This is a genomic window from Actinocorallia sp. A-T 12471 (assembly GCF_033875155.1).
Taxonomy (GTDB): Bacteria; Actinomycetota; Actinomycetes; order Streptosporangiales; family Streptosporangiaceae; genus Actinocorallia.
In genome coordinates this window covers 222573-279696 of record NZ_JAWZTE010000012.1, presented here as the reverse complement: position 1 = coordinate 279696, position 57124 = coordinate 222573, and the positions used below count along the sequence as shown (strand labels likewise).

53 protein-coding genes and 1 pseudogene (2 of these 54 only partly in view) are annotated in these 57124 nt (G+C 70.6%); 34 read left to right on the top strand and 20 right to left on the bottom strand.

What is annotated here, in order from left to right; genetic code table 11:
* The 5 genes from R9X44_RS28805 to R9X44_RS28785 all read right to left on the bottom strand — a co-directional run.
* Positions 1-311 carry the beginning of a hypothetical protein gene (locus tag R9X44_RS28805; RefSeq protein WP_319817453.1) on the bottom strand. Its footprint begins 871 nt before the window's first position, so 311 of the gene's 1182 nt are visible here — the first part of the coding sequence; its start codon is at positions 309-311; its stop codon lies beyond the left edge, outside the window.
* Between the two features lie 13 nt (positions 312-324).
* Positions 325-1479: a hypothetical protein gene (locus tag R9X44_RS28800; RefSeq protein WP_319817452.1), complete on the bottom strand. Its 1155-nt coding sequence runs from the start codon at positions 1477-1479 to the stop codon at positions 325-327.
* A gap of 61 nt (positions 1480-1540) precedes the next feature.
* Positions 1541-3082 carry a B12-binding domain-containing radical SAM protein gene (locus tag R9X44_RS28795; protein ID WP_319817451.1) on the bottom strand — a complete coding sequence of 514 codons (1542 nt, stop codon included), beginning with the start codon at positions 3080-3082 and terminating at the stop codon, positions 1541-1543.
* Positions 3083-3312: 230 nt separating this feature from the next.
* Positions 3313-3504 (bottom strand): DUF397 domain-containing protein, encoded by a 192-nt coding sequence (locus tag R9X44_RS28790; protein ID WP_319817450.1) that lies wholly within the window; start codon positions 3502-3504, stop codon positions 3313-3315.
* Positions 3488-4342, bottom strand: coding sequence for a helix-turn-helix transcriptional regulator (locus R9X44_RS28785; protein ID WP_319817449.1), 855 nt, complete (start codon positions 4340-4342; stop codon positions 3488-3490). The genes R9X44_RS28790 and R9X44_RS28785 overlap by 17 nt, the downstream gene beginning before the upstream one ends.
* On the opposite strand from R9X44_RS28785, the gene R9X44_RS28780 reads away from it, so the two are divergent.
* From R9X44_RS28780 to R9X44_RS28745, 8 genes are all read left to right on the top strand, one after another.
* The gene (locus R9X44_RS28780; RefSeq protein ID WP_319817448.1) at positions 4265-5407 is read left to right on the top strand and encodes a DUF5753 domain-containing protein; all 1143 of its coding nucleotides are present in this window, start codon (positions 4265-4267) and stop codon (positions 5405-5407) included. The genes R9X44_RS28785 and R9X44_RS28780 overlap by 78 nt on opposite strands.
* Before the next feature lie 57 nt (positions 5408-5464).
* Positions 5465-6199 carry a DUF6879 family protein gene (locus R9X44_RS28775; protein ID WP_319817447.1) on the top strand — a complete coding sequence of 245 codons (735 nt, stop codon included), beginning with the start codon at positions 5465-5467 and terminating at the stop codon, positions 6197-6199.
* A 95-nt stretch (positions 6200-6294) separates the two neighbouring features.
* Positions 6295-7047, top strand: coding sequence for a hypothetical protein (locus tag R9X44_RS28770; protein WP_319817446.1), 753 nt, complete (start codon positions 6295-6297; stop codon positions 7045-7047).
* Positions 7048-7060: 13 nt separating this feature from the next.
* Positions 7061-7945: a hypothetical protein gene (locus R9X44_RS28765; protein WP_319817445.1), complete on the top strand. Its 885-nt coding sequence runs from the start codon at positions 7061-7063 to the stop codon at positions 7943-7945.
* Positions 7888-8376, top strand: a complete 489-nt coding sequence (locus tag R9X44_RS28760) for a class I SAM-dependent methyltransferase (protein WP_319817444.1) — start codon at positions 7888-7890, stop codon at positions 8374-8376. Before R9X44_RS28765 ends, R9X44_RS28760 begins: the two co-directional genes overlap by 58 nt.
* 3 nt (positions 8377-8379) lie before the next feature.
* Complete coding sequence (locus R9X44_RS28755; RefSeq protein ID WP_319817443.1) at positions 8380-8931, top strand: hypothetical protein; 552 nt, start codon at positions 8380-8382, stop codon at positions 8929-8931.
* An 86-nt stretch (positions 8932-9017) separates the two neighbouring features.
* A complete protein-coding gene (locus tag R9X44_RS28750) occupies positions 9018-9605 on the top strand; it encodes a Uma2 family endonuclease (RefSeq protein ID WP_319817442.1) in 588 nt (195 codons plus the stop codon).
* A gap of 323 nt (positions 9606-9928) precedes the next feature.
* Positions 9929-10453 carry a Uma2 family endonuclease gene (locus tag R9X44_RS28745; protein WP_319817441.1) on the top strand — a complete coding sequence of 175 codons (525 nt, stop codon included), beginning with the start codon at positions 9929-9931 and terminating at the stop codon, positions 10451-10453.
* A 54-nt stretch (positions 10454-10507) separates the two neighbouring features.
* Here the strand turns inward: R9X44_RS28745 and R9X44_RS28740 are convergent, their stop codons facing one another.
* Together R9X44_RS28740 and R9X44_RS28735 are read right to left on the bottom strand one after the other, a co-directional pair.
* A complete protein-coding gene (locus R9X44_RS28740; protein ID WP_319817440.1) occupies positions 10508-10813 on the bottom strand; it encodes a hypothetical protein in 306 nt (101 codons plus the stop codon).
* 110 nt (positions 10814-10923) lie between these two features.
* Entirely contained in the window at positions 10924-11736 is an 813-nt protein-coding gene (locus R9X44_RS28735; RefSeq protein WP_319817473.1) for a crotonase/enoyl-CoA hydratase family protein, read from the bottom strand.
* A 191-nt stretch (positions 11737-11927) separates the two neighbouring features.
* Here R9X44_RS28735 and R9X44_RS28730 point away from each other — a divergent pair, with 191 nt between their 5' ends.
* The 6 genes from R9X44_RS28730 (at position 11928) to R9X44_RS28705 (ending at position 18688) form a co-directional block, all read left to right on the top strand.
* Positions 11928-13493, top strand: coding sequence for an acyl-CoA synthetase (locus R9X44_RS28730; RefSeq protein WP_319817439.1), 1566 nt, complete (start codon positions 11928-11930; stop codon positions 13491-13493).
* A gap of 14 nt (positions 13494-13507) precedes the next feature.
* Complete coding sequence (locus R9X44_RS28725; RefSeq protein ID WP_319817438.1) at positions 13508-14437, top strand: Zn-ribbon domain-containing OB-fold protein; 930 nt, start codon at positions 13508-13510, stop codon at positions 14435-14437.
* Positions 14434-15474, top strand: a complete 1041-nt coding sequence (locus tag R9X44_RS28720) for a thiolase domain-containing protein (protein WP_319817437.1) — start codon at positions 14434-14436, stop codon at positions 15472-15474. The genes R9X44_RS28725 and R9X44_RS28720 overlap by 4 nt, the downstream gene beginning before the upstream one ends.
* A gap of 2 nt (positions 15475-15476) precedes the next feature.
* Positions 15477-16634 carry a thiolase domain-containing protein gene (locus R9X44_RS28715; RefSeq protein ID WP_319817436.1) on the top strand — a complete coding sequence of 386 codons (1158 nt, stop codon included), beginning with the start codon at positions 15477-15479 and terminating at the stop codon, positions 16632-16634.
* A complete protein-coding gene (locus R9X44_RS28710; RefSeq protein ID WP_319817435.1) occupies positions 16631-18199 on the top strand; it encodes an acyl-CoA synthetase in 1569 nt (522 codons plus the stop codon). The genes R9X44_RS28715 and R9X44_RS28710 overlap by 4 nt, the downstream gene beginning before the upstream one ends.
* 198 nt (positions 18200-18397) lie before the next feature.
* Positions 18398-18688 (top strand): hypothetical protein, encoded by a 291-nt coding sequence (locus R9X44_RS28705; protein ID WP_319817434.1) that lies wholly within the window; start codon positions 18398-18400, stop codon positions 18686-18688.
* A 30-nt stretch (positions 18689-18718) separates the two neighbouring features.
* Here the strand turns inward: R9X44_RS28705 and R9X44_RS35830 are convergent.
* Both R9X44_RS35830 and R9X44_RS28695 read right to left on the bottom strand, forming a co-directional pair.
* Positions 18719-19462: pseudogene (locus R9X44_RS35830) on the bottom strand (glutamate-cysteine ligase family protein); the annotation flags it as partial.
* Between the two features lie 383 nt (positions 19463-19845).
* On the bottom strand, positions 19846-21345 hold the full coding sequence (locus tag R9X44_RS28695) for a Fic family protein (protein WP_319817432.1): 1500 nt from the start codon (positions 21343-21345) through the stop codon (positions 19846-19848).
* 126 nt (positions 21346-21471) lie between these two features.
* On the opposite strand from R9X44_RS28695, the gene R9X44_RS28690 reads away from it, so the two are divergent.
* From R9X44_RS28690 to R9X44_RS28680, 3 genes are all read left to right on the top strand, one after another.
* The gene (locus R9X44_RS28690) at positions 21472-21903 is read left to right on the top strand and encodes a Zn-ribbon domain-containing OB-fold protein (RefSeq protein WP_319817431.1); all 432 of its coding nucleotides are present in this window, start codon (positions 21472-21474) and stop codon (positions 21901-21903) included.
* The gene (locus tag R9X44_RS28685; RefSeq protein WP_319817430.1) at positions 21900-23087 is read left to right on the top strand and encodes a lipid-transfer protein; all 1188 of its coding nucleotides are present in this window, start codon (positions 21900-21902) and stop codon (positions 23085-23087) included. Before R9X44_RS28690 ends, R9X44_RS28685 begins: the two co-directional genes overlap by 4 nt.
* Before the next feature lie 661 nt (positions 23088-23748).
* A complete protein-coding gene (locus tag R9X44_RS28680) occupies positions 23749-24057 on the top strand; it encodes a hypothetical protein (protein ID WP_319817429.1) in 309 nt (102 codons plus the stop codon).
* 1 nt (position 24058) lies between these two features.
* Here R9X44_RS28680 and R9X44_RS28675 read toward each other — a convergent pair whose 3' ends face one another.
* Positions 24059-26146 (bottom strand): hypothetical protein, encoded by a 2088-nt coding sequence (locus R9X44_RS28675; RefSeq protein ID WP_319817428.1) that lies wholly within the window; start codon positions 26144-26146, stop codon positions 24059-24061.
* Between the two features lie 2307 nt (positions 26147-28453).
* Between R9X44_RS28675 and R9X44_RS28670 the strand changes: the two genes are divergently transcribed.
* Entirely contained in the window at positions 28454-28963 is a 510-nt protein-coding gene (locus R9X44_RS28670) for a hypothetical protein (protein ID WP_319817427.1), read from the top strand.
* Between the two features lie 126 nt (positions 28964-29089).
* Here R9X44_RS28670 and R9X44_RS28665 read toward each other — a convergent pair whose 3' ends face one another.
* Positions 29090-29305, bottom strand: coding sequence for a PspC domain-containing protein (locus R9X44_RS28665; protein WP_319817426.1), 216 nt, complete (start codon positions 29303-29305; stop codon positions 29090-29092).
* Positions 29306-29723: 418 nt separating this feature from the next.
* Positions 29724-30371 carry an HAD family hydrolase gene (locus R9X44_RS28660; protein WP_319817425.1) on the bottom strand — a complete coding sequence of 216 codons (648 nt, stop codon included), beginning with the start codon at positions 30369-30371 and terminating at the stop codon, positions 29724-29726.
* 83 nt (positions 30372-30454) lie between these two features.
* Between R9X44_RS28660 and R9X44_RS28655 the strand changes: the two genes are divergently transcribed.
* Positions 30455-31483 (top strand): phosphotransferase family protein, encoded by a 1029-nt coding sequence (locus tag R9X44_RS28655; protein ID WP_319817424.1) that lies wholly within the window; start codon positions 30455-30457, stop codon positions 31481-31483.
* Positions 31484-32288: 805 nt separating this feature from the next.
* Here the strand turns inward: R9X44_RS28655 and R9X44_RS28650 are convergent.
* Both R9X44_RS28650 and R9X44_RS28645 read right to left on the bottom strand, forming a co-directional pair.
* On the bottom strand, positions 32289-33401 hold the full coding sequence (locus R9X44_RS28650; protein WP_319817423.1) for a hypothetical protein: 1113 nt from the start codon (positions 33399-33401) through the stop codon (positions 32289-32291).
* A gap of 133 nt (positions 33402-33534) precedes the next feature.
* On the bottom strand, positions 33535-34482 hold the full coding sequence (locus R9X44_RS28645; protein ID WP_319817422.1) for an LLM class F420-dependent oxidoreductase: 948 nt from the start codon (positions 34480-34482) through the stop codon (positions 33535-33537).
* 104 nt (positions 34483-34586) lie between these two features.
* On the opposite strand from R9X44_RS28645, the gene R9X44_RS28640 reads away from it, so the two are divergent.
* The 4 genes from R9X44_RS28640 (at position 34587) to R9X44_RS28625 (ending at position 39758) form a co-directional block, all read left to right on the top strand.
* Positions 34587-34976, top strand: coding sequence for a hypothetical protein (locus tag R9X44_RS28640; RefSeq protein WP_319817421.1), 390 nt, complete (start codon positions 34587-34589; stop codon positions 34974-34976).
* A gap of 185 nt (positions 34977-35161) precedes the next feature.
* The gene (locus R9X44_RS28635; RefSeq protein WP_319817420.1) at positions 35162-36814 is read left to right on the top strand and encodes a serine/threonine-protein kinase; all 1653 of its coding nucleotides are present in this window, start codon (positions 35162-35164) and stop codon (positions 36812-36814) included.
* Positions 36815-36839: 25 nt separating this feature from the next.
* Positions 36840-38477, top strand: a complete 1638-nt coding sequence (locus tag R9X44_RS28630; RefSeq protein WP_319817419.1) for a serine/threonine-protein kinase — start codon at positions 36840-36842, stop codon at positions 38475-38477.
* Between the two features lie 45 nt (positions 38478-38522).
* A complete protein-coding gene (locus tag R9X44_RS28625; protein WP_319817418.1) occupies positions 38523-39758 on the top strand; it encodes a serine/threonine-protein kinase in 1236 nt (411 codons plus the stop codon).
* Between the two features lie 3 nt (positions 39759-39761).
* Here the strand turns inward: R9X44_RS28625 and R9X44_RS28620 are convergent, their stop codons facing one another.
* Genes R9X44_RS28620 through R9X44_RS28610 form a run of 3 tightly spaced genes read right to left on the bottom strand, consistent with a single transcriptional unit; the run spans position 39762 to position 41640 of the window.
* A complete protein-coding gene (locus R9X44_RS28620; protein WP_319817417.1) occupies positions 39762-40598 on the bottom strand; it encodes a hypothetical protein in 837 nt (278 codons plus the stop codon).
* A 21-nt stretch (positions 40599-40619) separates the two neighbouring features.
* On the bottom strand, positions 40620-41039 hold the full coding sequence (locus tag R9X44_RS28615) for a DUF6114 domain-containing protein (RefSeq protein WP_319817416.1): 420 nt from the start codon (positions 41037-41039) through the stop codon (positions 40620-40622).
* Entirely contained in the window at positions 41026-41640 is a 615-nt protein-coding gene (locus R9X44_RS28610) for a DUF6230 family protein (protein WP_319817415.1), read from the bottom strand. The genes R9X44_RS28615 and R9X44_RS28610 overlap by 14 nt, the downstream gene beginning before the upstream one ends.
* 314 nt (positions 41641-41954) lie before the next feature.
* Here R9X44_RS28610 and R9X44_RS28605 point away from each other — a divergent pair, with 314 nt between their 5' ends.
* Both R9X44_RS28605 and R9X44_RS28600 read left to right on the top strand, forming a co-directional pair.
* Positions 41955-42536: a TetR/AcrR family transcriptional regulator gene (locus R9X44_RS28605; RefSeq protein ID WP_319817414.1), complete on the top strand. Its 582-nt coding sequence runs from the start codon at positions 41955-41957 to the stop codon at positions 42534-42536.
* A gap of 158 nt (positions 42537-42694) precedes the next feature.
* Positions 42695-43906 carry a helix-turn-helix domain-containing protein gene (locus tag R9X44_RS28600; RefSeq protein ID WP_319817413.1) on the top strand — a complete coding sequence of 404 codons (1212 nt, stop codon included), beginning with the start codon at positions 42695-42697 and terminating at the stop codon, positions 43904-43906.
* On the opposite strand, the gene nagA is transcribed toward R9X44_RS28600, so the two are convergent.
* The 3 genes from nagA to R9X44_RS28585 form a co-directional block, all read right to left on the bottom strand.
* Positions 43903-45021, bottom strand: a complete 1119-nt coding sequence (gene nagA, locus R9X44_RS28595) for an N-acetylglucosamine-6-phosphate deacetylase (protein WP_319817412.1) — start codon at positions 45019-45021, stop codon at positions 43903-43905. The genes R9X44_RS28600 and nagA overlap by 4 nt on opposite strands.
* Before the next feature lie 13 nt (positions 45022-45034).
* Positions 45035-45628: a hypothetical protein gene (locus R9X44_RS28590; protein ID WP_319817411.1), complete on the bottom strand. Its 594-nt coding sequence runs from the start codon at positions 45626-45628 to the stop codon at positions 45035-45037.
* Positions 45629-45742: 114 nt separating this feature from the next.
* A complete protein-coding gene (locus R9X44_RS28585) occupies positions 45743-47821 on the bottom strand; it encodes a beta-glucosidase (RefSeq protein ID WP_319817410.1) in 2079 nt (692 codons plus the stop codon).
* Positions 47822-48038: 217 nt separating this feature from the next.
* On the opposite strand from R9X44_RS28585, the gene R9X44_RS28580 reads away from it, so the two are divergent.
* The 9 genes from R9X44_RS28580 to R9X44_RS28540 form a co-directional block, all read left to right on the top strand.
* Positions 48039-48692, top strand: coding sequence for a response regulator transcription factor (locus R9X44_RS28580; protein WP_319817409.1), 654 nt, complete (start codon positions 48039-48041; stop codon positions 48690-48692).
* Between the two features lie 83 nt (positions 48693-48775).
* Positions 48776-50761, top strand: a complete 1986-nt coding sequence (locus R9X44_RS28575; protein WP_319817408.1) for a hypothetical protein — start codon at positions 48776-48778, stop codon at positions 50759-50761.
* Entirely contained in the window at positions 50758-52221 is a 1464-nt protein-coding gene (gene pelF, locus R9X44_RS28570) for a GT4 family glycosyltransferase PelF (protein WP_319817407.1), read from the top strand. Before R9X44_RS28575 ends, pelF begins: the two co-directional genes overlap by 4 nt.
* Positions 52218-53597, top strand: coding sequence for a hypothetical protein (locus tag R9X44_RS28565; RefSeq protein ID WP_319817406.1), 1380 nt, complete (start codon positions 52218-52220; stop codon positions 53595-53597). Before pelF ends, R9X44_RS28565 begins: the two co-directional genes overlap by 4 nt.
* A gap of 41 nt (positions 53598-53638) precedes the next feature.
* On the top strand, positions 53639-54628 hold the full coding sequence (locus R9X44_RS28560; RefSeq protein ID WP_319817405.1) for an SDR family NAD(P)-dependent oxidoreductase: 990 nt from the start codon (positions 53639-53641) through the stop codon (positions 54626-54628).
* A 32-nt stretch (positions 54629-54660) separates the two neighbouring features.
* Positions 54661-55374, top strand: a complete 714-nt coding sequence (locus R9X44_RS28555; protein WP_319817404.1) for a sugar phosphate nucleotidyltransferase — start codon at positions 54661-54663, stop codon at positions 55372-55374.
* The gene (locus R9X44_RS28550; RefSeq protein WP_319817403.1) at positions 55371-56216 is read left to right on the top strand and encodes an NAD(P)-dependent oxidoreductase; all 846 of its coding nucleotides are present in this window, start codon (positions 55371-55373) and stop codon (positions 56214-56216) included. The genes R9X44_RS28555 and R9X44_RS28550 overlap by 4 nt, the downstream gene beginning before the upstream one ends.
* Positions 56210-56938 carry a spherulation-specific family 4 protein gene (locus tag R9X44_RS28545; RefSeq protein WP_319817402.1) on the top strand — a complete coding sequence of 243 codons (729 nt, stop codon included), beginning with the start codon at positions 56210-56212 and terminating at the stop codon, positions 56936-56938. The genes R9X44_RS28550 and R9X44_RS28545 overlap by 7 nt, the downstream gene beginning before the upstream one ends.
* 37 nt (positions 56939-56975) lie before the next feature.
* Positions 56976-57124: the beginning of a hypothetical protein gene (locus tag R9X44_RS28540; protein WP_319817401.1), read on the top strand. The gene runs 2638 nt beyond the window's last position; the window shows 149 of its 2787 coding nt (coding positions 1-149); it begins with the start codon at positions 56976-56978; the stop codon falls past the right edge of the window.

Genomic DNA, 57124 nt, shown 5'->3' with positions numbered 1-57124 from the left:
ACGAACCGGTCTTCGGCGACCTGGTTGAGCAGCACCTGAAAGAGGACGAGGGTGATGCCCACCTGGAATATCGCGGTGCCCACGTCATCGAGCTGGATCTGCGCCCAGAACCCTTTGCCACCATCGCTGATGGTGAGCTGGCCGTTCTCCGTCACGACCTCAACGACACTGCTCGGGGCCAGCAGCATGATCACGAGCCCGACGAGGGCGGCGACCAGCCCGAGCAGCAGGCCCCGGCTGCGGTAGAGATCTCCCAGGACGCCGACCAGACTGCGATTCGAGCCGGGAAACTCACCCGTTTGCGATGACATGGGCCTCTGCCTTTCACGGAAGGTGATAGCGCATCACTTTGACCGGCCCGCTCTCCTCCACTGCCCGGTACCGGGCCACATTGGAGTAGCCGATCCGGTCGCCGTCGCGGACGAACAGAGCTGATTTCGCAGCGAGGCTCTCCAACGCCGGTCGGCCCACCGCAGGCGCCACGTTCGCTCTCTCACACACCTCGGAGAGACTTCGTCCAGCTTCGGCGTGGGAGGCGAGAAGACACTCGATCGGAGAGAAGACGTGTGACGGGAGGTAGCCGCAACAGACGAATTCGAGGATCGCTCCCGTATCGGGATCCCAGTTCCCTCGGGGGAGCTTGAGTTCCTTGTACCTGCCCCTGAGCACGAGTTCTTCGGCTCGGTGAATGGCGGTGCGCCCTTCGCGGATCAGAGCGGCAAGGCCGGCGAGCCCGAACTCCTGGTAGAGCAGGTAGACCTGCCGGGTGTGGTCCAAATAGACAGACCAGAGTTTCGGTCTGTCCACACCGTGGCGGCCGTAGACCAGGGCGTTCTTGATGACGGAGGGTTCGAGAACCGCGAGCGAGCCGAAACATGAGCCCACGACCTCGGCAATGCCCTCCTCCAGACCCATGGCGAAGACCTCGGGATCCTTTTTCCCGGTCACTGTGTGGATGACCTCATGGGCGAAGAGGAGTTCACTGTAGAGCGGTCTCAGCCGGTCCCGGAGGAAGTAGACCCCGGGCTCGATTCCGAAGTTCTCCTCGTCCTCCCTGTCGGGAGCGAAAGCCGACCACCCGAACTGGTTGAAGGGAGGTGGGAACTCCTCAAGCACCCGCAGCGGGGAATCTTCCACGGGCACACCCGCTGAGACGAGTTTTCGCTGGATGGCAGGACCGGCCGCGGCGAGGCGCTGTTCGGTGGTGCCGGCGGCTTCGATGTCGTCGAAGCCCGCCTCGGCCACCGATGCGAGATCCGCTGCGACGAGTTCGCCGAGCGCGTCCTGCTCGTCTTCGATCGGCGTGGACGCTCGGAAGCCTTCCGCCAGGGCTCGCAACTGCTGTCGCGCTGCTTCAGCGCCGCAGTCGCGGGTGAGGTCCGCTCGTGTGCCGACGAGTTCGACAAAGCGCTCGATATTACCGAATCGGCAGGATCGACGGTAGATGCCGGAATAGAGATAGTCGGAAAGAGTCGGCATGCGTGAACCATTCAACGGCGGAGCAACGGTCCTGACGAGGTTAAACTATCCGCCACCGCTGTTACCCGTGATCCACATGGGTTCCTCCCTTCACCGCCGAAAGACGCCTGTTGAGGTCTGAAACGCGCTCGGAAACCTTCAGGGAGAGAGGACTGTCCGTAGCAGGTTCTTTGTGGTGGGTGACGGCCTCCAGGGCCTCGATGGCCGTCGCTACCAGGGTGGATGAGATGTCATCCTTGAGAGACATCAGGCTCTGGATCACCGCCGAATCTGAGCCGCTCCCCTTGGTGTCTTCTTGGAAGAGTGATCTGAGACAGGATTCTTCTATTTCGGCGAATGGTCGGAGAATCTCCTTGTAAATATCGTAGAGTTTCGTTATCACTGGGTCTGAGAACTCGTAGTAGAGGCGATATCGCTCTTCCTTGAAAGTGACACCGCGACGCTTGAAGTAGGAATAGAGTGGTGACCCCGGGTAGACTTCCAGCCGGTTCGAGACGCGGCGATGGCTGCCGACCTTGTTCCGCTTCAGGAACTCGAGATTCGTTCGGATTCCCTCGGTATCGGACATCGGCTGGAACATGATGAAGCCCATGGAGAAGTCGATGCCGAGCCTCCGCAGCAGGGCGATCGCCTCCTCGGCCTGCTCAGGCGTCGTCTTCTTGGCGAACAGGGCGAGATCCGGTTCGTTCGCGGACTCCACTCCGATGAGCAGATGGCGCAGACCCACGCTCCGCAGCACGGCCAGGAGTTCCGCGTCGAGTTCGTTGATCCGGCACTCGATGGAGAACTTGACCTCATACGACTGGGCGGCGAGCAGTTCGGCGAACCGCAGGGCGCGATCTCGACCTCGGGCGTCTCCGCCCAGGAAATCGTCATCGACAAAACTGATCGCCTTGACTCCGTGAGCGGCCACGAGAGAAGAGATCTCCGCGACGGCCGACTCCGCCGAACGCGCACGCCAACGGGGCAGGCGGTGATACCGGTTGCCGTAATTACCTGACTGACAGAACGTGCAGTGCGCCGCGCACCCCCGGCTGGTCGCCATCGTCACATGGCCGTCCGGATAACGCAGCGGATCAGGTTCCCGCCACGGGAACGGCAACACGTCGAGATCCGCGACAGGCGGTCGTACCTTGCCGGGCGCGATCGCGTGGCGATCGCGCGCATAGAGGCCCGGGACCCCTGCGGCTGTGGCTCCGGTGACGACCCGGTCCCAGAGTTCCCCTATGGTCTCGTCGCCCTCATGCATGCAGGCGGAGTCGAGCGCTGGGCAGTCGGTCAGCACCCGCTCCCACAAGAACTCAAGCCCTTGACCCCCGATGACGAGGTGAGCGTTCGGCGCGACCGACCGCACCCTGCGCGCGAGCTCCATCACCTCGGGAATCTGGCGGGTGAACAGAGCCCCCAAACCGATGACCCGGCAACCCGACGCGAACTCCTCGACCTCGGCCGGCAAAGGAACCGGGCACTCCTCAACGACCCGTACCTCAACCGATCGCGCCCGCAGAACCGCGGCCACAGAACGCAGTCCCAAGCTCTCTGCTGACTGGTACCCCGCCTCATTGAGCGCAGGAGAGAGGAAAAGCGCCCGGCCAGTCCCCATCCCCACCCCGTCGAGCCTGCCCTGCCCACTGTCGGATAAGACCTGACCCCATGCTGAACTCTCAGCGGGGAAAGTCACAAGCCGACCACCAGGCCACATCCAGCCAGCTCCGCGGGACACATCGCCGCACACCGGTGCCTCCAGAACGCGATGGTGTCGAGGTACGGGACACGCACGCGTTCGACCCCAACGCGGTGTTCCAGAGTGGAACACCGCGGTTGGCGATGGGGTCAGTGGTGGAGGTGGCCGGACTTGATGCGGGTCATGAAGGATGTGAGTTCGGACGCTGACAGGGTCAGGTATGCGCCGGGGTTTTTGGAGTCCTGGATCAGGGTGGTGTGGGGGGTGTTCGTGGAGAGTTCGACGCAGTCGGTGTTGACCAAGTCACCCTGGCTGCGGCTGCTTTTACGCCACTCGATCATCGTGAATCGTCTCCATGATGTGTCTGATAAGGGCCAGGGAGTCGCCTTCGGTGAGGGCGACTCCCCGGATCTCATCAAACCTTAGTGACAGCTTCCAGGTCTCGGTCCGGTCCTGGATGAGCCGTCCGCCGAACTGCGCCTCCACCCAGCCGATGCGGCTCAGCTCGGGGGTGGTGAGGACGACGAGCGCGCCGTTGAGCCCGGGGTGCTGCGGCGCGTTCATCCGGGTGACCTGGATGTGCACGTTCGGCAGGGCCGCCATCTTGAGGAGGTGCGCGAGCTGCTCGCGCATCACGTCGGGACGCTCCCGGGTGCGGATCAGCGCGGCCTCGTCGATGACCGCGAAGAGATGGAGTGGGTCATCCTCCCGCGTGAGGATGTCGCACCGGGCGAGCCTATTGGCGATGTTCTCCTCGTCCTGCGGTCCCGGGTCCGCGATGAGGCGCATATACGCCTCGGTCTGGAGCACTCCGGGAATGAACGAGGGCTGGTAGGTGCGCATTTCTCGGGCTGTGGCCTCGTGCCCGACATAGGCCCGGAACCAGCTCGGCACGTGCTCCCGCAGGCACTGTTCGCGAAGGTTCTTGACGTAGGCCCCGACACCGAAGAACTCGTCAAGGGCCGTGCAGTTCTCCTCGTCGGGAAGGGCCCGCTGGTTCTCCCACCCGGTATACGTCTCCCGAGCCACGAAGATCCCCCGAGCCACGTCCAACTGCGTCACCCCCTTGAGCTGACGCAGCACCCGCAGCGTGTCCGCGAAATGGGAGTACAGGTTCTGCTGCGCCACCGGCACATCAAGCCCCTCCGACCCCTCAGGAATCTGGAAAATCTGCGACATACCACCACCTCTCTCCAGTGTTCGACCAGTAACCGTCCGTCCCCCGAGCCTAATCCCCCACCCCCTCCTCCGCCCCCGAATTCCGATTCGCCACCCAACACCAGACACCCCGGACACCATTCCTCCCCAAACGCCCGATATCACTCCCCCCGGAAGTCCGAGGGTGTGTTCGGGGATGATGTGTTGATGTCCGGGACTGGTTCTTCGTCGGCGCGGGTGGCGCGGGTGCGGCTTGGGGGGCGGTTGCGTCGGGTGCGGGAGGGGGCCGGGGTTTCCGGGGTGGAGTTCGCGCGGCGGGCGGGGTGGGCGTCGTCGGCGATGGTGACGATGGTGGAGAAGGGGCAGAAGGCGATCAGCGCCGAGCATGTGCGGTTGTGGTGTCGGGTGTGCGGGGTGGGGGAGCAGGGGCTTGCGGAGTTGTTGGCGGAGCAGGCGGCGGTGGCGGGGATGTGGGCGACGCATGCGGAGTTGAACGCGGCGGGGTTGCGGGCGCGTCAGGAGCGGGTGCGGGACGAGTACTGGCAGGTCAGGGTGCATCGGGTGTACCAGACGCGGGTGCCTCCTGGGCTGTTGCAGACGCGGGGGATGATGGCGTATCTGCTGACGCGGGTGAGGTTGGAGCAGCGGGTCGCGCTCGATGACGTCGCCGAGGCGGTGGAGGCGCGGTTCGCGCGTCAGGAGTGCCTGCGACGGCCGGACGCGCGGTGGCTGTTCCTGCTGGAGGAGGACGTCCTGTGGTACCGGCTCGCCCCGGTCGAGGTCCACCGGGAGCAGTTGCGGCATCTGCTGGAGATGATGCGATACCCGACGGTTTCGCTCGGCGTGATCCCCCGGACTGCGGAACGGCTGGGCGCGGTCGCGGGAGAGTCGTTCTCGATGAACGACCGGGACCTGGTGTCCGTGGAACTGATCAGCGGCTATCTGAACTTCACTATGGCGGCGGATGTGCAGTTGTACGTCGAGGCATGGGAGCGGTTCGCGCGGATAGCGGTGCACGGCGAGCGGGCACGCGCGCTGATCCACGCCGCCCTGGAGGCTCTGGACCTGCTGTCCGACGACGGGTGAAGGTCGAAAGGCCGGGGCGGTTGAGGAGGTGCCTCTAAGCCGGAGCGTCTGGATTTTGTGGGGCAGGACCCCACGTCGGAGAAGGAGTACTGCCCCGCGGTCTTCGTGGACCCGGTGACGGGTGACTGCCTGTTCCAGGGAAGGGTCGTCACCGATCCGGCGGTGCTCGCGCTGATCAGGGAGCACGGGGCCATCGCCGAGGACGAGGCGGTGGTGTGGTTGCCGGCGTCGATGCGGCAGATGATCGTGGACGCGGTGACGTCCTATGAGCAGGGCCTGCGCGGGCACGGGCAGCCGGGGTTCGCTGACCTGTTGTCGAAGGCGACGCGGTCGGCGGTGCATCTGGAGATGCGTGACCACTATGGGCCGAGTCAGGGGTTCGCGGACTGGCAGGCCGGAGGGAGCGGCCGGATAGACGACGGCGGCCGGTGGAAGCGGCTGATCGGCGAGGCCGTCGGGCGCGGGGTACGGGTGCGGAGGGCGCGGATCGTGTCGGAGCCGGTGTCGGACTTCATCCGGTATGAGCACATGGTGACCGACGAGAACGTCGACGCGGGTGAGGAGGTGCGGTGGCTGCCGAGGCGTCAGGCGTCGGGGATCCTGCTGCCGCACGCCGACTACTGGATGTACGACCAGCGGCTCGTGGTCTTCAACCACAACGCGGGCAACGGGGACCATCTGCCTGAGGCGTTCGAGTACATCTCTGATCTGCGGGTGGTGCGGGAACTCGTCGGGTCGTTCGAGATGGTGTGGGAGCGGGCGATCCCGCACGCGCAGTACAAGATCGTCTGATGGTCGGGGCCGGTGAAAGCCGGTGAAATCCCTGGTCGGCGGCAGGGCGCGGCACGCACTGTTGGGGGCGGATCACCCGTTGGAAGGGAGCCCTTGTGAAGACCCAGCAGTCCGTCTCCGTCGTCAGCGTCGACCTGCCCGAGGCGTTCGACCCGCGTTGGAGCCGCATCCCCGGAATCACCGTCGACGGCCACCGGATCACGCTCGACCCGGCCGAGTACTTCTTCAGGTTCACCGACCATTCCTGGCTCGTCATCCCGTGGCACCGGGTCGAACGCGACATGCTCGGCGCGCGGGAGACGTCGGCGAGGTCGTTGGAGCAGATCGCGCTCGAGTACATCCAGGCGAACGCGACCCGTACCGAGGACGTCGCGACGGTCCTGCGGATCGGCTGGGAGGTCTACCGGTACGTGTTCCGCGCCGAGCACCTTGACGACCTGGGCCTTCCCGGCATAGGGCCCGAGCACCTGACGATGCTGCGGCAGGCCGGAACGTTCATGGCGCTCAACAAGGTCGAGCTGACCGGCGAGATCACGAACATCGGCCCCGCCTGGTTCTTCAACTCCACGACCCGCGCGGTGTTCGACCTGTCCGACGCCGAAGGCGACATGCTGGACGAGGTCTACCACGGCGGCTGGTTCAACGAGGCGCGGCGGCTCGAGCTCGTCCGCGCGCACACCGCGCTCGGCGGACGGCTCGTGCACGGGTGCCAGTCGGTGCCGAACCAGTCGGGCGGGGCGGTCGTGCCTTACGGGGCGTCGATGGAGCGGTTCCGGGCGGAGCTCGCGGCCTTGAAGGACTCGTGGATCGCGGCAGTTGAGGCGTGCCGTGTTCGTCCAGCGCGCTAGGAGGGGAGACGTCTTGCACGCCTGTGAGGTCGACGGCGTCCTCGTCCAGTTGCTCGACAGGGTCGGGCACGGACCGGCGCAGCGCGAGCAGATCCGGGTGTGGGCCCGTTCCGGTGTGGAACGGCTCACCTTCCCCGACGGGACCACGGCGGTGTTCAAGTACGCCGAAGGCCCGTTCGCCGAGGAGGACGTGGCGCTCGGCGTCGCCGAGGACGCGGGATTGCCGGTTCCGCAGCGGCTCGCGGTGGCCCATGTGCCCGGGCTGCTCGGCATGCTGCTGAGCGATCTGGGGCCGAGCCTGCGGGACGCGTCCGACGCCGAGGGCGCGGCGCTGGCCGTCCGCGTCCACAGGGTCGCCGCCACCGGGCCGCTGCCGACCCTCGACGGGCCCCGCCTCGCCGCCATGCCCGACCGGGTCGCCGCCCGGCTGACCGATGTCGGCGTCGACGTCCCGGAGGTGGTGTGGGCGCTGGCGAAGGTCGCTGACGCAAGGGCCGAAGGGTCCGGTCTGCCCCCGTTCGGGCTGTGCCACTCCGAGTGGCATCCGACGTCCGTCCACGTCGGCGCGCGCGGCACGCACCTGCTGGACTTCGCGCGGGCGTTCCGGGGGCCCGGCCTGCTCGACCTCGCCTCCTGGCACGGCACCCTCGACCCACCCGACCCCGACCGGCTCGCCGAGACCCTCGCCGCCTACGTCGCCGCGGGAGGCGCGCAAACCGTTACAAGCCCCCGAGGCGGCCTGTCCGCCGCGCGCTGGGCGCTCGGCTGGCACCGCCTGTGGGCCGCGGACTGGTTCGCCCACCAGATCGCCCTCGGCTGGGCCCAGGGAGCCGAAGACGCATGGACCTCCGCCATCAACCGCCACCTGACCGAGGCCGCCGACCTCCTTCGCGCCTGATCCCCGATCGCTTCGAGTGGACCCGCGCCCCGGGGATCGGCCCCCCGCTGAGCGTCCTGGGCGACCTCACCGGACGACGGGTCCTGGAACTCGGCTGCGGCTCCGGACACAACCTCGCCCACCTGGCCTACCAGCACGGCGCGTTGGCCGTCGGCGTCGACCACGACCCGGCCAAGATCGACCGCGCCCGGGAGACCTACCGGGAGATTCCGGGCCTGTCGTTCGTCCAGTCCGACGCGACCGCGTTCCTCGGCTCGCAGCCGTCCGGGTCCTATGACCTCGTCCTGTCGATCTTCGGCGCGTTCTCCTTCACCGACCCCCTCCCATTGACCGCACACAGCGCCCGCGTCCTACGCCCCGGAGGACGACTCGCCCTCACCCTCCGCACAACCGACAGAACCGACCAAGTCGTCATCCTCCTAAGAAGGTGACCAATGCACCTGCTCTGCGACATCGACGGCGTCCACATCCCCTTCCCCACCCCCGACGGCCAGATCCCCGACGGATTCCACACCCACCACGTCACCCCCACCGGCCACGCCGAACCCGTCAAGATCTGGCTCAACCCCACCACCGGCCGCCTCCTGCTCGACCTCGTCGCCCGCCTGCCGCTCACCCCGCTGTGGTGCACGAGCTGGCGCGCCGACGCCCACCCCCTCATCGGCACCCGCCTCGCCCTGCCCGCCTGGGATTACGTCGACCTTCCCCGGCTTCCCCTCACCACGAGCCACCCCAACGGCTACCTCTGGAAACGCGACACCGTCGCCGCCCTCCACAAAGAACCCCTCATCTGGATAGACGACGACTTCACCCCCGCCGACCACACCTGGGCCCACAACCGAACCACCTCCGGAACCCCCACCCTCCTCATCCAACCCAACCCCCACATCGGCCTCACTCAAGCCGACGTAACCCCCATCCCTCTTTGGACCACCCGTCACACCGGAGACTCGGCGGGGTTTTTCGGGGACCTCCCGGCGGGGTGAGGCTCGGTTGGGTAGTGTTTCGGTGACTTTCGGTGTTGGGGGATGTTGCGGGCGTGCGTTCTGAGGGCGATGACGGAGGGGGTTCTGTGACCGCGCGGCTGGCGGACGGTTTGTCCGATGATGACCGGTGGTTGCTGGACGCGTTCCTCCGAATGGGCACTCCGGAGGGGTTCCGCGTGGAGCTCGTAGAAGGAGAGTTCTTCGCTTCGCCACCCCCGTCGGCGAGGCACGAGCGTGCTGTTTCGGCGATTGTGAAGCAGGTGGTGCGGAACTCGGCGGTTGACATGAGCGTGTCGGGCAATCTGGGGCTGCGGCTGCGTGCTGGCGGGGGTGTCACGCCGGCGCGGGTGATTCCGGACGTCGTCCTTGCGCCTGAGGAGCTTGACCTCTTTGACGGCGAAGCCTCCTGGACTGACGCCGACGGGGTGGCCATGGTCGTCGAGGTCACCTCACGCGACGCCTACCGCGATCGCGTCCTCAAATGCCGTGCCTACGCGAGAACCGAGATCCCTCTCTACCTGCTGGTCGACCGCGACGCGCGGACCGTCAGCCTTCTCAGCGAGCCGGACCCCGCAGCCGCGGCCTACACCAAGCACACGACCGTCGCATTCGGGAAGACGATCGCGCTTCCCCACCCCTTCGGCTTCGACCTGGAAACCGTCGCATTCGACTAAACCTTCAAACAGACCAAAGGGCGGCCGCGTGAACGCGCGGTCGCCCTTTTGGGGTTAGTGACGGGTTTGGTGGATCTTGATTGATTCGGAGGAGTACGCTGACCAGGGTGATTTCCGGTTTGGTTGTGATAGGCGAGACGTGGACCTGCGGCTGGTCGCGGCCCAGGCGGCGGTAGTAGTGTTCTGGTTGCCTTGGGTGGGGGTGGGTGGGCGGTGCTGGGCCTGTGGGCTGTGTTTGGGGTGACGGGAGGGGTGGCATGGTGGCGGAGGTTATGGGGGAGTCGTTGGCGCGTAGTCGAGGGCTTTTGGATGGGTTCCTAGGGATGGAGATTCCTGAGGGGTTCCGGGCGGAACTGCTGGAAGGGGTGATCACCGTTGTTCGGCCTCCCGGTGGGATGCACGAGGATGTCGTGTCGTTGATCACTGAGCAGATTGTGCGTGGTTCGGCGGAGCGGATGGCGATATCCGGGAATCGTGGGATACACCTCGGCGTCACTGATGCGATCTCGCCGAAGAATCATGTGATTCCGGATCTTGTCGTCGCCCCACGGCGCATCGGGCCGTTCCGTGACGAGGAGTCGTGGATGGACCCCGACGGCGTGGAGATGGTCGTTGAGGTGACGTCGCAGGACGTCCAGCGGGACAGGGTTATCAAGTACCGCTCGTATGCCAAGGCCGGAATCCCGATTTATCTTCTTGTTGACCGCAAGGCGAGGACCACGACCGCGATGTTCGAGCCCGACCAGGGGACGGGCGTCTACGCGCTCTCGAAGAGCGCGGCCTTCGGCGACGACCTCGCCCTCCCCCCACCCTTCTCCTTCACCCTCAACACCTCCGAATTCGCCTAAGGCCGCAGGCATGGCAAAGGGCGGCCGCGTGAACGCGCGGTCGCCCTTTGGGGGTTAGCGGCGGGTTAGGTAGGCCAGGAGGTTTCCCAGGGCCCAGTAGACGACGGCGGCCAGGGTCCAGTTCTGGTAGATGGCGGCGTCGTGGGAGGAAGGGGTGAAGACGTCGTTGAAGGGGGTGGCGAGCCATTCGCCGGAGTTGAGGACCAGGTTCACCAGGTCGTTGCCGCGGTTGGCGTCGCCCCAGACGAGGAGCATGCCGATGATGAGGATGGCGACAACGAGCCAGGTGACCAGGCCGATCGCGCGGCTCACCGGGTTGGCGCGGCGCTCGGCCCATCGTGTGCGTTCTGTAGCGGACATATCGACCTCCTGTAAGGAGGCATACCGCTACCGGGGCGTAACAATCGGATGTGGCCTGTCTCGGCCGTAACGCGAACTTTTCGGCCGGTTGTGACGTCTGGGGGAGTCCGTCAGACGCCCTTGAAGTCGGCGGGGCGCTTCTCGCGGAAGGCGCGGGTGCCCTCCTTGGCGTCCTCGGAGCCCATGACCTTCCAGCCGATCTCGTCCTGCACCTTGAGGGCCTCTTCCTCGGGCAGGTGCGCGGTCTCCCGGTAGACGCGCAGGATGGCCTGCACCGAAAGGGGCGCGCTGGCCGCGACGGCGTCGGCGAGTTCGAGCGCCGCCTTCAGCGCCTCGCCCTTCGGCACGACCTTGTTGATGAGCCCCAGCGACAGCGCCTCGGCGGGGGAGACCTCGCGCGCGGTGATGAGGATGTCCATCGCCGCCGCGTACCCGATCTGACGGGGCAGCCGGATCGCGCTGCCGCCCATCGGGAACAGGCCGCGCCGCGCCTCGAACAGGCCGAGGGTCGCGTCCTCGGCGACGACCCGCAGGTCGGTGCCGAGCAGCAGTTCGGTGCCGCCCGCGACGGCGTAGCCCTCGATCGCCGCGATGATCGGCTTGGTCGGGACGGCCTCGCGCAGCAGGCCCTTCCAGTGGTAGTTCGTGATCTCCGACGCCCGCTGCCGCACGCGTTCGTCCTTCGAGGGCGTGCCCATGGCCTTCAGGTCCGCGCCCGCGCAGAAGTCGCCGCCCGCTCCGGTGAGCACGCCGACCCGCACCGACGGGTCCGCGGAGATGTAGGCGAACGCGTCGGCCATGCCGACGAGCATGTCACTGCTCAACGCGTTCTTGGCTTCTGGCCGGTTCATCGTCACGATGACTACATGGCCGTCCTGCTCGACGGTGCAGTGGTCGGTGCTGATCGGCAGCTTCTCCGGCATCCTCGGGCGCTCCTCGAAGTCGGCGTGCGACGGTCGTACAACAGGCATGCAACAAGAACAGATTCTAGGTAGGAGATCAGCAGTACAACAAGAGAAACCATCCCCTTGCCGACTCAAACTAGAACGTGATCTACTCGGGTTCTGGACTTGAGTCTCACAGCACCCCACCCCCGAGTGCAAGGGAGATGGTCATGGGCACGCTGGGCTTCTGGCGGCTCGCGGAGAAGGATCCGCAATGGATCGCGGCCGTCGACCCCGACGGCACCGAGCACACCGCGGGGGAGCTGCTCGCCCGCGCGAACCGCCTGGTACACGCGCTGCGCGGGCTCGGCCTTGAGAAGGGCGACGGCCTCTGCGGCCTCGTCCCCAACGGCGTCGACGGCCTCGTGCTGTACCTCGCCGCCCTCCAGGCCGGCTGGTACTACACCCCGATCAACTGGCATCTGACCGGCCCCGAGATCGGCTACATCGTGGCCGACAGCGAGGCCAAGGCGTTCTTCGTGCACGAACGGAACGCCGAAGAAGGCGTGCGCGGCGCGGACGAGGCGGGCATCGACGCCTCCCGCCGCTTCGCGTTCGGCGACGTCCCCGGCTTCATCCCCGTCGAGACGTTCACCAAGGACGCCCCCGACACCAAGCCGGAGGATCGCGGTAACGGCGCGACGATGCACTACACGTCGGGCACGACGGGCCGTCCCAAGGGCGTCCGCCGCGCGCTGGCGGGCATCGACCCCGACGACAGCGCCGAACTGATGACGTTCCTGCTGACGTTCTTCGGCTTCACGCCGGGCCGTCCGGCGGGCGGCGGCCATGAGGCCCATCTCGTCACGTCGCCGAACTACCACACCGCGGTGACGCAGTTCGGCGGCTCCGCGCTGCACATGGGCCACACGCTGGTCTACATGGACAAGTGGGAGGCGGAGGAGACCCTCCGGCTGATCGAGAAGTACAAGATCAGCAACACCCACATGGTCCCGACGCACTTCAAGCGGATGCTGACGCTGCCGAAGGACGTCCGCGAGCGGTACGACGTGTCGTCCATGAAGTGGGCGATCCACGCCGCCGCACCCTGCCCGGTCCCGCTGAAGCAGCAGATGATCGAGTGGTGGGGCCTGTGCATCTGGGAGTACTACGCGGCCACCGAGGGCGGCGGCACGATCGCCTCGCCTGAGGACTGGCTGGCCAACCCCGGCACGGTCGGCACCGCGTGGCCGATCTCCGAGCTGCTCATCGTGGACGAGAACGGCGAGGAGGTGCCGCCGCGCACCCCCGGCACCATCTACATGAAGATGGCCGGCGTCCAGTTCGAGTACAAGGGCGACCCGGACAAGACGGCCAAAGAGCGCCTGCGCGACTTCTTCACGGTCGGCGACATCGGCTACCTCACCGAGGACGGCCACCTGTTCCTGTCCGACCGCAAGTCCGACATGATCATCTCGGGCGGGGCGAACATCTACCCCGCCGAGATCGAGAACGAGATCATCCTCCACCCGAAGGTCGCCGACGTCGCGGTCTTCGGCATTCCGAACGAGGAGTGGGGCGAGGAGATCAAGGCGGTCATCGAACCCGCCGTCGGGATCGAGCCCGGTGACGCGCTCACCGAGGAGATCTTCGAGTACCTGAAGCCGCGCCTCGCCAAGATGAAGTGGCCGCGCACGATCGACTACACCGACGCGCTGCCCCGCGAACCCAACGGCAAGCTGCTGAAGCGCAAGCTCCGCGACCCGTACTGGGCCGACCGCGCCACCTCGATCTGAGCCTGGAGTCCCTCTTGCCCACCAACCACGCACTGGAGTTCCCGGGCGGTTACACCCGGTCGGTCGGCCCGGTCATCGGACGGTTCCTTTCCGAGCTGCGCGACGGCAGGCTCGTCGGCGTCAGGGCCGCGTCGGGCCGTGTGGTGTTCCCGCCGCTGGAGTACGACCCGGCCAACGGCCACGCCGTCACCGACGAGTTCGTCGAGGTAGGTCCCGGCGGCGTCGTGGAGTCGTTCGCCTGGGTCGGCGAGCCGCTGGCCTCGCACCCGCTCGACCGGCCGTTCGCCTGGGCGCTGATCCGCCCGGACGGCGCGGACACCGCGATCCTGCACGCCCTCGACGTCGGCGAGTTCGAGCGCGGGGCCGAGCCGCCCAAGCGGTTGAAGGTCGGGATGCGGGTGCGTCCCGACTACCTGCCCGCCGCCGAACGCGTCGGCGACATCTCCGACATCAGGGCGTTCCGCCCGGACGTCACCATGATCACGGCGCCGTCGCGGCTCGAGTACGACATCAAGCCGGGCCGCGCGCTCGGCCGCTTCCTCGAAGGCATCTCCGAGGGACGGATTCTCGGCCACCGCTGCCCGGTGTGCGCCAAGGTCATCGTCCCGATGAAGGGCCTGTGCCCCAAGGACGGCGTCCCGACGACCGAGGAGGTCGAGGTCGCCGACACCGGGACCGTCACCACCTTCGCCGTCAACAACCTGCCCGACCCGCGCGCTCCGCAGGTGCCGTTCGTGTCGGCCTACGTGCTGCTGGACGGCTCCGACATCGCGATGGTCGCGCTCGTCGCGGGGATGCCCGCCGAGGAGGCCCGGATGGGCATGCGGGTCCGCGCGGTGTGGAAGCCGCGCGAGGAGTGGGGCCGCACGATCTCCAACATCCGCTGGTTCGAGCCGATCGACGAGCCGGACGTCCCCTTCGACACCATCGCGGAGTACATGTGAAAGACATCGCGATCGTCGCGTTCACCCAGTCGCGGCACAGCGCTGAGGAGAACGGCATCTCCGAGACCGAGATGCTGCTCCCGCTGATCACCGAGGTCAAGGCGCAGGTCGGGATCACCCGCTTCGACTTCACCTGCTCCGGCTCCAACGACTACCTGCTCGGCGCGCCGTTCTCGTTCGTGTCCGCGCTCGACGCCGTCGGGGCGTGGCCGCCGATCTCCGAGAGCCACGTGGAGATGGACGGGGCCTGGGCCCTGTACGAGGCGTGGGTGAAGATGCAGTACGCCGAGATCGAGACCGCCCTGGTCTACGGGTTCGGCAAGCCGTCGCAGGGTTCGCTGCGCGAGATCCTGACGCGCGGCTACGACCCCTACTACCTCGCCCCACTCGGCGTCGACGCCGTCTCGATGGCCGCGCTCCAGGCGCGCGCCTACCTCGCCCGTTCCGGCGCGAAGGAGGGCGACCTGACGGCCGTCGCGGCGCGTTCACGTGCCGCCGGACGTGACAACCCCTTCGCCCTCAGCCTTGACGACCCCGCAGCCGACGCGCCTTACGACGTCGCCCCGCTCCGCGTACACGACGTCGCGCCGGAGGCCGACGGCGCGGCCGTCGTCGTGCTGGCGACCGGAGACAAGGTCGCCGAGATAAGCGCGCGCACGGGCCTCACCCCCGCGTGGATCCGAGGCATCGACCACAGGGCTGACCCGCACTCGCCGGGCGCGCGCGACCTGTCGGTGTCGCCGTCCGCGAGGATCGCCGGGCAGAAGGCGGGCGCGACCGGCATCGAGGTCGCCGAGCTGCACGTCCAGTACAGCCACGAGGAACTGATCCTGCGCGAGGCCCTTGACCTCGGCGACGACGTCGTGGTGAACCCGTCGGGCGGGCCGCTCGCGGCGAACCCGATGATGGCCGCCGGCCTGATCCGGATCGGCGAGGCCGCCGCGCGCATCCACCGCGGCGAGAACCGCCGCACCCTGGGCCACGCCACCAGCGGCCCGTGTCTGCAACAGAACCTCGTCGCCGTCCTGGAGGGATGACCATGGGCAACCCCTGCGCGATCATCGGCGTCGGCCAGACCCGCTACCAGACCAAGCGCCTTGACGTGTCCATGGCGGGCCTCCTGCGCGAGGCGGCCCAGCGCGCGCTTGACGACGCCGCCCTCACCTGGGACGACATCGACTGCGTCGTCATCGGCAAGGCCCCCGACATGTTCGAGGGCGTCATGATGCCCGAGGCGTACCTCGCCGACGCCCTCGGCGCGACGGGCAAGCCGATGATGCGCGTGCACACCGCGGGCTCCGTCGGCGGCTCCACCGCGGTCGTCGCCGCGAGCATGATCCAGTCGGGGGTGCACCAGCGGGTGCTCACCATCGCCTGGGAGAAGCAGTCGGAGTCGAACGCGACGTGGGCGCTGACCGTCGGCGGGCCGCACAGCACGTCGCTGGTCGTCGGCGCGGGCGGCTACTTCGCCCCGCACATCCGCGCCTACATGCGCAGGTCGGGCGCGCCCGACCACATCGGGACGCTCGTCGCGGTCAAGGACCGCGAGAACGCCCTGCTCAACCCGTACGCGCACCTCAAGATCCCGGGCATCTCCCGCGAGATGGTCGAGATGACGCCGATGCTCTGGGAACCGATCAGGTACCTGGAGACCTGCCCGTCGTCTGACGGGGCGTGCGCGATGATCCTGGCCAGTGAGGACGCCGCCCGCCAGGCGCCCAACCCTCCGGCCTGGGTCCACGGGACCGCCATGCGGTCCGAGCCGATCTTCTTCGCGGGCCGCGACACGGTGAACCCGCAGGGCGGCAAGGACTGCGCGGCCGACGTCTACCGGCAGGCGGGGATCACCGATCCGCGCGCCGAGATCGACGTCGCCGAGGTGTATGTCCCGTTCTCCTGGTACGAGCCGATGTGGCTGGAGAACCTCGGTTTCTGTGCCGAGGGCGAGGGCTGGAAGCTCACCGAGGCGGGGGCGACGTCGCTCAAGGGCGACATCCCCTGGAACGCCTCGGGCGGCGTCCTGTCGTCCAACCCGATCGGCGCGTCAGGAATGATCAGGTTCGCCGAGGCCGCACTGCAGGTGCGCGGCATGGCAGGCGACCACCAGGTCGACGGCGCGCGGCGCGCCCTCGGCCACGCCTACGGGGGAGGCGCCCAGTTCTTCGCGATGTGGATCGTCGGAAGCGAGAAGCCATGACCCTCTTCCATCACGCCGACCTGTTCGAGGGCGTCGTGGACGCCCTGCCCGAACGCGTCGCGGTCGCCTGTGACGGCGACCGCCTCACCTTCGCCGAACTCGACAAGAAGGCCAACCGGCTGGCCCACGCCCTGCTGTCGCTCGGCGTCAAGGCCGGCGACCATGTCGGGATGCAGCTGTACAACGGGATCGAGTACGTCACCGCGCTGGTCGCGGTGATGAAGATCCGCGCGGTCCCGGTGAACGTCAACTACCGGTACGTCGAAGCCGAGCTGCGCTACCTGTACGAGGACTCCGACATCGTCGCGCTGCTGTTCGACACCGAGTTCGACCAGCGGGTCGCGGGGGTCGCGCCGCAGGCGCCGAAGCTCAAGCACCTCATCGCCGTGCGCGGGCCGTCGAGCGTGCCGGGCGCGCTGGAGTACGACGCGCTGCTCGCCGGCCAGCCCGACACGCGGGGGTTCGCGCCGCGCAGCGAGGACGACCACTACATCATCTACACCGGCGGCACGACCGGCATGCCCAAGGGCGTCATCTGGACGACCAAGGACATCCTGTACGCGTTCGCCAACCCCACCTACCCGCCCCCGGAGACCCCGGACGGCTGGGTGCAGCACGCCGCGAACAGCGGGCCGCTGACGATGATGGCCGTCGCGCCGCTGATGCACGGCGCGGCCCAGGTCGCCATGTGGATCGGCTGGTGGATCGGCGCGACCATGGTGTTCGTCCGCAAGTTCGACGGCGACGGCGTCTGGCGGGCGATCGAGACCGAGAAGGTCAACTCCCTCACCATCACCGGCGACGCCATGGCCATCCCGATGGCCGACGCGCTGGAGAAGAACACCTACGACCTTTCGTCCCTGTTCGCTTATGTCTCGACGGGTGCGATCTTCACCGGCGCGGTCGCGGCGCGGATCGGCGCGCTGCTGCCGAACGTGATGATCCTCGACAGGTTCGGCTCCACCGAGTCCGGCTCGACCGCGCAGGCCACGCCGGGGTCGTCGCCGGAGAAGGGCCTCAAGTTCGCGCCGGACGCGCCCGACATCGCCGTCCTCGACGACGCGCTCCAGCCGGTCAAGCCGGGCTCGGGCGTCATCGGGCAGGTCGCGCGCAGTGGGTACATCGCCTCCGGGTACTACAAGGACCCGGAGAAGACCGCCAAGACCTTCCCCGTGGTCGACGGCAAGCGCTGGCTGCTCACCGGAGACCTCGCGACGGTCGAGGAGGACGGGACCATCGCCGTCTACGGGCGCGGCTCCCAGGCCATCAACACCGGCGGGGAGAAGGTCTACCCCGAAGAGGTCGAAGCCGTGCTGAAGGGGCATCCCGGAGTCTTCGACGCCGTCGTCACCGGCATTCCGGACGACAGGTTCGGGTCGCGGGTCGCCGCCGTCGTCCAGCTCCGCGAGGGCGGCACCACCGAGGCGGACCTCGACGCGCATTGCAGGGCCCAGCTGTCGGGGTACAAGGTGCCGCGCACGTACGCGTTCGTTCCCGAGATGCGCAGGTCTCCCGCAGGCAAGGCCGACTACAGGTGGGCCAAGGAGACGGCACAGAACGTCTGAGGCCCACGGCGGACGGTCCGGCGGCCCTTCGGGGCGGTCGGGGAGAGACGTGCCGTCCGCCGGCCTCGGCGAAGCGCCGCCCCACGCCGTTCGCGCCGGCGCGGGGAGGCGTGCCGCGTCCGTCCGCCCGCTCGTCGGTCGCGGGCGGGCGGGCGCGGGTAAGCGGTAGCGGTGGTCGGCGACGTAGGTCGCGGGGTCGTGCGCGTATCTCGTCGGCCAGAGGGCGGTGAGCTTTTCGGCGGGCGTTACGCCGGTTGCCGCGACCGCCTCTATCGGCGCGAGCAGGGCGACGACGTGCTCGTCCTCAAGGCCCGCAGCGATCCTCCGTTCCAGACCTTCGCGGGCGATCCTGACGAGATCGGCGCAGCGCGCGCGCAGGGGGAGGCCGCCGAAGGAGACGGCCGGGCCCTCCTCGGCGATGTCGGCGATCAGCGCGCTGAGCTCGGCCGCGCTCGTGCCGCGCATGAGATCGGCGGCTTCGGCCCTTGAGCGCGCGTCGTAGAGCAGGCCCGTCCACAGGGCGGGGACCGTGGGCCAGTCGGCGTGCGACGGGCCGTCGGCGACGCGCAGTTCGAGGGTTCTGCGCAGGCGGACGAAGGGCCACAACGTGGACAGCAGGGCAGTCCAGTCGGCGGCGTCGGGGTAGGTGCCGTCGCCGTAGCCGTGGTCCAGGAGGTCGCGGAAGGTGTGGCCCGGGGGGACGGGTGCGGCGACGCCCGCGATCTTGCGGAAGATCGGGGCGAGGCCGGTGATCGCGTCGAGGAACTTGTCGAGGTCGAGCGGGTCGTCGAGGGCGTGCGGGAGGAAACCGGTGCGGCGCGGGTCGACGCCCGCCCACAGGCGCAGCCTGTGCGACATGGCCCCGGTCAGCGCGCCCTCCCAGACCGGGGAGTTCACGAACAGGGCGGCGACCAGCGGGGAGACGAGGTTGGCCGTGCGGTTCTTGGCGTCGCGGTCGGCGGCGTCGGTGTAGTCGAGGGTCGTCTGGACCGACAGGATGCGCGACATCGCCGCCCAGCCCGTCGAACGGTCGCCGAACTCGGCGCGGAAGAACTCGAGCATCAGCGGGATCTGCGGCTTGGGGGCCCACGTGCGGTGGCCGGGCGGGTTGTAGGGCATGAGCGCGCCCGACAGCAGGGCGAGGCCGAGTTCGTCGGCGCATTCGGCGAGCTGGGCGAGGTCGGACCGCACGCGGCGGACCAGCGCGGCGAGGCCGTCGGCGGGGGGTGAGCCGTACTCCAGCGCGCAGCCGGACTCCAGCATGATCTCCGCGCCGTCGTCGCGCCGGAACCCGGCGAGCGCGCCGCCCTCCACCACCCGGCCGCCGCGCCACCGCCGTGCGACCCGCTCCAGCAGCGCCGCGACCCCCCGCTCACCCGCGTACGGCCGCGACACGCCGGTGCCCGGATCGACCACCCCCACCTCGATCTCCACCCCCACAAGCTCAGCCCTGCCCGACACCCCACGGAACACCTCAGCCAGCCCGCCCACCCGACCCCCGCCCATCGACCCCCCTGCACTCAGCGCCACGGGCCACCCCCGCCACACCGGACGCCGGAACTCCCAGCCCGCAAGAAAGTTCTTCCCCTTTCCACCCGACCTCGCGGTTATATCTCCCTTCCCCCGCGGGGCATCCGCGCCGACCGCTAGCCGAGAGTGGAGCTGAACTTGTGCAGCGCCGCCGCGAGCGTCGTCTCCAGGACATCGACGGTGCCCGGCCAGTCAGCATCGGGCGCCTCGGTGTAGGACCAGGTCACTGTCTCGGTCGGCGTCGAGACCACGACAGGATCGGCGCTCTGCCGAGCGCCTTCCTCGGCGTCGCGGCTCGGCATCTCCGCGTACACGGTCAGAGCCAGGACACCGGTCTCACCCTGACCGACCTTCTGGAGGAACACCAGATACCGGAGTTCCTGGCCCAGGGCGGCAAGCCGGAGCCTGGTCCACCAGACGCCGTCGCGCATGTTGGCGAAGAAGTCCGCGCTGCGTGCGGCCTGCACGACCTGCCATCGCCAGAAGCGGGCGCGGTCATCCGGCGGCGCGGCGCTCTGCACGGTCGCTTTGGCCTGCGCGTCGACCTCCTGGAGCATCTCGCCGAACCGGGCGGCCATCTCGGTCATCCAGGCGTCCACCCTTTCCTGCACGGCGGCGGCGAGGTCCGCGACGCGCGCCGCGCGTTCGCTCGCCCCGCTCTCCGCGCGCAGGACGCGCAGCCGGTCGATACCTGCGCCAAGCACGGCAAGGGCGCCGACGGCAGGCTCCGCCGTGCTGACGTCCACCGGCGGCCGCTCCAGCTCACTGCGCAGCGCGACGATCTCCAACTCGGCGAAGAACCTGGCCAGCGGCCGCAGATCGCCTTCGTTCGCCGAGTCGAGGCATCGCAGGTACCGATCACGCTCGCGCCTATCCACAACGAGCGGGGCGAGGTCGCACTTGAGCAGGGTCAGCAGGGTGAGGCATCGGGCGACGCGGCCGTTGCCGTCCTCGAAGGGGTGAATCCTGACGAACCGGTGATGCAACCAGGCGGCGCGGACGAGTGGGTCTTCTCCCTCGGTCTCCCGGTAAAGCAAGACGAGCTCGTCCATCTGCGACGCGACGTGTTCCGGCGGCGTGTACTCCAGCCGCGATCCGTCGGGCCGGGTCACATGATTGGCCTGCGTCTTCCACTGGCCGTGGTGGAGTGTGGCCTGGAAGACCAGGCCGGTGGGACCGGTCGCGGTGTACGTCGCCTGCCGCCTGGTCAGCGCCACATGGAGTTCCTTGATCAACGAGACGGAGACATCACGTCCTTCGCGGGCCGCCTCGGCGAGGAACTCCAGGGCGTCATACTGCGAGCGGATTATCTCCAGCACGTCTTCGGAGATGACCCCGTCAGGCACGCGGGCCGCGGCATCGGCGGTCAGCCCTTCCGCGACGAGGGCTTCGGTCACGCCCCAGTCGACGTCGTACAGGCGCTCGATGATCCCGGTCTCGATCGCATGGCGGCGCAGGGAGCGGCGGCGGGCCTCGCGGAATCCTGGGTCGTTGGAGGCCACCACGGCCTTCCAGGCGCGTTGCAAGGTGCGTACCGATTCGAGTACGGGAACGAGGTCGCCGTTCAGCCGCGGCAACGGCTCGACGTTCGACCACGGCTGATCCGTCATTGCCATTCATGCAGGGTATCGAGGGGCTTCGCGCGCGGCGCGGGAATTCTCGAGGAGTCCCCCGGGGTGTGCCGGGGGTGGGGTTGCGGTTATAGTCAAGCGGTCGCTTGGTTGGTTTTGGAGGTGTGTCGGTTGGCTCAGAAGACGGCCGTCGAGGGGTGGTTCTCGGTTGAGCCACCGGCCCTCGTCGGGACCCGGTGCGCCGCGTGCGGCACGCCCTACTTCCCGCGCAACGAGATGGCCTGCCGCAACCCCGGATGCGCCGGGGCCAAGGACGGGTCGGAGCTCGAGCCGTACACCTTCTCCACCCGGGGGAAGATCTGGTCGTACGCCGACTCCCGGTACAAACCGCCCGCGCCGTACATCTCGCCGGAACCGTTCCGGCCCTACGTCGTCGCGGCCGTGGAACTCGAGGCCGAGAAGATCGTCGTGCTCGGCCAGGTCGTGCCCGGGGTGACCGTTGACGACCTCGCCGTCGGGCAGGAGGTCGAACTCACCGTCGGCACCCTGTACACCGACGGGGAGGACGACTACCTCGCCTGGATGTGGAGGCCCGCGTCATGAGCCGTGAGATCGCCGTCCTCGGCACGGGCATGCACCCGTGGGGGAAATGGGGCAGGAACTTCGTCGGGTACGGGCTCGCGGCCGCGCGTGAGGCGCTCTCCGACGCCGGGCTCGACTGGACCGACGTCCAGTACGTCGCGGGGGCCGACACCATCCGCAACGGGTACCCGGGGTTCATCGCCGGGGCGACCTTCGCGCAGGCACTTGGGTGGAACGGCGCGCGGGTGTCTTCGAGCTACGCGGCGTGCGCGTCGGGGGCGCAGGCGATCGCCAACGCGCGGGCGCAGATCCTCGCCGGGCTCGCCGACGTCGCCCTCGTCGTGGGGGCGGACGCGGCCCCGAAAGGGTTCTTCGCGCCCGTCGGCGGGGACCGTCCCGACGACCCGGACTGGCTGCGCTTCCGGCTCCTCGGGGCGACGAACCCTCTGTACTTCGCCTTGGCGGCCCGTCGGCGGATGGCCCTTTACGGGTCGACCTCGGAGGACTTCGCGCTCGTCAAGGTGAAGAACGCCAAGCACGGGGCGGCGAACCCGAACGCGCGCTACCGCAAGGAGACGAGCGTCGCCGAGGTGCTCGAATCGCCGGTCGTGGCGAGCCCGCTGCACCTCATGGAGATCTGCGCGACGAGCGACGGCGGGGCCGCGCTCGTCCTCACGTCGATGGAGTTCGCGCGGGCGCGCGGGATCGCACCCGTGCGCGTCAGCGGCCTCTCGACGGTGACGCCGACCTTCCCCAAGACCGTCATCGACCTTCCCGACTTCGCGACCGACGCGGCGATGACCGTCGCGGAGCCGGAGCGGCCCTTCCGCGCCGCCCTCGCGCACGCCGCTTACGAGGAGGCCGGGGTGGGGCCGTCCGACGTGTCCGTCGCGGAGGTGTACGACCTTTCGACCGCGCTCGAACTCGACTGGATGGAGGACATCGGCCTCTGCGCACCCGGTGAGGCCGAATCCCTGCTCCGCGCGGGCGAGACCGCCATCGGCGGCCGCATCCCGGTGAACCCGTCGGGCGGCCTGGCCAGCTTCGGCGAGGCCGTCCCCGCCCAGGCCATCGCCCAGATCTGCGAACTGACCCGCCAACTCCAGGGCCGCGCCACCAACCGCCAGGTCACCACCCCCACCGTCGCCATAGCCGTCAACCAGGGCCTCTTCGGCCACGGCAGCACCACAATCCTCACCCACTAACCCCCACCCCACCGAGCCCGACCTTCGCGCCCAGGACGCGCGCGCGGCCAGCCGCGCGACCCGAGGCACGGGCCTTGGCGAGCCGCCTCTCGCGGCTCAGAACGCCGGGCGCCGGCGGTGCGCGGCGGCCCGGCCCCGCGCGCGTGCCTTGCGGGCCGACTTTTGCGGCGTGGGACGCGCGCGGCGGCGCGGCCCTTGGTGGGTCGACCTTTGCGATTCAGGACGCGCGCGGCGGCGCGGCCTGGAGCACGGGCCTAGGCGGCAGACTCTCGCGGCTCGGGACGTGCGTGGCGGCGCGTGCCTTGGTGGGTCGGCCTTTGGGGTTCGGGGCGTGTGTGGCCGCGTGGCCCGGGGTGCGGGCCTTGGCGGGTCGACTTTGCGGCTTGGGCGTGCGTGGCGGCGCGGGTCTTGGTGGGTTGGCCTTTGGGGTCGGGGTGCGCGGGCCGGGGTGTGGGTCTTGGGGCGGGGGGTGGGTGGGGTGGGTAAGAGGGAGTTTAGGTAGTCGGTGGTTTGGGGGTCTGGGGGGAGGAGGGGGGTTGCGCGGCGGAGGGTTGTGGTGAGGTGGGTGGACAGGGGTGGGTGGGAGGAGAGGGCCAGGAGGTTGAGGGTTAGGTCGCGGCCTGCGGTGTCCTCGAGGTGCAGGGTTGGGCGGGGGGTGGGGGTGAACTTCACCTTTGCCAGTTTTGTGGTGTTCACCCACTGGGTGCCTGAGCGGAACCAGTCTCTGCCTGCGGCCATTGTCGAGCCGCGTGACCAGGCGACGAGGGCGACGAGCGCGGCGAGGAGGGCGACGGCCGTCCAGATCGTCGGGTTCGCGGCCCAGGAGACCTCGCCCGTCGAGAGGGTCAGCAGCAGCGCGGACAGCGCCACCGCGCCGACGAACGCGGTGCCGAACGTGCGCGGGCTGCGTCCCGTCCAGACGACGGCGGGGCCCTGGCCGGGCGGCGGCTTCGGACGGCGTGACACCTGACTCACCCTGCCAGAGAACGCACCGCGAAACGCAGCCGCGCTTCCACGATGTCGCGTTCGTCGTCGGGGCAGGCGAGGAGCGCGCGGGCCCTGGCGACCAGCGGATCGCCCGCCAGCCCCGTGTCCGCCGCCAGCCGCGCGACGATGTCGCGCAACTCGTCGCGCTGGTAGGCGACGATGGAACGTCCCGGGACAAATCCCCCCGAAGGCCGTGGTGCGGGCACCTCGCGGACGGGCGGGCGCGCCGCCCCGCTCGAGTCGAGCACGGTGAACCTCGCCGCGAGCGCGCCGAAGAACGTCGAGGCGGGGGTGAGCGCGGTGTCGGCCGGGACCTCCCCGCCCTCTCCGAGGATGATCACGCGCGGCGCGAGCCAGAGCAGGAACAGCGCCTCGGCGCCCTCGCCGGTGTGGTCGACCACGACCACGTCGAACGCGTCGGGGGTCGGGGCGATGGTCTTCGGCACCTGGTCGAGCGGCATGATCCACAGCGGCAGCGCCTCCGGCGTCGGCCGACCGCCCGACCGGCGCAGCGCCCAGTTCCACGCCTCGGCCGCCGCGAGGGCGGTCTTGGCCTCGGCGGCCCGCGCCTCGGCCCGCGCCAGCTCAGCCTCGGCGGCCTCCTCTGCCGCCGAGCGGGGACGGTCCAGCAGGTAGGACGAAACGTGCGCCCACCGCCAGGCCGCCTCCCACTCCTCGGGCACGATCTCCGTCACCGCGCCGAGCGCCGGGTGGGCCTCGCGCAGCCGCGCCAGCAGCTCGTCGCACCGGAGCTGCGCCCGCTGCTCCTCACGGGCCCTGTCCAACGCGGCGAGGCAGCGCTCGTAAGCGGGCAGATCACGCGCCGACAGGGCCGCCGCCGCGGCCGTCAGCTCGGGCGGCGCGCCGCCGCGCCGGATCCGCAGATCGACCGCCTGACGCACCGACGCGAGCGCCGCCCAGGCCGTCGACGCGCGCCGCCTTATCCGGACGGTCTCCAGCGCGCTCCGGTAGGAGATCCACGCCTCCGGCGACGTCAACGGCACGGGCAGCCCCGACCTGTGCAGCAGCGCCGCGGTGTCGTTGATCGCGCGCAGCGCCGTCCTGACCTGCGTGAACCTCGTGTACAGCCCGGCGAGCTGCGCGACCATGCCGTCGAGCGCGGGCGTCTCGGTCAGCTCGACGCCGGCCGCCGCCCACGCCGCGACGAGTTCCTCGACCGCCTGCCTGCCCTCGAGCGCGGCGATGACCACGTCGAGCAGCTCGACGGTGGCCGGGGCCTCTCCATCGACGGTCGCCTCGGTCAGCAGCGGCTCGGCCCGGCGCTGCACGGCGGGCCGCAGCGGGCCGCGTTTCAGGGTGCCGCCGCCCGCCAGATAAGCGCGCAGTTCCCTTGCTGCCGCGATCAGCTCGCCCTCCGAACCCGTCGGCAGGAGCACCCACCTTGCCCCGACCGAGCGCAGCGCACGGTCGGCTTCGGCGGCGCGTGCGCCGAGCGCGGAGAGCCGTTCCCAGCCGGGTGACGGGCCGGCCATCCCGTCGCGCAGCGCGCGCAGCGTCCAGTCGGTGCTGTCCCAGCTCACGCCGAGCTCGTTCAACGCCCGGTGGACGGCGTTCGCGGCGGCCTCAAGCCGGTCGACGACGGCGGGATCACGGTCGGCGAGCCGCTGCGCGAGGTCGCCGGCCGGGTCGGGCGCGGGGACCTGCGCGACGCTGATCAGCGCCCGCACCTGGTCGACGCCGGGCAGCGCGCCGGGCTCCGGCAGTGTCTGCGCCGACCGCGCCGCGCGCTCCGGCGTCCGCGTCGCCAGCAGCCGTGCGAGCTCCGCCGCCTCGGCCGCACTCAGCGGTGGCCGCTCGGGCAGCCCAGGAACCACGGGCAGCCACGGATACCCGGGCCGCAGCAGCTCCCGCACTTCGTCAAGCGACCCCCGGTACCCGGGCCCGAAGTCGTACGACACGTCCGCCGACAGTTCGGCGAGCACCTCACGCAGCCGCGCGGTCTCCCGATCGAGCCCCGCCGCCCGAGCCGCCCGCTCCCCGAGAACCCGCTCATACCGCTCAGGATCGTACGTAGCGACCCGCTGCTGTAGCCCCGCGACTCGCTCCGCCACATCGTCCCGCCCGCCCACAACAGTCACCGCCAAACCCGCAAGCTCAGGCGGCAACGCATCCCGCAGTTCCCGCCCCTTCCCCGTAACCGCCAACACCCGCTGCCCCCGCCCCAACAGGGCAGTGAACAACCCTCCCGCCGCCCCCCGATCCCGCACATGCGCCACCCTCTCCTCCCCGCCAACCCCCAAAAACCTCCCAATACCCCCACCAACCCGCCCACCCCCCACCTCTTCCCCAACAACCCACCGCCCCCTCCCATCAACCCACCCCCCACCCAAAACCTCACCAACAACCCCACCCCCCCTCAAAACCCTCCGCCCACCCACATCCCCGCCCCCACTCAACCCCTCAAGCGTGCCCCCACCCACGCCCCCGCGCGCCCCCGCCTCACTCCCCGCCCCCGCGCTCCCATACACGCCCAGGTCACTCTGCCCACCCGCACTCCCATACCCGCCCGCGTTCTCGTGCCCGCTTGTGCTCTCGCGCTCGCCCGCGTCGTGTCCGTGTGCGCTTCTGGGAGGGGCTGCTTCGAGTTGTTCGTCTGCGAGCCTGTGGGAGGACTTGTCGCTGTGCCCGCCTGGGCTTGGGTGTGCAGGTGGGCCGCTGAGTTCAACTGGGCTAACGCGCGGCACCTGGTCGGTCTCCGACGACCCGCCGATGGCCGAGCCCGCACCTGAACCTGGGCGTGCACCCACTTCCGCATCGTCACCCGCCGCGCACTGCGCCACGTTCACGTTCGGGGTGTCGCCACCCTGGGCGCCCGAATCGCCACGCGCGCCCGCCTCGGCATAATTCCCCGCTACCTCAGCTCCCTGCCCACCTCCCGAGCCCACACCCACGTCCAGACCCTCATCTGACCTCCCGCGTTCACTTGCCCTCCCGTGTTCACCCGAGCTCCCGCGCTCACCTGACCTCCCGCGTTCACTTGCCCTCCCGTGTTCACCCGAGCTCCCGCGCTCACCTGCGCTCCCGCGTTCACCTGACCTTCCGTGCTCGCCCGAGCTCCCGTGCTCACCTGCGCTCCCGCGTTCGCCCGAGCTCCCGCGTTCGCCCGCGTTCCCGGGTTCTTTCGGACCTCCGTGCTCGCCCGCGCGCTTGTGCTCGGCCGCGTCTTCGCGCGCGCCCGTGTTCCCGGGCGCAGTCTCGTGATCTTCCACGGCCGTGGGCTTGCTCGCGCCGCCTGGTGCGGTTGTGGCTCGCTCGCTTGTGGTCTTGTGCTCGTCCGCGCTGGGGCGCACATCGTTGGGTGCGGTCGTGCCGGGCGCGCTTGTGGTTTCGTGCGTGCGTAGGTTCCTGGGCTCGCCCGCGCCTTCGTGCTCGCTCGTATTCCCGGGTGCGAGCGTGGTCTCGCGATCTTCTACGGCTGCGGGCTTGTTCGCATCGCCGGGTGCGGTTGTGCCCGGTGCGGTTGTGCCGGGTGCGGTTGTGCCGTGCGGGCTTGTGCCGGGTGTGGTTGTGCTGGGCGCGCTTGTGGTTTTGTGCTCGCGCATGCTGCCGGGCGGTTTTGCGGCTTCGCGCTCGCTTGGGTTTCCGAGTGCGGGCGTGGTGTCGGGCCGGCCTGTGCGTCCGGGGTTGGGCGCGTTGTCGTGTGGGGTTGTGCCGGGCTCGCTTGGTCTTGCGTGCGTGGGCGCGCTGCTGTGTGGGGGCGTGGTGTCGGGCTCGCATGTGGGGGTGGGCGCGACTGCGTGTTCGTGCGAGGTTCGGCTGTCGTGTGTTCCGGTGTTCTCGCCTGCGCCTGCGCCTGCGCCTGCGCCTGCGCCTGCGCCTGCGCCTGCGCCTGCGCCTGCGCCTGCGCCTGCGCCTGCGCCTGCGCCTGCGCCTGCGCCTGCGCCTGCGCCTGCGCCTGCGGGCGGGCTTGTGCTTGCGTCTGTGGGTGCGGGTGGGCTTGTGTGGTCGGCTGTGCCTTGTGGCTCAGCGGTGCTGCTGTGTGGTTCTGCGGGCTGTTGTGTGGGCGGGGTTGGGGGCAGGGGTGGGGTGTTGGGGGTGGGGGGCCAGGGTGGGGTGGTGGGGGGAGAAGGGAGGGGTTGGGGGGTGGGGGGAGGCGGGAGGGGGGTGGTGAGGGTGGTGAGGATTGTGTCGAGGTAGTCGACCAGGGAGAGGTCGGAGAGGGGGCGGAGGACGAGGGCGGGGGAGAGGTGGAGGCGGGGGGTGGGGTCGGCGGGGGTTGTGGTCCAGTGGTCGCGGAAGGGGAGGGGCTCGTCGAAAGCGAAGGAGCACCACTTGCGGAGGATGTCTGTGGCGGAGTCGCGCAGGGCGGAGCCCTGGCCGGAGCGGACGGCGTCGCGGAGCCAGTCGGTGCGGGCGGCGTGGAAGCCGGGCAGGCCCTCGAGGAGTTCGCGGTCGCGCAGGACGGTGGGGCGGTCGGACAGGACGACGTCGACGCGTTCGGTCTCCGGGTCCACCGCGACGCGGACGGGGGTGAGCAGCAGGTGGTCGCGGACGCGGGTGCCGTCAGCGGCGGTCCAGGTGAGCAGGCCGGTCGCCAGGACGAGTTCGCGGCCCTCCGGCACCTCGACGTGCCCGCGCAGGGTGCGGTACCAGCGGCGCAGCGCGAGCCAGCCGTCGAACTCGGTGAGCGCGGCGGGCGGCGTCAGCGGGATCGGCGGCAGCCCGAACAGGACCTCGCCGGGCCGCGCGTCGGTGTGCACCCGCAGCTCGGCCGGGAGTTCGGCGAGCCAGTGCACCTCGTCGTGCGCGTCGACATCGAGGACCCTGACGCGCTGGGCGCGGGCCAGGTCGCGCAGGAAACGCAGGAAGTGTCCCGCTTGCTCGCTCAGGTCCCCGCGCACGGCCCCTCCTCCCGATCCCCGATCTAACACGCCGCCCCACAAAACTCCAAGAGGCACAGGGCCGACCGGCGCGGGGGGCCGCACACACCTCGCGGTAGCGTACGGTGACGCAGTCGGTACCTTACGCATTTTCACGGGTTCGGGATGGCGCCTTCAAGGGACGCGCGTGTAGTGGCCGCTCCGTTCGTTCGGCATCATGATCCACAGGATGATGTAGATGATGAACTGCGGGCCAGGCAGGATGCAGGACAGGACGGCGAGCAGCCGGACCAGCGTCACGTTGAGTCCGAACCTGCGCGCGAGTCCCGCGCACACCCCGGCGATCATTCGTCCTCCGTGGCCGCGACCCGGCCGGTAGAGCGTGCTCATGGTGGTTCCTCCCGTGGTGGGGGCCCGGCGCTGCGGCCGGGCTCTCGTTCCCGTTCTGCCCTCCACGCTAGGCAACCGACCCTCGCCCGGAATCCTCTCCTCGGACGGTTTCCGTCTCACCCCACGGCATTAAGGGACATCCCCTAAGGGCCGCCCATCCCACGCACCCGCGGTACCACGAACCGCACATTTCCCGAGAGGTCCCCACACAACACCCGGCCCTGACGGCCACGCCCCGCCGCGCCGCCTACCCCCTTGGCGGTATCGGGGTGCGCCGACGACGCGACTCGGCCTACCGCCGAAGTCGGTCTCCGCGCCTCACCCTCTCCGCGGTATCGGGGTGCGCCGACGACGCGTTCCGGCATCGGGCCGGGTCCGAGGAGCGGGCGCTTGGGGATGGATTGTGTGGATTGTCGGGTCAGGTCAGGAGTGTGACCAGGGCGTCCAGGTCGGGGATGGTGTAGGTGGGGGTGACGGGGAGGGGGGCGAGGGCTTGGACGTAGGCCCAGGGGCCGCGTAGGAGGAACGCGGTCTGGAGGCCGTGTGCGGCGGCGGGGACGACGTCGTTGTCGACGCGGTCGCCGACGTAGAGGATTTCCGACGCGGGAAGCGACGCCTCCTCGCAGAGCCGGGTGAAGAACGCGGGTGACGGCTTCTCGACGCCCCACTCGGCCGACATGGCCGCTATGTCGGACTCAAGGCCGAGCGCGGCGAACCGGGCGGCCGCCTCGCGCGGCTGGTTGCCCGCGACGCCGACGACGTAGCCGGCCCGCCGCAGGGCGGCGAGGCACCTGCGCGCGTCGGGGTACAGGTCCTCCTCGCCGAAGCCGTTGGGGACGCCCGCGGCCGCGCGCGCGGCCTCCTCGGCGACGAGGTCGAACCCGGGTCTGAAGTGCTCGAAGACGTTCATGTGCGGTTCGCCGCGCGCTATGACGCCGCCGAGTACGGCGAGGAAGGTGTGCCGGGGCACGCCGAGCCAGTCGGCCCACGCGCCGTAGATCCGGCCCTCGTTGATGAGGGTCTCCCCGATGTCGAAGAAAACCGCCTTGATCTTCACCTTTCGCATTTTAGGTGGACCCTTCCCAGCCGGGCCGGGAGGGTTTACCTTGCGGTGGAATGATGACCAAGCGCTAGTTAGGTGGTGTTCACGTGCCCGTTCCAGACCAGCGCGACCCGGAGCTGACGCGTTCCGTCCTGGAAGGCTGGCTCGCCGACCGGCTGCCGTCCCCGACGGTGGAGCGGCTCGAGACCCCGGCGACGAGCGGCTTCTCGGCCGAGACGCTGCTGTTCAGCGCGGGCGGCGCGGACTACGTCGCCAAGGTCGCGCCGACGGGGCACCAGATCTTCCCCGAGCCGCGCTTCGAGGAGCAGTACGAGGTGCTCCGGGAGCTGCGTTCGCGCGGCCTGCCCGTGCCGGAGGTCTTCTGGTACGAGCCCGACGCCTCCCTCCTCGGCGCGCCCTTCTTCGTCATGGCGGCCTGCCCGGGACGCGCCCCGTCCGACATGCCGACCTACCACCAGGAGGGGTGGGTCACCGAGATCAGCGAGAAGGAGCGCGGTTCGCTGTGGGACGCGGGTCTTCGCGCTATGGCGTCGATCCACCACCAGGACGTGAAGGGCCTGGAGTACGTGGACCAGGCGAAGTACGGGCCTACGGGATGGGCCCAGCGCCTCGCTTACTGGGAGAACTACCTGAGCTGGGGTTACACGGGCAGGGTTCCCGTCGCGGAACGCGCGCTTGAGTGGTTGCGCGCGAACGCGCCTGTGGAGAGCAGGCCGCACGGGCTGCTGTGGGGCGACTCGCGGATCGGGAACCTGCTGTTCGTCGACGGCGAGGTCACGGCGATCCTCGACTGGGAGATGGTCACGCTGGGCCAGCCGGAGGAGGACCTTGCCTGGTACCTGTACCTCGACCGGCACCACAAGGAGGCCGTCGGAGCGGACGGACTACCGGGGTTCCCGTCCCGGGAGCAGACCATCGCCCGTTACGCCGAGCTTCTGGGCCGCGACCTTGACGACCTCCGCCCCTACGACGTCCTCTCGGGTCTCAAGTTCGCCGCCGTCATGGCTCGGATAGGTCAGCTCTTCATCCACTACGACCTGGTGCCCCCGGACGACCCCTTCGCCTACGACAACACCGCGACCCGCCTCCTGGAAAAACTCCTGAACGAGCTCTAACCCCCCCAAACCCCCACGCTCTGCTCGGTCGCCTGGCGGCGACCGAGCAGAGCGAATGCCCGACCCCGCCGAACCCCTAACCCCGCCGAGCGCCCGCCGCCCCGAGCGCCCTACCCCCGCCGAGCGCTTGATCCCTGAGCGCGCGACGCTGCCGAGCGCCTGACCCCCCGAGTGCACCGGCCTCGCCGAGCGCTCGACGCCGCTGGGTCCCCCACCGCCCGAGCGCCCTACCCCCATGCGGCTGACGCCCGAGTGCCTGACCGCGACGCCGCCGAGTGCTCCGGCCGCGCCGAGCGGTCGACGCCGCTGGGTCCCCCCAACGCCCGAGCGCCCTGCCCCCGTGCGGCTGACGCCCGAGTGCCTGACCGCGACGCCGCCGAGCGCTCCGGCCGCGCCGAGCGGTCGACGCCGCTGGGTCCCCCACCGCCCGAGCGGCCGACGCAGCCGAGCGTCCTACCCCGTGCGCCTGACGCCCGAGCGCCTGATCCCGATGCGGCCGAGTGCTCCAGGCGCGCTGAGCGGTTGACGCCGTTGGGGCCTCGGCCTCGCCGAGAGCCACGCCCTGCCGAGCCTCGACGCGCCTGAGCCGTTGACGTCGTTGGGTTCCGACGCCGCCCCGCCGACGGGCCAGGGGGAAGTTTGGCTGCACTGGCTGGATCGCGGGCTTTGGGGGGAATGTCCCGGGAGTGGGCGGGGGCGTCGGGGCTGGGCCGGAGGGATGGGGCGCTGGGCGAGGGGGCCGGAGGGGAGACGGCGGCTTGAGGCGCGGGATCACCGGCTGATGCCGCCGAGGTGCGGTGGGGGGTTAGGCAGGGGTGGGGGGAGTTACGGTTAGCCAGTCTGGGAAGGCGGAGGGGGTGTGGCGGCCTAGGGCGGCGTGTTCGAAGAGGCCCCAGCCGTCGGCGCCGTTGCAGGTGGCGTGGGCTACGTGGTCTATGACGCCGAACATGACGCGGCCCGCTACGTCGGGGGCGGTGATGTTGTAGGTGGCGCGTTCGGTGAAGTTGGGGCCTTTCCAGATGCCGTGGGACCAGTCGGGGTCGCCGCCGTAGCCGGCTCCTACGTGGATGGGTACGGCGAGGAGGGACTCGATCTCGAGGGTGAGGGTTTCGCGGGACGGGGTGGTGCAGGTGATGGTCGCGCCCGTGGGGATGCGGGTGCCCGGCGCGTACCGTACGGCGACGTGGGGCCAGCCGAGTTGCTCTACGCGGCCGTCCTTCCACACGCGGGTGCAGTCGTTGAGGGTGCGGAAGCCGTCGGGTTGCTCCTGCATGATGAGGACGACGGCGTAGTCATCGAACCGAAGCGGCACGTAGGTCCACCACATGCCTTCGAACGGAGGGTCGGCGGGCTTCCCCGGAGGCTCGGCTTCGCCGACGGGACGGATGCCCCAGGAGCGGTCCCGGGTGCCCACCCAACGGTCGGGCGTTACGGCGATCTCCTCGCCGTCGATGGACAGGGTCCCGCTCCACGTCCCCACCTGGGCGAAGCGCTGCGCGTCGAGGGTGACGCGGCTTCCCGTCCGCATGAGGTGCGGCTGTTCCTGGACGACGTCGAAGGACCCCTCCCACGTCAGGTCCATGGCGATGCCCTCGGTCTCCTCGAGGACGACGCGCAGCCGCCGCAGCGGTTCGACCACTTCGATCCGGTACGGCCCGACGCGCTGGTTCAGCCTGTCGTCGTCTATCGCGTCCCCGAGGCGGACGACGGTCTGGACGTCTCCGCGCCGCACGAGCACGAACGCGTCTTTCGTGCCGAGGTTGGGGTAGTAGCCCGCGCCCGTGATGACGAAGATGTCGCCGGTCCTGTCGTGGGCGTTCAGGTAGCAGCGGTCGTAGAAGTTGCGGTCGCTGGTGGCGGCCCAGGCGATGGGCAGCGGCGCCTGGTGGAGGGGGTACTCGTCAAGGGGACCGATCATCGGGCGGGCCTTCCTCGTGCGGACGCGGGGTGCGCCACAACTATCCCCGCGCCCCCAAAATAGAACAAGTTCTAATTGGTCCGAGATCCCGCGACCGCCCGGCCCCCGGGGTGCGGGGCCGGGCGGTGAGGTCCTACGCCGCGGGGGCGAGCGCGCGGACGGCGTCGAAGCCGTTCAGCTGCGTGTTGGGCAGGATCGCGAGGATGGGCGTGGTGAGCCCGTTGGCGACATACGCCTCGATCCGGGCGCGGCACTGCGTCGGCGACCCGTGGATGACGAGGTCGTCCACGACCTCGTCCGGGATCGCCTTGAGCGCCCCCTGACGGTCTCCCGCCGCCCACGTCTCGAACATGGGCCCCAGCGCCTCGCCGCGTCCCAGCCACTCGTGGAAGGCGCGGTAGACGGGCACGTTCAGGTACGACGTGATGAGCCACCTGCCCAGACGACGGGCTTCCTCGGCGTCCTCGGTGGGGACGACGAACAGCCGGGCGAGAAGTTCCTTGTCCGGGTGGAACGCCGCCCGTACCGTCCTGACGTCTTCGGCGGACAGCCAGTTGGTGATGGCGGCGTCGGCCTCGCGGGCGGCGAGGCGCAGCATGCCGGGGCGCAGGGCGGCCAGCGCGATCTGCGGCGCGATCTCGGGCGCGGCCTCGAGCTTGAACCCCTTGACGCCCAGGGCCTCGTCGGTGACCTTCTCGCCGGCCAGAGCGCGGCGCAGGAAGCGCAGGGTGTCGCGGACGCGCGCGAACGGCTCGGTGAACGGGATCCCGTTCCAGCGTTCGACGATGGTGTCGCTCGACGTGCCGATGCCGAGGACGAAGCGGCCGGGGGCGAGGTCGGCGAGGGTCGCGGCCTGCTGGGCGAGCAGGGCGGGGCCGCGCGTGTAGACGGGCACGATCGCCGGGCCGAGCCGCAGGCCGGGCGCCCACTGGGACGTCAGGGCGAGCGGGGTGAAGCCGTCGGGGCCGTTGGTCTCGGCGGACCACACGTCGGTGTAGCCGAGGCCGGGCAGCTCCTCCACCAGCGCGCGGTGGTCGGCGAGCTTGACGCCGGGCAGCGGAATGGTCAGTCCCCAGTTCAAACGAGCCTCCTGCGTTCTGCGGGCCTGGCGATCGCCGGACGGATCGCCGAGCGGTCTCGGCGCGCACTCTACCCACTAAGTGACTCGTGGGTTAGTTTGCCCCCATGACTGAGACCGCCCGAAGTTCCCACGCCCCCGCACTCCGGTTGAGCGCGCTGCTCGCCGCGGCGGGCGTCATGCACTTCGTCGCCCCGAAGCCCTTCGACGCGATCGTGCCCAGGGCCCTGCCGGGCGATCCGCGCTCCTGGACGCATCTGAGCGGCATAGCGGAGCTCGCCGTGGCCGCCGCGGTGGCGACGCCCTCGACCCGCCGCCTCGGCGCGCTGGCGGCCGCCGCGTTGTTCACCGCGGTCTTCCCCGCGAACGTCCGGATGGCCCGCGACTGGAAGTCCAAGCCGCGCCCGCTGCGCCTTGCCGCCCAGGCGAGGCTTCCGTTGCAGGTTCCGCTGATCCTCTGGGCGCTCTGGGTGGCCCGGAAGGCAGGGCAACCTTAAACATAAGGACATACCGGGACACTATGCTTGGGGCGACAGGCTGCCAGTGATCCGGTGCGGTCCGCGTTCGGGTTTCGGGGGAGCGTCGAACCTTCGCTGGCTTTGTGGCGTCTAACGCAACCAGAGCGGGTTCCTGGTCGGGACGTCGCCAAAATGCACCTTCGAACCTGGATATGGTCGCTTCTATGCCGAACGAGACCCCGAGTGACCGGATGCTGGCACGTCGATACCGGTTGCACGCGCAGGTCGGCAGGGGCGGCATGGGCACGGTGTGGCAGGCTTTCGACGAGGTGCTCGGCAGGGACGTCGCGGTCAAGGAGGTCATCCTTCCGCACGGGCTGACCGACGAGGAGCGCGACCTCCAGCACCGCCGCACGTTCCGCGAGGCGCGCACCGCCGCGCGGCTCGCGCACCCCGGGGTCGTCACCGTCTACGACGTGGTCGAGGAGGACGGGCGGCCCTGGATCGTCATGGAGCTGATCAAGGCCGACTCACTCGACCGGGTGATCAAGGGCCAGGGCACCCTCGACTTCCGGCGCGCCGCGCGGATCGGCGGGCAGATGATCAGCGCGCTGCACGCCGCGCACGAGGCCGGCATCCTGCACCGCGACGTGAAGCCGTCGAACGTGCTGCTCGCGGCGGGCGACCGCGCGGTGCTCACCGACTTCGGCATCGCGACGTCCACCGGCGACGCGACGCTCACCGCCACCGGACTCGTCATGGGGTCGCCCGCGTACATCGCGCCTGAGCGCGCGCGCGGCAAGGTCGCCGGTCCCGCGTCGGACCTGTGGTCGCTGGGCATCACGCTATACGCGATGGTCGAAGGCAGGTCGCCGTATGAGCGGCCGGAGCCGATGGCCTCCCTTATCGCGATCATCACCGACGACGTGCCCGCGTCGGAGAAGGCGGGCCCCCTCGGGCAGGTCATCGAGGGATTGCTGGACAAGGACCCCGAGACGAGGCTCACCGCGCACGAGGCGGGCCGGATGCTCGACGAGATCGCCCGCGACGGGAAGCTGAGCGGCGACTACGAGCGGCCGCTCGCGCTGCGCTCCGAGCCCGCCGAGGCCGCGCCGACGACCGCCGAGCGGCTGCCCGACACGGGCCTCGGCCTGCTCGGCGAGCCGACGTCGGCGGCACGCTCGTCGGGCAACCGCACGACCGCGCTGATCGTCGCCGCGATCGTGCTGGTCACCGCGATGATCGTCGGCGGGATCGCGCTCGCGCAGAGCTTCACCTCGGGCGGCGCGAAGAACACCGCGAGCCTGCCGACGGCCACCGCGTCAGGAACGGGAACCGGAACCGGAACGAGCCAGCCGAACGCGGGCGGCACGCCGTCCCCGTCGGACAAACCGCAGTCCGAGACCCCCTCGGCCCAGACGCCGCCTCCCGGCTACCGCCTCTACCAGGACCCTTCCGGCTACTCGATGTTCGTGCCGAACGACTTCGGCGCGCCGGACAGGTCGAACGCCGAGAACCACTTCTTCAACGGCGAGGGCGGCGTGCGCGTCCAGATCGGGCAGACCGACGCCCCGGGCCCCAGCGCGCTGGCCGACTGGCAGCAGCAGGCCCCGTCCGCCAGTTTCACCGGCTACCGGCTCCTGGAGATCAGGCCGACGGGGGCCGGCGGCCTGCCGGTGCCGAGCGCCGACGGCAAGGCGTCGGCCGACTGGGAGTTCACCTTCCGCGGCAACAGCGGCGGTGAGATGCGCGCGCTGAACCGCGGCTTCGTCATGGGCGACATGGGCTACGCCATCCTGGTCATGGCCCCCGCCTCGACCTGGGACGCGACGATGCAGAAACTCCAGCCGCTGTATGCGAGCTTCAAGGGCAAATGACCGCAGCCGACCGATGGGGACCCCGATGACACAGGGCGAAGGGAGACTGCTGGGCACCCGGTACCGCCTGGACTCGGTACTGGGCCGCGGCGGCATGGGGACGGTCTGGCTCGCCAAGGACGAGCTGCTCGGCCGTGACGTCGCGGTGAAGGAGGTCATCGCGCCGCGCGGGCTCGACGACGCCGCGCGCGAGGTGCTGTACAAGCGGATGCTCCGCGAGGCGCGGGCGGCGGCGAGGCTGAGCCATCCGGGCATCGTCGTGGTACACGACGTGGTCGAGGAGGAGGAGAACGGCGCTCCTTGGATCGTCATGGAGTACGTGCGGGCGCGCACCCTCCAGGACTCGCTCGACTCCAGCGGCCCGCTGCCGCTCGACAGGGTCGCCGAGATCGGCGAGCAGGTGCTCGGCGCGCTGCGCGCCGCGCACGCCGCGGGCATCCTGCACCGCGACGTGAAGCCCGCGAACGTGATGCTCGCCGACGACAGGGTGATCCTCACCGACTTCGGCGTCGCCCAGCTCGAGGGCGACGCGACGCTCACCCAGACGGGCATCGTCATGGGGTCGCCCGCGTACCTGTCGCCGGAGCGCGCGCAGGGGCTGAAGCCGGGTCCGGCGTCCGACCTGTGGGCGCTGGGGATGCTGATGTACGCCGCGTGCGAGGGCAGGCCGCCGTTCGAGCGGCCCGAGGTGCTCTCGACGCTGGCGGCGGTGATGATGGAGCCGCTGCCGACGCCGACGCGCGCGGGCCCGCTGGCCAGGGTCATCACCGGCCTGCTGGAGAAGGACCCGGACGCGCGGATCGACGGCGCGACCGCCGCCGAGCTGCTGCACAGGGCGCTCGCCGAGACGAGGTCGCTGCCGCCCACCCCCGCGCCGCGCCCGGTGCCCGAGGCGCAGCGCAGCGGCGACACCTACGAGTCGCTGTTCATGCCGCAGATCTCCGCGGTCAGGACGTCGCCCGACCCGGTGTCGGCGGTGCGGCCGTCGGTTCCGGCGCCCAGGAGCGAGGACGCGCGTCCGGTGTACGCCGAGCGCGCGGTCTATCCCGAGCGCGCGGTGCGTTCGGAGCGCGCGGTGTACCCGGAGAACCGGACGGCCCCGTCCGCGCCGACGACGTCCGCGCCGCGCCGGGAGGGGAAGCGGTCGTCGTGGCGGCTTGTCCTTGCCGTCGCCCTCGCCACGGTCATGCTGGTCGGCGGGGTCGGCTACGTCTTCCAGGACAGGATCTTCGGCCCGGAGCGCACCCGCGAGGCGTTCGGGTACAGCGTGCGCCTGCCCGGCGACTGGGAGCAGAGCCACTACGACTCGGAGAAGCGCTACGTGCGCTGGCAGGACCCGAATTCCGGCGCGTATGTGCAGCTCGACCTGCGTGACTGGTCCAACGGGGGCGCGAGCCCGTCGGCGCGCGACTCCTTCACCGGTTACGGCAAGGACCTCAACGGCTTCCGCCAGACCAAGCTCAAGGACTTCCAGCTCGGCGACGGTCCGGCCGCCGAGCTGTGGCACAGATTTCGCAACGCCGACGGCGAGTGGATGCGCGCGGTCAATCGCAGGTTCGTCGCCAAGGACGATCATGTCGCCCTGTTCGTCGTCTTCCCCGGGGCGAATTGGGGGAAGAACAAGGCTTCCGCTCAGAATATTCTGAATTCGTGTGCTTCATGAGATGGTGGTGAACCTGTTCTCCAGAGCCCGGGGGAGAAACACGTTATGGAACAGGGTCCGGCGCGGCTGCTCGGCGGCAGGTACCGGCTGGTGAGCGAGATCGGCCGGGGCGGCATGGGTGCGGTCTGGCGCGCCCGCGACACCATGCTCGACCGCGACATCGCGGTCAAGGAGGTCACGTTCGGGCCCGGCCTCACCCAGAAAGAGAAGGACGTGCTCAAGCAGCGCACCCTTCGCGAGGCCAAGGCGTCGGCCCGGCTCAACCACCCCAACGTCGTCACCGTGCACGACGTGGTGGAGGAGGAGGGGCGGCCCTGGATCGTCATGGAGCTCGTGGAGGCGCCCTCCCTCCAGGAGATCCTCGACGCCGAGCGCACCATCGACCCGTGGCGCGCCGCCGAGATCGGCCTCCAGGTGCTCGACGCGCTGCGCGCCGCGCACAACCGGGGCATCCTGCACCGCGACGTGAAGCCCTCGAACATCCTCATCACCGCGGGGAGCCCTGCGCGGGTCGTCCTCACCGACTTCGGTATCGCCCAGATGGAGGGCGACGTCACGCTCACCCAGACGGGCCTGGTCATGGGGTCGCCCGCTTACATCCCGCCGGAGCGGGTGCAGGGCGAGCGCGCCACCGCGGCCTCGGACCTGTGGTCGCTGGGGGCGACCCTGTTCGCGGCCGTCGAAGGGTACGCGCCGTACGAGCGGCCGGACGCGATGGCCGCCTTGCAGGCCGCGCTCTCCGAGCCGGTACCGCGTCCCGTCAACGCCGGAAGGCTGACCCGGGTCCTTGAGGGGCTGCTGGTGCGCGAGCCCGCCGCGCGGATGACCGGCGACCAGGCGCTGCCGCTGCTGTCCGACGTGTCGACGTCGCGGCCGAACGCGCTGCCCACCCAGTTCGACGAGACAGTGCTCGACCGGCCGCGCGATCTCGACCGGCCGCAGGAGATCGCGCTGGAGACCGTGCTCGACCCCGGCGCGCGGGCGCTGCGCGTCCCACGGCAGCCCCCGCAGCCGACGCCGAAGCCGACCCCGCAGCCGCAGCCGGAGCCCGAGGCGCGGACCGTGCTCGAGCCGCCCGGGTGGTCGCTTGAGCAGCAGCCGCACGTGCCGCAGCCGCCGCAGCAGCAGCAGCATTACGCGTACGTCCAGCCGCCCTACCCGACGCCGCCGCCCATGCCGGTCCCGGTGCAGGGCCGCAACACGCTGCACACCGTGGTGATCGTGCTCTCGGTCATGGTGGCGGTGGCCGCGATCGTCGTCGCGTTCCTGCTGCTGAGGTGACGCTCAGCCCTGCTTGAGGCCCTTCACGGTCGCGGTCGTCGCGGTGACGGCGGTGCCCTTGACGGTGACGTCGGTGAACGTCATCAGCGGCAGCACGAGCGGCGGGGGCGCGTCCGGGGTGAGCGTCATCGGGAGCAGGCCGAACGCCTTGCCGGAGATGCTCGCCGCGTACATGACGACGTCGCCGGAGAACGCGAACTCGGTCGCGGTGAGGGTCGAGCCGCGCGCGGTCTGACGGAGGCCAGTGAGCTTCGCGGTCTTCATCGAGAACTTCAGCAGCCGCTTGGTCCCGTCCGACGTGGGCAGCGTGACGACGCCGTCGTACGCGAGCCCGGTCTGGGTGAGGGACGCGGCGGTGAGGGTGACGTCCTCGGTGTAGGTCGTGAGCCCGCTCGCCTTGACGGCCTTCGCCGCGCTCCCGGACACCGCGCACTCCTCGGCGGCCCACGCCCTGTAGAAGGCCGCCGCCTCCTCACGGGTGACCGAGGCGGGGTCAGCGGGAACCTCGGGACACCCGTCCTTAGCCTCGTCCTTCTCCTGCGCTGTCTCCGTCGCCTTGTCGTCGGCCGTCTCGCTGGGAGAGGCCGACGGCTCGGGGACGGCCGTCGAAGGCGACGTCTCCGGGGCGGGCGTGGGAGACGCCTCGGGGGTGGGCGTGGTGGAGGGCGACGGAGACGGAGCCGGGGAGGACGGCTCCGTCTCCGCCGTGGGAGCGGCCGCGGGGGAGGCGGCCGTCCTTGGAGTCGCCGTCTGCGGGGTCTCCTCCCCGAAAGCCGGGGCGGCGTACAGAGCGGCGAGAAGCGGCGGGAGCAGGGTCAGGGCCAGAGGCTTGGCGCGCAAGGGGAGTTTCCTAGGGTGACGTCAGGAGACGAGGCCGGGAACGATCTCGTCACGGCCGGGCGTCTCAGCCGAACGGTCGCGGCCCGGCGACCAGGCGAAGATCATGCCCGAGCCGACGACGCCGAGCAGCAGGCCGAGGAAGAACCCGCCGAGGTTGGAGGACGGGAACGACGCGAGCGCGGCGAGCATCGTGATGATGCCGTAGAAGTGCCGCTGGACCGGGTGGACCCAGGCGAGCACCCCGCCCGCGACGAGCATCGCCCCGGCCAGCCAGGAGGCGACCCCGGGCATGCCCTGGTGGATGCTGACGGCGAGGGGCGCGTAGGGGATCGCGATGAGTTCGACGCCAGCCAGGACGGCGAACACGCCACCCCAGAAGGGACGTGTCCGCCGCCAGTGCCGGAATCCGGCGAGCGACGCGTGCGCGCTACTTGCAGACATTGTCGCTTCCACCGAAGCCGAGCTTCAGGTTGGGGAGGGTGAAGGTGCCCGCGGTGGTCGACCAGGCGGTCTGGTCGAGGTCGGTGATGACCACGGTCGCGGCCTGCTGGCCGAACGCGCCCTTGGTGTCGCTGTGGATGTCCTTGCCAGCGGCGCTGACGGTCGAGGCGTCGACGCCGATCTGCATGTCGGAGAACACCGCGTCACCGGCGAGCTGCTCGACGTCGAGGACGAGGTTGGTGGCGCTGACGGGCTTGCCCGCGTCGCCCGCGGTGAGCCGCAGCGCGAACGGGCCGACCGCGACCGACTGGCACATGTTGGTGATCTTGGCCTTGGCGATGCCGGAGACCGCGACGGGGACCGTGCCCTTGCCGGTGGGGGTGATGGTCCTGCCGTACTGGACGAAGCCTTCGCCCTCGAGCTTGTCGGCGGTGACCTTGAAGTTGCTGCCGGAGATCACGAACGACGACGCGAGCGCGCCGGAGGCCGTCGCGAAGCCGAACGCGCCGACGACGAGGCCCGCGGGGACCATCATCAGGCCGAACCGCTTCCAGTTGACCCGGCCGGTCGGGGCGGAGCCGGTGGTTACCGCATGCTTCATGTGGGGGTTCCCCAAACTCGGGATTTACGGGGTGATTCCTGACACTCTCGTCAGGCGTCGGTCAAGTTACCCCCAAGTACTTACTTTCGGCAAGTCATGAGACGCGGCCGCATGCCCGTTGATCAGCAACGATGCTGCCGCACCCCCCGCCCGCAGAACCAAGGGTCTAGACCAATTCCGTGCGACAAAGCCCACGGGACAAAGCCTGACGGAAAGGCGCGGGCACCCCGGAGGTGCGCGGGTGGTCGGCGATACGGGAAGATGTTCATGAAAAGTGGGAGGTGGCCCCTTTGGCTGGCGACGTACGGATCACCGTGACGCGCACTCTGAGCAAGGATCAACAGGCTCGGCGTGCCCGGCTGGTCCAGGCAGCGCACGAGCTGGCGAGCGAGGGCGGCTACCCGGCGGTGACGATGCACGACGTCGCCGACCGCGCGGGCGTCGCGCGGGCGACCGTCTACCGCTACTTCGCCTCCAAGGACCACCTGCTCACCGAGGTCGCGGCCGACTGGGCGAGGGTCATGGACGACCTCGTCGCGGTGGCCGACGGCGATCCCGTCGACAGGTTGAGCGCGGTCCTCGAGGCCATCGTCGCGATCGCCGCCGACAACCTCCCGCTGACGTCGGCGATCGTGCAGGCCGCGACGTCGGCCGACTCGGGCGTGGACGACGCGCGCAATGAGCTGTTCCGCTACATCCGCGACAGGTTCGGCGGCGCGATCGACCCCGACCACGCGATCGACGAGGTCGCCGGCGTCCCGGTCGAGGACGTCGAGGTGGTGATCGGCCATCTCGTGCTCGCCGCGCTGATCGGCCTGACGACCCTGGCCCGTCCGCGTGACGAGGTCAGCTCGATGGTCAGCACCGCCGCGAAGCTCATCATGGGCGGCCGCTGACCGGGGTAGGTGATCCCCGTCTCACCCGCTTTTGTCACTTGACTGACAAAGCGATCGGTTGTTTTGTCCGCCATGGTGGTGCGCGGCTGCGTACGCCCCGGTAACTTGCCATCCGCAACAGAACAGAAAAACTGGCGACATCCCCGGGAGGTGAGACCATGTCCATCACGCTGGAGGGTCCGTCGCACAGGACGTTCCCGCAGCTCCCCGGCGACTGGAACGCGTTCTTCACGCCGTTCATCGGCGGGGTCGCCGACCAGATGATCGAGGAGATCAAGGCGGGCGTGCCGGAGTTCGCCCGGATGGAACCCGCCTACGTCACCAACATCCGGACCGCGGTCGAGGGCGCGCTCCAGCACTTCGTGCAGCTGATCACCGACCCCGACGCCTCACTCGACAAGCTCACCGAGGTCTTCCGCTACATCGGCTGGGGCGAGGCGAGGGTCGGCCGCAGCCTCGACGACCTCCAGGTGGCCATGCGGATCGGCGCGCGGGTCGCGCTGCGCCGCATCACCGTGGAGTCCGAGCGGCACGACCTGCCGCGCTCGTCGCTCGGCGAGCTCGCCGAAGCGATCCTGCTGTTCCTCGACGAGCTCGCGGCGGCCGCGTCGGCGGGCTACCACACCGCGAGCGAGCAGGTCGCGGGCGAGCAGACGCGGCGCAGGCGGCGGCTGCTCGACATGCTGCTGTCCGACCAGACCCCCTCGTCGTCGGCTCTGGCCGACGCGGCCCGCGACGCCGGGTGGCGGCTGCCGAAGGCCGTCGCGGCGGTGGCGTTGCGCGAGCGCAGGACCGAGGATTACCTGCAGCCCGCGCTGCCGCCGGACGTCCTGATGGACCTCAACCGGCACGAGCCGTGCCTCGTGGTGCCCGACCCCGACGGCCCGGGCCGCAGGCAGGCGCTGGAGAAGGCGTTGCGCGACTGGTCGGCGGCGATCGGCCCGACCGTCGAGCCCGCCGACCTCGGCAACTCGCTGCGCTGGGCCCGCGAGGTGCTCGCGCTGGCGCACCGTGGCGTGGTGCCCGACGACGGCCTGATCCGCTGCGTCGACCATCTGCCGAGCCTCGTGGTGTTCAAGGACGAGGACCTCGTCTGGACCGTCGCGCGGGCGAGGCTCGCGCCGCTCCTGGACATCCGCGCAAGGCACCGCGACAGGCTCGCCCGCACCCTCCTGGCATGCCTCCAGAACGGCTTCAACGCCACCGAGGTGGCCGCGCGGCTGCACGTGCACCCCCAGACCGTCAGGTACCGCCTGCACCAGCTTGAGGAGCTGTTCGGCGAGCAGCTGTACGACCCCGAGGCGCGGATGGCGTTCGAGATGTCGCTCAGGGTCTGGCTGACGCTGCACGCCGAGGGCCGCGAGTCCTAGCGCGCTTCGGGGACCTCGATCACGCGCAGGTCCTCGTCGAGGATCACCAGGTCGGCGCGCTTGCCGGGCATCAGCGTGCCGCGGTCGGCGAGGCCGAGCACCTGGGCGGGGACCGCCGAGGCGTAGCGCGACGCGGTCGTGATCGGGATGCCGACGTCCACGACCGCCCTGCGCAGTGCGGCGTCCATGGTCAGGGTGCTGCCCGCCAGGGAGCCGTTCTCGGTGAGCCGCGCGGTGCCCTTCTCGACGCGTACCTGCATCGCGCCGAGCAGGTACTCGCCGTCGCCCATGCCGGTGGCGTCGATCGCGTCGGTGATGAGCGCGACGCGGCCGGGCGCGAGCCTGTCGAGCAGCCGGACGATCGCGGGGTCGAGGTGGATGCCGTCGTTGATGACCTCGAGGACGACCCCCGCGGCCTCGGCGGCGGCCACGACCGCGCCAGGCTCGCGGTGGTGCAGCCCGCGCATCCCGTTGAAGGCGTGGGTGACCAGCGACGCGCCCGCGGCGAACGCGGCGGCGGCCTGCGCGTAGGTGGCGTCGGTGTGGCCGACGGCGGCGACGACCCCGCGCGAGACGAGTTCGCGCACGAGGTCAAGGCCGTCCTCGCCGGTCTCGGCGTTGACGAGCTCCGGCGCGACGGTCATCTGCCTGACCTTGCCGCGTCCGGCGTCGAGCAGCAGCCGCAGTTCGGCGAGGCTGGGGGCGCGCAGCGCGGCGGGGTTCTGCGCGCCGCAGCGCGAGTGCGCGAGGAACGGGCCCTCGAAGTGGCAGCCCTCGACAAGGCCCTCCTCGGCGAGGTCAGCGATCCAGCCGGCCGCCGCCGCGAGGTCCGCGAGCGGCGCGGTGACGAGGCTGACGAGCGTCGTCGTGGTGCCGTGCGCGCGGTGGAAGGCGACGGCTTCGCGGATCGCGTTCTCCGACGTCATCGCCGAGTGGCCGCCGCCGCCGTGCACGTGCAGGTCCACGAAGCCGGGCAGCAGCCAGGCCCCGGCGAGGTCGCGGCCGCGCCGGTCGCCGGTGCCGACGCCGGTGATGCGCCCGTGCTCGGCCTCGAGCCAGCCGCGTCCGATGACGCCGGTGGGCGTGACGATCCTTGCGTTCGTGTAGACGGTCATGGCTCCGGCCAGGCTAACGGGCGCGGGTGAAGACGCGCTTAACAGTCGTCTTCTCCGACCCGTACGTGATCGTCGAGTTCAGCGTCAGGGTCTTGCCCGCGCAGGTGAATGACGACTTCGCCGGGGCGACCGTCTCCGAGCCGCCGTCGCGGATGTTCTCGGCGAGCTTCCAGGTGATCGGGTCGTTCGCGGTCGGGCTCGTGATCTTCGACGTGCCCGTCGCGCCGCCCTTGACCGACTTGGGCTTGGCCGTCATGGTCCCGGCCTTCGCGCCCTTGACCGTCGCGGTGAACGTCAGCTTGCCCTTGTAGCGGGTCCAGCCCTTCCACTTCGCGCCGCTCGCGGTGATCGTCGCGTTCTCGCGGGTCGATCCCTTGAAGTCGTACGCGAGCTTCTTACGCGTGACGGTGAGCCTGACGCCCTTGGCCCCGCTCGTCGTCTGCCGGTAGTTCACCCCGGCCGTCGTTGTCTTGTAGCCGGTCTGCCGCCACTTGCCGAGCACGCACGCGGCCGCCGAGGCCGGCGCGGCGACGCCGGTCAGCGTTCCCGCGGTGAGGACGGCGACGAGCGCCGCGGCCCGCGCCCTCCGGTTTCCGATGACGAACAAGACGCCCTCCAACCCTCGAAGCTGCCCCAACCTACCGATCCCGGCCACCGCGCCGACACCCCGGTCACCGGAAACCGGCGTCCGCGCAGGTCACGGGGACGGGTCGGAAAGGGGTCAGCGGCAAAGGCGGGCCGACAGGGGCAGTGCCCGGCTCGACGCGCCCACCTCGACGGTGTAGCAGCCGCGCGGGCTCTTCCAGCCGCCCTTCCAGACGGAGAAAGCGCGCTTGTCGAGGGTGAAGGTGACGCGCCGGGTCTGTCCGGGCTTCAGCTTGATCTTCGCGAACCCCTTCAGCTGACGCGGCGGCTCGCCCGCGCCCTTGGGGAACGTGAGGTAGAGCTGGGGCACCGCGGTCCCCACGCGCGAGCCGGTGTTGGTGACGGTCACCTGGACCTTGTCGCCCTTCACCTTGATGCCGCCGTACTTGAACGTCGTGTACGTCAGGCCGTGCCCGAACGGGTACGCGACCGGGGCCTTGCGCGCGTTGTAGCGGCGGTAGCCGACCTGGATGCCTTCGGCGTACCGGACCGTCCCGCCCTTGGCGGCCTTGACGTCCTTCACGGGGAACGTCACAGGAAGCCGTCCGCCGGGCTCGGCGTCCCCGTACAGCACCCGCGCGACGGCCGTTCCGCCGCGCTCACCCGGGTACCAAGCCTCGACGACGGCGGCGGCCTGCGACCGCCACGGGGTGAGCACCGGCCCGCCCGTCTGGAGCAGTACGACGGTGTTGGGGTTGGCCGCGGTGACGGCGCGCACGAGCGCGTCCTGGTCGCCCCGGTCGGGCGCGCCGCAGGTCAGCTTGAGGCACTTGAGGTCGGCGGCCTCCTCGCGCTGGTCGGCCACCACGACGACGGCGACCTGCGCGCCGCGCGCGGCGGCGGCCGCCTGGCCGAGGTCGGACCCGTCCGCGTAGGTGACGGCCCCGCCCGCGCGCGCACGCAGCCCGGCGAGGACGGTGATCGGGTTGCGCGGCGTCACCTGCGACGACCCGATCCCGCTGACGTACTCGTTCGCCGCCGACCCGATGACGGCGAGGCTCGTGTTCCCGCGCAGCGGCAGGACGCCGTTGTTCTTCAACAGCGTGATCCCGTTCTCGGCGAGGGACCGCGCGGTGTTGTTGTTGGCGGCGACGTTGATCGTCTGCGGCTGGTCGGCGTAGCGCCTGCGGTCGAAGACCCCGTGCGCGAACAGCGTCCGCAGGTAGTTGCGGACCCGGGCGTCGATCTGCTTGACGGTGATGCGCTTGTCGCGCAGCGCGTCGTTCAGCCTGTCCCTGCTGTAGACGAGGCCGACGGGCATCTCCACGTCCATGCCGCCGCGCACCGAGGCGACTGTGTTCTTCGCGCCGACCAGCCAGTCTGAGGCGACGAAGCCGTCAAAGCCCCAGGAACCGCGCAGGACCTTGCCGAGGAACGTGTGGTTCGCGCAGGACGGGGTGCCGTTGACCTTGTTGTAGCCGCACATGACGGCGGCCGCGTCGCCCTGCCGGATCGCCTTCTCGAACGGCGGGAGGTAGATCTCGCGCATCGCGCGCGTGCCGACGACCGCGTTCATCAGGTAACGGTCGGTCTCCTGGTTGTTGGCCGGGTAGTGCTTCACCATCGCCATGACGCCGCGCTTCTGCGCGGCCTTGATCCAGGGGACGCCGAGTTCGCCCGTCAGGTAGGGGTCCTCGCCGTATGCCTCGTAGGCGCGGCCCGCGTTGGGGAGCCGCATGATGTCAAGGGCCGGGCCGAGGATGACGTCGTTGCCCCTGCGCCTTCCCTCGTCGCCGACGAGCCGGCCCCAGCGGGCGGCGTCCGTGCGGGAGAAGGTCGCGCCGAGGGAGATCGGCGCGGGGAGCGCGGTGCCCTCGCCCTGCCGGATGCCCGCCGGGCCGCCGCCGGCCATGAGGACGGTCGGGACGCCGAGCCGCGCGATCCCCTGGACGGTCCCCTCGTGCGCGTCGGGGTTGGTCTGGGTCTGCAGCGGGCCGAGGGCGTCGTCCCCGGCCATCATGCCGATCTTCTCGTCGAGCGTCATCGCCTTGAGCAGCAGCCGCGCGCGCTTGTCCGGGGACAGGTCACGGTCGCACCACGGCCGCGCCGAGACGCTGCCACAGGGTCCGGGCGCTGCCGCCGACGAGCCCGCGACGGCCACGAGGGGCACCGCGAGAAGGGTGACGAACGCGGCGACGACGCTTCGGGAAATCACAAGCGGTCATTATGGCCAGCTCATTCGGGGCGGCGGAACCGCCATTCCATAACAAGTCGGGCATTTTCCCGGGTGACCGGTACTGACTTGGATTGTTACCGGGGGGATCGCAGGCACTTGGGGGACCATGGGTGCCGGACCTGTGACTTTCGGTGAACGAGGGGGACCGGGTCGGACTCGGGTGGACTCAGGTGGACAAGGACGTTCGGTGGGACACATGGCATCTGTCGCGGTCACCGTCCGGGTGGTCGAGCGCAATCCCGTGCTTGAACTCGGGGTCCGCGCGCTGCTCGGCGCGGCGGAGGGGATCGAGGTCGTTGACGGCGACGGTGCCGCTGCCGCCGACAGTGCCGGTGCCGCCGACAGTGCCGCTGATGTGGTCGTCATCGGGCTCGCCGGGCCGCGCGGGCTCGCCGAGGTGGAACGCCTCGCCGAGGCGCACAAGATCGTCGTGCTCGCCGCGGAGGACAGCACGGCGTTGCTGGTCAGAGCGCTGCGCGCGGGGGCGCACGCGGTGCTCGCCGACGGCTGCTTCGGCGCGGACGAACTCGCCGAGGCGGTGACGGCCGCCGCGCAGGCACGCGGCTACCTGTCGCCGCCGGTGGCCACCGCGCTGGTCGACTGGCTGCACGGCGGCTCGCCCGAGGGCCCCGGACGCACCCGCGCCTTCGGCCACAGCCTCACCCCGCGCGAGGCGGAGGTCATGGAATTGATGGCGCGCGGCTGGTCGAATCGGAAAATCGCCAGAGAACTTTACATCTCCGAGAAAACGGTAAAGAACCACGTTCACCAGATCTATCGCCGCCTGAAAGCCGACGACCGCGAGCACGCGGTCGCGCGCTGGCGGGTCCTAGGACCGGCCCGTTCCTGAAAGCGGGACCCCGTTTCGCCGCGCGTCACCTGCCGGATGAAAGACGCTACACACGGCAACAAGCTGATTACGGAGGAGACTCTATGAAAGGTCCCGGCATACGGGCCCTGTCGGTGTTCGCGCTGACGGCGGGCCTCGTGGCGCTCCCGGCGACCGCCCACGCGGCAGGGCCGAGGATCGACCTGAAGGTCCTCGTGGTGACCGACGGGGCGAGCCCGTCCGTCGCGGCGATGGCCGCGCAGCTCGACGGCGAGGGCGTGCCCTACGACCTCGTCGACCTGAGCGCCCCCGGCCGTCCCGCCCTGACCCGCGCCTTCCTCCAGGACACCGTCGGCGGCGCGCCCCGCGCCAAGTACCAGGGCGTCGTCCTGCCGAACGCCGCGCCGTTCGCCGACGCCGCCGAGGCGGGCGCGCTCGCCGACTTCCAGAAGCAGTTCGGCGTCCGGCAGATCAGCTCCTACGTCTACCCGACCCCCGACGTGGGCCTCGACTACCCCAGCAGCGCCGGAGCCCTCGACGGCCTCACCGCCGAACTCACGCCCGCCGCCAAGGCCGGGGCCTTCCGCTACCTCAAGGGCCCCGTCCCTTTTGAGGACCTCGTGGACACCATCCCCGAGACCTACGGCTACCCCGCTACGCCGCTTCCCCCTACGGCCGGTACTCGCTTCGAGCCTTACCTGACCTCGGGCGGCAAGACCCTCGCCGGGGTGTACACCGCCGACGGCAGGTCCCAGATGGTGCTGACGTTCAGCGCCAACCAGTACCAGACCCAGTTCCGCGCGCTCGGCCACGGCCTGGTCACCTGGCTCACCAAGGGCGTCCACCTGGGCCTCAACCGGCAGTACTTCAGCGTCCACGTGGACGACGTGTTCGCCCGCGACGCCCGCTGGAGCACCGAGCAGGACTGCACGCCGGGCGAGAACTGCGCGGACCCGTCGGTCACCACGCCCGACATCCGGATGACGCCCGCCGACGTGGACCGTGCGGTCGCCTGGCAGTCCCAGCGGTCCTTCCCGCTCGACATGTACTACAACGGCGGCGGCAGCGACGACGTCGTCGCCTCCGACGGCGCCGACCCGCTGCTGGCGGCGTTCCGGCAGCAGCGCGCGAAGTTCCGCTGGGCCAACCACACGCTCGACCACACCTACCTGGGCTGCGAGCAGGACTTCACCGTCAGCCCGTGGGTGTGCAAGAAGGACGCCCAGGGCAAGACCGTGTGGCAGTCGCGCGCCTACCTGCGCTCACAGATCGCCGACAACCGCACCTGGGCCTACCTCAAGGGCTTCTCCCTCCAGGCCGACGAGCTCGTCACCGGGGAGCACTCCGGCCTCAAGATCACCCCGCAGCAGCCCGAGGACAACCCGAACCTCGCGCTCGCGGCGGGCGACACCGGGATCAAGTGGCTCGGCGCGGACGCCTCACGCGACTTCGACCAGCGCGCGGTCGGCGGGGCGCTGACCGTCCCGCGCTACCCGATGGCCAACTACTTCAACGTCGGCACCGCCGCCGAGATGGCCGACGAGTACAACTGGATCTACACCTCGCGCGCCGCCGGCGGCAGCGGCCTGTGCGAGGACAACCCGCAGATCATGACCTGCATCGAGCCGCTCGACCTCGCGACCGGCTACCTCGAGCACATCGTCCCGCTCGACGCGCGCATCACGCTCGCGCACATCATGCGCAACGACCCGCGCCCGCACTACGTGCACCAGTCGAACCTCGCCGAGGACCGCATCCTCTACCCGCTGCTCGACCGCGTGCTGGCCGACTACGGGTCGCTGTTCGCCGCCAACAGCCCGCTGGTCAACCAGCGGATGCGCGACAACGGCGCGGAGCTGAAGCGGCAGGCCGCGTGGAAGGCCGCGAGCCGTAAGGTGACGGCCTACCTCCAGGACGGCAAGGTCGTGGTGTCCGGCGTGCCCTCTGGCACCGCCGTACCGATCACCGTTCCCGAGGGCACTAGGACGGGCCTGCTCAACCTCGTCGTCTTCGGCGACAAGTACGCGGGCGAGCGCTCGGCGTACCAGACGGGCAACGTGACGCTCACCGTGGGCGCGACGTCGGTATGAACGTCACACTCGTCACCGAGGGCACCTACCCGCACGCGTTCGGCGGGGTGAGCGTCTGGTGCGACCAGCTCGTGCGCGGCATGCCCGAGCACGCCTTCCGGGTCGTCGCGCTCACCGGCACCGGGCTTGAGCGGCGGGTGTGGGACCCGCCGGAGAACGTCGCGGTCGAGGCGTTCGGGCTGTGGGGCCCCGCCCCGCGCGGCCGCAAACCGCGCGGAGTGGCCGCGCGCTCCTTCGCGGACGCCTTCCGCACCCTCCTCACGCTGACCGCCACGGGCGCGGAGGCCCCGGGCGGCGGCGGTCCCGACGCCGCCGCGTCGGCCGCGTTCGCCGGGGTCCTGCGCGCGATGTACGACCTCGGTCCTGGACTCGTCGCGGCGTTGCACGACGAGCGGCCCGTCGGCTGGCTGATGCGGGAGTGGACGACCAGGGTGCTGCCCGAAGGGGTGCGCCCCAGCATGCACGACGCGCTCATGGCCGTCTCGCTGCTGGAACACGCGCTGCGCCCGCTCGTCCTGCCCCCGGCCGAGGCCGACCTGACGCACGCGGTGTCGAACGGCGTCGCGGTGCTGCCCGCGCTCGCCGCCAAGTGGGCGCACGGCACCCCGCTGTGCCTCACCGAACACGGCATCTACCTGCGCGAACGTTACCTCGGGTACGCGCGCGGACACACGTGGCCGGTGAAGGCGCTGATGCTGCGGTTCCTGCGGCTGCTGTGCGCCGAGGGCTACCGCTCGGCCGACCTCATCACCCCCGGCAACCGCTACAACCAGCGCTGGGAGGTCCGCTGCGGGGCGCGTCCGGAGCTGCTGCGGACCGTCTACAACGGGGTCGACCCGGCCGCGTTCCCGCCGTCCGGGCCGGAGCCCGTCGTGCCCACGCTCAGCTGGGCAGGGCGGATCGATCCGATCAAGGACCTCGAGACGCTGATCCGCGCGTTCGCGCTGGTCCGCGCCGAGATCCCCGCAGCGGTCCTGCGGCTGTTCGGCGGCGGCGACGCCGGATACCGCAGGAAGTGCGAGGCGCTCGCCGAGCGGCTCGGCGTCGCCGACGCCGTCGCGTTCGAGGGCCGCGTGGACGACATCCGCGACGCCTACACCGCCGGGACCGTGGTGATGCTCTCCAGCATCTCCGAGGGCTTCCCCTACACGCTCATCGAGGCGATGACGTGCGGCAGGCCCACGGTCTCCACCGACGTGGGCGGCGTGGCCGAGGCCGTCGGGCCGGACTCCCGGGGGCGGGAGTGCGGCCTCGTGGTCCCGCCGCGCGACCCTGAGGCGATGGCCGAGGCGGCCGTCGGGCTCCTGCGCGACCGGGCCGCGCGCAGGGCCATGGGCGCGGCGGCGCGGCGGCGTGCCCTCGAGGACTTCACCGTCGACCAGGCCGTCGCGTCCTTCCGCGGGGTGTACCGGGAACTCGTCGCGCGCGGGCCCGTCGCACGTGAGCCGGTGGTCGCATGACCGAGGTGCTCACGCTCCACGACGAGCTCGGCGACGACCTGCCCGACGGGCTCGTCCCCGACGAGACCGAACTCCCCGACGGCCTCACCGGCCTGCTCGCCTCGGCCGTCGACCCGCTCGAGGTGACGGCGGCGCTGGAGGCCGAGGGCTTCGGCGACAGGGCCGCCCACCGATACGGATTCGACGACGTGTTCACCCTCGCCCAGCGGCTCTACGACACCTCCGTGCGCAGGCCCCCTCGGCCGATCGCCTTCGACAACCCGTGGGCGCGGCAAGGACCCCTGTGGAAGACGGGCCTGCGCTACCTGCTGCGGGGCGTCCTGTTCGGGCTGCCCGGTCTCGGCTACGTCGCGGCGGGTCCGCTGCTCGCGCACCGCTCGGGCGGTCTCGTGCTCACCCTGTCGCTCGTGCTGTGCTGGCCGGTCTCGCAGGGCGTGGCGGCCGTCGCCTACTCCCGCGAGGGCGGCGCGCGCAAGCGGGTCCTGGCCCTGGGCATCGTGCTGGGCACGCCGCTGCTCGCGCTCGTCGCGACGGCGCTCGGCCTGGCCGTCGGGTCGGGTCCGGCGATCATCGCGGTCGCCTGCGCGCAGAGCTTCTACCTGCTCGCCGCGACCGCCGCGCTGGTCATGGGCGCGGAACTGCGGCTGCTGGCGTGCCTGCTGCCCGGCACCGCGGTCACCCTCGCCGGGCTCGCCTGGCAGTTCCAGGTGTTCGGCTGGGCGCTGACCGGCCTGTGCGTCGCCGCGCTCGCGCACGAGCGGACCAGGGGCGGCAGCGACCCCGGCGTCAGCTGGATCATGCTCGGCAGGGCCGCGCCCTACGCGGCGTTCGGGCTGCTCGCGGGCGGGCTGCTCACCTTCACGATCGTCGCGGCCTACGGCGGCTACGGCGCGCCCGCCCCGGCCACCAGCGCCGCGATGGTCGCGCTGTCGATCGCGATGGGCCCCGCCGAATGGCTGCTGACCGCGTTCCGCGCGCGCGGCCACGGTTTGCTGCACACCTCGCGCACCCCGCGCTCGTTCGCGTCGGGCGCGCGGACCGCCTTCGGCGACCTGCTCGCCAGGTTCCTGCTCGTCCTGGCGCTGCTGCTCGGCACCGCGATCGGGGTCGCCGGGCCGACCTCGGGCGAGGGCCGTGTCTTCGTGTGCTTCCTGCTGCTCGGCGGCGCGCTCGTCGTCGCGCTGATGCTCCAGTCGTTCGGCCGCACCGCGGCCCCGGTCGGGCTGTGCGCGGGCGCGCTGCTCGCCGAGACCGCGGTGCTGATGACCGCCGCGCCCGACCCGGGCGCGGTCCAGCTGCACGGCGCGGTGCTGCTGTTCGCGGCGCTGCTCGCCTACGCGGTCGTGGTGCTCGGGCGCGCCACGACCCACCGCTGATCACCCCCTCGTACTCCTGAAGTACTCCTGAAGAAGGACGGATGATGCAGAACCTCGTCGCGGTGACCGGAGCCGACGGCTTCATCGGCTCCCACCTCGTGGAAGTCCTCGTGGCGCGCGGCCACCGGGTCAGGGCGATGGCCCAGTACAACTCGCAGGGCTCCTGGGGCTGGCTCGACACGCTGCCCGCCGACGTCCTGGCCGACGTCGAGGTGCAGCTCGGCGACGTGCGCGACCCCGGCTCGGTCGGCGCGCTCGTGGACGGCGCGGACGCCGTCTGCCACCTCGCGGCGCTCATCGCGATCCCGTACTCCTACCAGGCCCCGCGCAGCTACGTGGACACCAACATCACCGGCACGCTCAACGTGCTCGAGGCCGTCAAGGAGCACAGGACGCCGCGCCTGGTCCACACCTCCACCAGCGAGACGTACGGGACCGCCAGGACCGTCCCGATCGCCGAGACCCACCCGATCCAGACGCAGTCGCCGTACGCCGCGTCCAAGGCCGCCGCCGACAAGCTCGTCGAGAGCTACCACGCCAGCTACGGCCTGCCCGTGGTCACCCTGCGGCCGTTCAACACCTACGGCCCCCGGCAGTCGGCCCGCGCGTTCATCCCGACGGTCATCTCCCAGATCGCCGCGGGCATGGACGAGATCAGGGTCGGTTCGCTGACCCCGACCCGCGACTTCACCTACGTGCGCGACACCGCCGCCGCCTTCCACGCCGCCGTCAGCACCCCCGGCATCGAGGGCGGGGTGTTCAACGCGGGGGTCGGCGGCGAGATCTCCATGGGCGACCTCGCGCGGACCATCGCCGAGGCCATGGGCCGCCCCGAGGTCACGTTCGTCAGCGAGGACGCGCGGATGCGGCCCGACGCGTCGGAGGTGATGCGGCTGGTGTGCGACTCGACGCGGCTGCGTCAGGCCACCGGGTGGCAGCCCGAGCACACCCTCCGCGACGGGCTCGCCGAGACCGCCGCCTGGCTCACCGGCAACCTCGACCGCTACCGCCCCGGCGTCTACGCGCTCTGACCCGCTTCCGCGACTCACCCGAAAGGCACCTCATGCACGCAGTCATCCTCGCCGGGGGCAAGGGCGTCCGCCTGCGGCCGTACACGACGACGCTGCCCAAGCCGCTCGTCCCCATCGGCGACCGGTACTCGATCCTGGAGATCGTCCTGCACCAGCTCGCCGCGCAGGGCTTCACCTCGGTCACCCTCGCGATCGGCCACCTTGGCCACCTGATCCGCTCCTACGTCGGCGACGGGGCCCGCTGGGGCCTGTCGATCGACTACGCGCCCGAGGACTCGCCGCTCGGCACGATCGGCCCGCTGCTGGCGATGCCCGACCTGCCGGAGAACTTCCTGGTGATGAACGGCGACATCCTCACCGACCTCTGCTACGCGGAGCTGCTCGCCGCCCACCGCGCGGCCGGGGCGCACCTTTCGGTCGCCACCTACCGCCGCGAGGTCAAGATCGACTTCGGCGTGCTCACCACGTTCGGCGGCAGGATCACCGAGTTCGCCGAGAAGCCCTGCTACGACTACCGCGTCAGCATGGGCGTCTACGCGCTGAACCGCCGCGTACTCGACGCCTACACCCCGGGCCTGCCGCTCGGCTTCGACGAACTCGTCCTCGACCAGCTCGCCGCCGGACGCAACCCCCTCGACTACGCCTTCGACGGCTACTGGCTCGACATCGGCAGGCCCGACGACTACGACCGCGCCAACGCCGAGTTCGACGCGCTGCGCCCCGCCCTGCTCGGGAGCGCCGGATGAGGCGGATGCTCCTGCTCGGCGCGACGGGGTTCCTCGGCAGGCACGTCGCGGAACGCGCCTCCGGCTGGGAGGTCGTCACCGCGTCCCGCACCGAGGACGCCGCCGACGTCAGGCTCGACCCGACCCACGACGGGGTGCGGGAACTCGTCCGCAAGGTGCGGCCCAGCGCGGTGGTGAACTGCGCGGGCGCGGTGTCCGGGACGCCCGCCGAACTCGTCGCGGGGAACGTGACGCTGGTGTCGGCGGTCGCCGAGGCGGTCCGTGAGGAGGGCGGCAGGCTCGTCCACGTGGGGTCGGCCGCCGAGTACGGACGGGTCCCTGAGGGCGTTCCCGTCGCCGAGACGACCGCGCCCAGGCCCGTCGGGGCCTACGGGATGACCAAGCTCGCCGGGACCGAACTCGCGTTGAGCGTCCCGGGATCGGTGGTGCTGCGGGTGTTCAACCCGGTCGGGCCCGGCGCGCCGCGCGCGTCGCTGCTCGGCGGGGTCGCCGCCCAGCTCGCCGAGGGGGCCTCGGAGGTCCGCACCGGGCCGCTCGGCGCGGTCCGCGACTACGTGGACGTCCGCGACGTCGCCGACGCGGTGCTCGCCGCGGCCGCGCGCACCGCCACCGGCATCCTCAACGTCGGCAGCGGCGCGGCGACCGTCTCGCGCGACCTCGTGCGCGCGCTACTGGCCCTCGTACCGGGCCGCACCCTTGCCGAGGACGGCGACGCCTCGGCGCGGTCGGCGTCGGTGCCCTGGCAGCGCGCCGACGTCGGCACGACCACCGCCGCGCTCGGCTGGACCCCCGCCACCCCCCTGGCCACCGCGGTCAGGGACCTCTGGGAGATCACGTGCTGAGCAGGCGCAACATCCTGTGCGCGATGTCGGCGGCGGCCGTGCCGCCGCCGGCCCGCGCCGTCCCGACCCGGGTGATCGTCCCCGCCTACTTCGCGCCGCACGTGCGGCCGGGACTGTGGGAGCGGATCGCCGACGCGCGGCTGCGCTGCGTCGTCCTCAACGTCGCCAGCGGGCCGGGCACCGCGCCCGACCCGGTCTTCGCCCGCGCCTCGGACCGGATCGCGGCACGGCGCGGGACCGTCGCGGCGTACGTCGACGTGTCCTACGGCAGGAGGGAGACCGCGCTCGTCCTCGCCGACCTCAAGCGTTACCGGCGCTGGTACGGCGTCGCCGACGTGTTCTTCGACCAGGTGCCCTCCGGCCCCGACGGCGTCGCCTACATGAAGAACGTCACCGACCGGGCGCGGGACGCCGGGGCCGGGCTCGTCGTGTTCAACCACGGCACCCACCCCGACCCGACCTACCTGACCCTCGCCGACGTCCTCGTCACCTTCGAGGGCCCGGTCACCGCCTACGCCGCGGCCGAACCCCCCGCCTGGACCCTCGCGGGCGATCCAGCGCGCTTCTGCCATCTCGTCTACGGCTGCCGCCCCGAGGACCTGGAGGTCGTCACCGCACTCGCCCGCCGCCGGAACACCGGAGTCCTGTACGTCACCGACCGCGCCGGCGCCAACCCCTACGACGGCCTGCCGTCCTACTTCGAGCGGCTCGTCGGCGGCTGACCGCCGACGGACGCCACGCACCCTAACGGAGCCGGGAATGCTCGACCTGAGACTGCGCGACACCCTCGACACCACCCAGTTGCTCGCCGCACGCCGCGGACTCGTCGGCCGTGACGCCGAACTGCGGGAGCTCGCAGGGCTGCTGCCCGCCTACGGCGCGCTGACGCTCGCCGGACCCGCGGGCAT

Bases quoted from the DNA above. Each gene is read 5' to 3' on its own strand.
- R9X44_RS28790 (WP_319817450.1), bottom strand. From the start codon at position 3,504: ATGATCGAGTGGCGTAAAAGCAGCCGCAGCCAGGGTGACTTGGTCAAC.
- R9X44_RS28685 (WP_319817430.1), top strand. From the start codon at position 21,900: ATGAGCCGTGAGATCGCCGTCCTCGGCACGGGCATGCACCCGTGGGGG.
- R9X44_RS28730 (WP_319817439.1), top strand. From the start codon at position 11,928: ATGGGCACGCTGGGCTTCTGGCGGCTCGCGGAGAAGGATCCGCAATGG.
- R9X44_RS28665 (WP_319817426.1), bottom strand. From the start codon at position 29,305: ATGAGCACGCTCTACCGGCCGGGTCGCGGCCACGGAGGACGAATGATC.
- R9X44_RS28560 (WP_319817405.1), top strand. From the start codon at position 53,639: ATGATGCAGAACCTCGTCGCGGTGACCGGAGCCGACGGCTTCATCGGC.
- R9X44_RS28715 (WP_319817436.1), top strand. From the start codon at position 15,477: ATGGGCAACCCCTGCGCGATCATCGGCGTCGGCCAGACCCGCTACCAG.
- R9X44_RS28755 (WP_319817443.1), top strand. From the start codon at position 8,380: ATGCACCTGCTCTGCGACATCGACGGCGTCCACATCCCCTTCCCCACC.
- R9X44_RS28630 (WP_319817419.1), top strand. From the start codon at position 36,840: ATGACACAGGGCGAAGGGAGACTGCTGGGCACCCGGTACCGCCTGGAC.
- R9X44_RS28745 (WP_319817441.1), top strand. From the start codon at position 9,929: ATGGAGATTCCTGAGGGGTTCCGGGCGGAACTGCTGGAAGGGGTGATC.
- R9X44_RS28610 (WP_319817415.1), bottom strand. From the start codon at position 41,640: ATGAAGCATGCGGTAACCACCGGCTCCGCCCCGACCGGCCGGGTCAAC.
- R9X44_RS28615 (WP_319817416.1), bottom strand. From the start codon at position 41,039: ATGTCTGCAAGTAGCGCGCACGCGTCGCTCGCCGGATTCCGGCACTGG.
- R9X44_RS28575 (WP_319817408.1), top strand. From the start codon at position 48,776: ATGAAAGGTCCCGGCATACGGGCCCTGTCGGTGTTCGCGCTGACGGCG.
- R9X44_RS28600 (WP_319817413.1), top strand. From the start codon at position 42,695: ATGTCCATCACGCTGGAGGGTCCGTCGCACAGGACGTTCCCGCAGCTC.
- R9X44_RS28635 (WP_319817420.1), top strand. From the start codon at position 35,162: ATGCCGAACGAGACCCCGAGTGACCGGATGCTGGCACGTCGATACCGG.
- pelF (WP_319817407.1), top strand. From the start codon at position 50,758: ATGAACGTCACACTCGTCACCGAGGGCACCTACCCGCACGCGTTCGGC.
- R9X44_RS28640 (WP_319817421.1), top strand. From the start codon at position 34,587: ATGACTGAGACCGCCCGAAGTTCCCACGCCCCCGCACTCCGGTTGAGC.
- R9X44_RS28565 (WP_319817406.1), top strand. From the start codon at position 52,218: ATGACCGAGGTGCTCACGCTCCACGACGAGCTCGGCGACGACCTGCCC.
- R9X44_RS28695 (WP_319817432.1), bottom strand. From the start codon at position 21,345: ATGGCAATGACGGATCAGCCGTGGTCGAACGTCGAGCCGTTGCCGCGG.
- R9X44_RS28710 (WP_319817435.1), top strand. From the start codon at position 16,631: ATGACCCTCTTCCATCACGCCGACCTGTTCGAGGGCGTCGTGGACGCC.
- R9X44_RS28735 (WP_319817473.1), bottom strand. From the start codon at position 11,736: ATGCCGGAGAAGCTGCCGATCAGCACCGACCACTGCACCGTCGAGCAG.
- R9X44_RS28760 (WP_319817444.1), top strand. From the start codon at position 7,888: ATGGACCTCCGCCATCAACCGCCACCTGACCGAGGCCGCCGACCTCCT.
- R9X44_RS28800 (WP_319817452.1), bottom strand. From the start codon at position 1,479: ATGCCGACTCTTTCCGACTATCTCTATTCCGGCATCTACCGTCGATCC.
- R9X44_RS28550 (WP_319817403.1), top strand. From the start codon at position 55,371: ATGAGGCGGATGCTCCTGCTCGGCGCGACGGGGTTCCTCGGCAGGCAC.
- R9X44_RS28780 (WP_319817448.1), top strand. From the start codon at position 4,265: ATGGGAGTACAGGTTCTGCTGCGCCACCGGCACATCAAGCCCCTCCGA.
- R9X44_RS28785 (WP_319817449.1), bottom strand. From the start codon at position 4,342: ATGTCGCAGATTTTCCAGATTCCTGAGGGGTCGGAGGGGCTTGATGTG.
- R9X44_RS28740 (WP_319817440.1), bottom strand. From the start codon at position 10,813: ATGTCCGCTACAGAACGCACACGATGGGCCGAGCGCCGCGCCAACCCG.
- nagA (WP_319817412.1), bottom strand. From the start codon at position 45,021: ATGACCGTCTACACGAACGCAAGGATCGTCACGCCCACCGGCGTCATC.
- R9X44_RS28650 (WP_319817423.1), bottom strand. From the start codon at position 33,401: ATGATCGGTCCCCTTGACGAGTACCCCCTCCACCAGGCGCCGCTGCCC.
- R9X44_RS28580 (WP_319817409.1), top strand. From the start codon at position 48,039: ATGGCATCTGTCGCGGTCACCGTCCGGGTGGTCGAGCGCAATCCCGTG.
- R9X44_RS28660 (WP_319817425.1), bottom strand. From the start codon at position 30,371: ATGCGAAAGGTGAAGATCAAGGCGGTTTTCTTCGACATCGGGGAGACC.
- R9X44_RS28795 (WP_319817451.1), bottom strand. From the start codon at position 3,082: ATGGGGACTGGCCGGGCGCTTTTCCTCTCTCCTGCGCTCAATGAGGCG.
- R9X44_RS28625 (WP_319817418.1), top strand. From the start codon at position 38,523: ATGGAACAGGGTCCGGCGCGGCTGCTCGGCGGCAGGTACCGGCTGGTG.
- R9X44_RS28555 (WP_319817404.1), top strand. From the start codon at position 54,661: ATGCACGCAGTCATCCTCGCCGGGGGCAAGGGCGTCCGCCTGCGGCCG.